This window comes from Halorubrum alkaliphilum (assembly GCF_017873815.1).
Lineage (GTDB): Archaea > Halobacteriota > Halobacteria > Halobacteriales > Haloferacaceae > Halorubrum > Halorubrum alkaliphilum.
This window is the reverse complement of the sequence record NZ_JAGGKQ010000025.1, coordinates 1-42,896: the sequence shown is the minus strand read 5'-3', so window position 1 is coordinate 42,896 and position 42,896 is coordinate 1. Positions and strand designations below refer to the sequence as shown.

At 65.7% G+C, this 42,896-nt stretch carries 41 protein-coding genes and 1 pseudogene; 17 read left to right on the top strand and 25 right to left on the bottom strand.

What is annotated here, in order from left to right; translation table 11 throughout:
- Positions 1–206 precede the first annotated feature (206 nt).
- Positions 207–578 (top strand): DUF7473 family protein, encoded by a 372-nt coding sequence (locus J2751_RS13010; protein WP_245202786.1) that lies wholly within the window; start codon positions 207–209, stop codon positions 576–578.
- Positions 579–602: 24 nt separating this feature from the next.
- Here the strand turns inward: J2751_RS13010 and J2751_RS13005 are convergent, their stop codons facing one another.
- Positions 603–2,792 (bottom strand): ATP-dependent DNA helicase, encoded by a 2,190-nt coding sequence (locus tag J2751_RS13005; protein WP_209486624.1) that lies wholly within the window; start codon positions 2,790–2,792, stop codon positions 603–605.
- Positions 2,793–2,997: 205 nt separating this feature from the next.
- Here J2751_RS13005 and J2751_RS13000 point away from each other — a divergent pair, with 205 nt between their 5' ends.
- The 7 genes from J2751_RS13000 (at position 2,998) to hemL (ending at position 9,841) form a co-directional block, all read left to right on the top strand.
- Positions 2,998–3,168: a hypothetical protein gene (locus tag J2751_RS13000; protein ID WP_209486623.1), complete on the top strand. Its 171-nt coding sequence runs from the start codon at positions 2,998–3,000 to the stop codon at positions 3,166–3,168.
- Positions 3,169–3,220: 52 nt separating this feature from the next.
- A complete protein-coding gene (locus J2751_RS12995; protein WP_321168745.1) occupies positions 3,221–3,781 on the top strand; it encodes a PAS domain-containing protein in 561 nt (186 codons plus the stop codon).
- Positions 3,782–3,923: 142 nt separating this feature from the next.
- The gene (locus tag J2751_RS12990; RefSeq protein WP_209486622.1) at positions 3,924–4,394 is read left to right on the top strand and encodes a histidine kinase; all 471 of its coding nucleotides are present in this window, start codon (positions 3,924–3,926) and stop codon (positions 4,392–4,394) included.
- 52 nt (positions 4,395–4,446) lie between these two features.
- Positions 4,447–4,947: an amino acid-binding protein gene (locus tag J2751_RS12985; RefSeq protein WP_209486620.1), complete on the top strand. Its 501-nt coding sequence runs from the start codon at positions 4,447–4,449 to the stop codon at positions 4,945–4,947.
- Positions 4,948–5,100: 153 nt separating this feature from the next.
- Positions 5,101–6,132 (top strand): DNA repair and recombination protein RadA, encoded by a 1,032-nt coding sequence (gene radA, locus J2751_RS12980; RefSeq protein WP_209486618.1) that lies wholly within the window; start codon positions 5,101–5,103, stop codon positions 6,130–6,132.
- Between the two features lie 452 nt (positions 6,133–6,584).
- A complete protein-coding gene (locus tag J2751_RS12975) occupies positions 6,585–8,348 on the top strand; it encodes an ammonium transporter (RefSeq protein WP_209486616.1) in 1,764 nt (587 codons plus the stop codon).
- A gap of 155 nt (positions 8,349–8,503) precedes the next feature.
- Positions 8,504–9,841: a glutamate-1-semialdehyde 2,1-aminomutase gene (hemL, locus tag J2751_RS12970; protein ID WP_209486614.1), complete on the top strand. Its 1,338-nt coding sequence runs from the start codon at positions 8,504–8,506 to the stop codon at positions 9,839–9,841.
- A 728-nt stretch (positions 9,842–10,569) separates the two neighbouring features.
- On the opposite strand, the gene J2751_RS12965 is transcribed toward hemL, so the two are convergent.
- From J2751_RS12965 to J2751_RS12915, 11 genes are all read right to left on the bottom strand, one after another.
- Positions 10,570–11,448, bottom strand: a complete 879-nt coding sequence (locus J2751_RS12965) for an HFX_2341 family transcriptional regulator domain-containing protein (RefSeq protein ID WP_209486612.1) — start codon at positions 11,446–11,448, stop codon at positions 10,570–10,572.
- 87 nt (positions 11,449–11,535) lie between these two features.
- The gene (argF, locus tag J2751_RS12960) at positions 11,536–12,432 is read right to left on the bottom strand and encodes an ornithine carbamoyltransferase (protein WP_209486610.1); all 897 of its coding nucleotides are present in this window, start codon (positions 12,430–12,432) and stop codon (positions 11,536–11,538) included.
- Positions 12,433–12,572: 140 nt separating this feature from the next.
- The gene (locus J2751_RS12955) at positions 12,573–13,727 is read right to left on the bottom strand and encodes a [LysW]-lysine hydrolase (RefSeq protein ID WP_209486608.1); all 1,155 of its coding nucleotides are present in this window, start codon (positions 13,725–13,727) and stop codon (positions 12,573–12,575) included.
- Complete coding sequence (locus tag J2751_RS12950) at positions 13,727–14,854, bottom strand: aspartate aminotransferase family protein (protein ID WP_209486607.1); 1,128 nt, start codon at positions 14,852–14,854, stop codon at positions 13,727–13,729. Before J2751_RS12950 ends, J2751_RS12955 begins: the two co-directional genes overlap by 1 nt.
- Positions 14,851–15,807 carry an acetylglutamate/acetylaminoadipate kinase gene (locus J2751_RS12945; RefSeq protein WP_245202784.1) on the bottom strand — a complete coding sequence of 319 codons (957 nt, stop codon included), beginning with the start codon at positions 15,805–15,807 and terminating at the stop codon, positions 14,851–14,853. Before J2751_RS12945 ends, J2751_RS12950 begins: the two co-directional genes overlap by 4 nt.
- Positions 15,804–16,883: an N-acetyl-gamma-glutamyl-phosphate reductase gene (gene argC, locus J2751_RS12940; RefSeq protein ID WP_209486605.1), complete on the bottom strand. Its 1,080-nt coding sequence runs from the start codon at positions 16,881–16,883 to the stop codon at positions 15,804–15,806. Before argC ends, J2751_RS12945 begins: the two co-directional genes overlap by 4 nt.
- Complete coding sequence (gene lysX, locus J2751_RS12935) at positions 16,880–17,767, bottom strand: lysine biosynthesis protein LysX (RefSeq protein ID WP_209486603.1); 888 nt, start codon at positions 17,765–17,767, stop codon at positions 16,880–16,882. Before lysX ends, argC begins: the two co-directional genes overlap by 4 nt.
- A 41-nt stretch (positions 17,768–17,808) precedes the next feature.
- Complete coding sequence (gene lysW, locus J2751_RS12930; protein WP_209486601.1) at positions 17,809–17,997, bottom strand: lysine biosynthesis protein LysW; 189 nt, start codon at positions 17,995–17,997, stop codon at positions 17,809–17,811.
- A 246-nt stretch (positions 17,998–18,243) separates the two neighbouring features.
- Entirely contained in the window at positions 18,244–19,716 is a 1,473-nt protein-coding gene (gene argH / locus J2751_RS12925; protein WP_209486600.1) for an argininosuccinate lyase, read from the bottom strand.
- A complete protein-coding gene (locus J2751_RS12920) occupies positions 19,717–20,964 on the bottom strand; it encodes an argininosuccinate synthase (protein WP_209486599.1) in 1,248 nt (415 codons plus the stop codon).
- 1,243 nt (positions 20,965–22,207) lie between these two features.
- The gene (locus tag J2751_RS12915; protein WP_209486598.1) at positions 22,208–23,164 is read right to left on the bottom strand and encodes a transcription initiation factor IIB; all 957 of its coding nucleotides are present in this window, start codon (positions 23,162–23,164) and stop codon (positions 22,208–22,210) included.
- A gap of 162 nt (positions 23,165–23,326) precedes the next feature.
- On the opposite strand from J2751_RS12915, the gene J2751_RS12910 reads away from it, so the two are divergent.
- A complete protein-coding gene (locus J2751_RS12910) occupies positions 23,327–23,848 on the top strand; it encodes a DUF7858 family protein (protein WP_209486597.1) in 522 nt (173 codons plus the stop codon).
- 50 nt (positions 23,849–23,898) lie between these two features.
- Here J2751_RS12910 and J2751_RS12905 read toward each other — a convergent pair whose 3' ends face one another.
- The 3 genes and pseudogenes from J2751_RS12905 to J2751_RS12895 all read right to left on the bottom strand — a co-directional run.
- Positions 23,899–24,720: an AAA family ATPase gene (locus J2751_RS12905; protein ID WP_209486596.1), complete on the bottom strand. Its 822-nt coding sequence runs from the start codon at positions 24,718–24,720 to the stop codon at positions 23,899–23,901.
- A 55-nt stretch (positions 24,721–24,775) separates the two neighbouring features.
- The gene (locus J2751_RS12900) at positions 24,776–25,195 is read right to left on the bottom strand and encodes an HIT family protein (RefSeq protein ID WP_209486595.1); all 420 of its coding nucleotides are present in this window, start codon (positions 25,193–25,195) and stop codon (positions 24,776–24,778) included.
- A 218-nt stretch (positions 25,196–25,413) separates the two neighbouring features.
- Positions 25,414–25,893: pseudogene (locus J2751_RS12895) on the bottom strand (hypothetical protein); the annotation flags it as partial.
- A gap of 427 nt (positions 25,894–26,320) precedes the next feature.
- On the opposite strand from J2751_RS12895, the gene J2751_RS12890 reads away from it, so the two are divergent.
- Positions 26,321–27,205 (top strand): IS1595 family transposase, encoded by an 885-nt coding sequence (locus tag J2751_RS12890; RefSeq protein ID WP_209486593.1) that lies wholly within the window; start codon positions 26,321–26,323, stop codon positions 27,203–27,205.
- Between the two features lie 322 nt (positions 27,206–27,527).
- Here J2751_RS12890 and rnz read toward each other — a convergent pair whose 3' ends face one another.
- Positions 27,528–28,460 (bottom strand): ribonuclease Z, encoded by a 933-nt coding sequence (gene rnz, locus J2751_RS12885; protein WP_209486591.1) that lies wholly within the window; start codon positions 28,458–28,460, stop codon positions 27,528–27,530.
- A 139-nt stretch (positions 28,461–28,599) separates the two neighbouring features.
- Here rnz and J2751_RS12880 point away from each other — a divergent pair, with 139 nt between their 5' ends.
- From J2751_RS12880 to J2751_RS12870, 3 genes are all read left to right on the top strand, one after another.
- On the top strand, positions 28,600–29,013 hold the full coding sequence (locus tag J2751_RS12880; RefSeq protein WP_209486589.1) for an SHOCT domain-containing protein: 414 nt from the start codon (positions 28,600–28,602) through the stop codon (positions 29,011–29,013).
- A 94-nt stretch (positions 29,014–29,107) separates the two neighbouring features.
- Positions 29,108–29,452 (top strand): DUF7538 family protein, encoded by a 345-nt coding sequence (locus J2751_RS12875; RefSeq protein WP_209486587.1) that lies wholly within the window; start codon positions 29,108–29,110, stop codon positions 29,450–29,452.
- A 78-nt stretch (positions 29,453–29,530) separates the two neighbouring features.
- Entirely contained in the window at positions 29,531–31,477 is a 1,947-nt protein-coding gene (locus tag J2751_RS12870; RefSeq protein WP_209486585.1) for an ABC transporter ATP-binding protein, read from the top strand.
- 64 nt (positions 31,478–31,541) lie between these two features.
- Here J2751_RS12870 and J2751_RS12865 read toward each other — a convergent pair whose 3' ends face one another.
- On the bottom strand, positions 31,542–31,859 hold the full coding sequence (locus J2751_RS12865; RefSeq protein WP_209486583.1) for a DUF5789 family protein: 318 nt from the start codon (positions 31,857–31,859) through the stop codon (positions 31,542–31,544).
- 108 nt (positions 31,860–31,967) lie between these two features.
- Here J2751_RS12865 and J2751_RS12860 point away from each other — a divergent pair, with 108 nt between their 5' ends.
- Positions 31,968–32,756, top strand: coding sequence for a creatininase family protein (locus tag J2751_RS12860; protein ID WP_209486581.1), 789 nt, complete (start codon positions 31,968–31,970; stop codon positions 32,754–32,756).
- Positions 32,757–32,801: 45 nt separating this feature from the next.
- Here the strand turns inward: J2751_RS12860 and J2751_RS12855 are convergent, their stop codons facing one another.
- Positions 32,802–33,203, bottom strand: a complete 402-nt coding sequence (locus tag J2751_RS12855) for a DUF5790 family protein (protein WP_209486579.1) — start codon at positions 33,201–33,203, stop codon at positions 32,802–32,804.
- Between the two features lie 165 nt (positions 33,204–33,368).
- On the opposite strand from J2751_RS12855, the gene J2751_RS12850 reads away from it, so the two are divergent.
- Complete coding sequence (locus J2751_RS12850) at positions 33,369–33,908, top strand: hypothetical protein (protein WP_209486577.1); 540 nt, start codon at positions 33,369–33,371, stop codon at positions 33,906–33,908.
- Positions 33,909–33,935: 27 nt separating this feature from the next.
- On the opposite strand, the gene J2751_RS12845 is transcribed toward J2751_RS12850, so the two are convergent.
- From J2751_RS12845 to mdh, 7 genes are all read right to left on the bottom strand, one after another.
- Positions 33,936–34,097 carry a hypothetical protein gene (locus J2751_RS12845; RefSeq protein WP_209486575.1) on the bottom strand — a complete coding sequence of 54 codons (162 nt, stop codon included), beginning with the start codon at positions 34,095–34,097 and terminating at the stop codon, positions 33,936–33,938.
- Between the two features lie 255 nt (positions 34,098–34,352).
- The gene (phnE, locus tag J2751_RS12840) at positions 34,353–35,159 is read right to left on the bottom strand and encodes a phosphonate ABC transporter, permease protein PhnE (protein ID WP_209486573.1); all 807 of its coding nucleotides are present in this window, start codon (positions 35,157–35,159) and stop codon (positions 34,353–34,355) included.
- Positions 35,159–36,043, bottom strand: a complete 885-nt coding sequence (phnE, locus tag J2751_RS12835; protein ID WP_209486571.1) for a phosphonate ABC transporter, permease protein PhnE — start codon at positions 36,041–36,043, stop codon at positions 35,159–35,161. The genes phnE (J2751_RS12840) and phnE (J2751_RS12835) overlap by 1 nt, the downstream gene beginning before the upstream one ends.
- Positions 36,040–36,855, bottom strand: a complete 816-nt coding sequence (phnC, locus tag J2751_RS12830) for a phosphonate ABC transporter ATP-binding protein (RefSeq protein ID WP_209486568.1) — start codon at positions 36,853–36,855, stop codon at positions 36,040–36,042. The genes phnE (J2751_RS12835) and phnC overlap by 4 nt, the downstream gene beginning before the upstream one ends.
- A gap of 7 nt (positions 36,856–36,862) precedes the next feature.
- Complete coding sequence (gene phnD, locus J2751_RS12825) at positions 36,863–38,008, bottom strand: phosphate/phosphite/phosphonate ABC transporter substrate-binding protein (protein WP_209486566.1); 1,146 nt, start codon at positions 38,006–38,008, stop codon at positions 36,863–36,865.
- A 182-nt stretch (positions 38,009–38,190) separates the two neighbouring features.
- Positions 38,191–38,994 carry an aldo/keto reductase gene (locus tag J2751_RS12820; protein ID WP_209486564.1) on the bottom strand — a complete coding sequence of 268 codons (804 nt, stop codon included), beginning with the start codon at positions 38,992–38,994 and terminating at the stop codon, positions 38,191–38,193.
- A gap of 82 nt (positions 38,995–39,076) precedes the next feature.
- Positions 39,077–39,991, bottom strand: a complete 915-nt coding sequence (gene mdh, locus J2751_RS12815) for a malate dehydrogenase (protein ID WP_209486562.1) — start codon at positions 39,989–39,991, stop codon at positions 39,077–39,079.
- A gap of 120 nt (positions 39,992–40,111) precedes the next feature.
- Here mdh and J2751_RS12810 point away from each other — a divergent pair, with 120 nt between their 5' ends.
- The gene (locus J2751_RS12810; RefSeq protein ID WP_209486560.1) at positions 40,112–40,705 is read left to right on the top strand and encodes a DUF7474 family protein; all 594 of its coding nucleotides are present in this window, start codon (positions 40,112–40,114) and stop codon (positions 40,703–40,705) included.
- Positions 40,706–40,760: 55 nt separating this feature from the next.
- The gene (locus J2751_RS12805) at positions 40,761–42,602 is read left to right on the top strand and encodes a histidine kinase N-terminal 7TM domain-containing protein (RefSeq protein WP_209486558.1); all 1,842 of its coding nucleotides are present in this window, start codon (positions 40,761–40,763) and stop codon (positions 42,600–42,602) included.
- Positions 42,603–42,896 lie beyond the last annotated feature (294 nt).

The following is a 42,896-nucleotide window of genomic DNA, read 5'->3' as shown; positions in this document are numbered from 1 at the left end:
CGGTCGGGGTGTGGCGGTTGTGTCGTCCCATGTCGGTTTCCTCCCCGACCTACTCGCTCACTCCGTTCGCTCCTTGAGGTCGGGGGCTCCACCTCGAAAATGCTGATCGCGTCGACGACGGTCGCGTCTATCGCGGCGGTCGCGTCCATCGGCCATGACCGGGCGATCTCGTGGCCCCTTTTATTCTTCGCCGCCTAGCGTCGGGCATGCTCGTCCTGCCCGCACAGACGGTGACACCCGCCGCGGTGCTGGGGACCACCGTCCTGTTCGCGCTGTTCCTCTCCGTCACCGCACACCTCGCCGCCCGCAACGTCCTCGGTTCGGTCGACCCGCGTCGCGCACTGTACGTCGGCCCGCTTCCCGCGGTGGTGGGCGTCGTCGGCGGAGCGTTCTCCGTTCCCGCCGCTCTGACGGTGCCGGTCGCACTCGCGCTCGACGCGGCCATGTTCCGCTGGAGCTACGACGAGGAGCCACTGCGGGCGATAGCCACGATGACGGTCGTTCACGTCGTCATCACCGTTCTCCTCGGCGTCGTGGTCGGCGGGACGGTGTTCCTCCTCTCGACCGCGCCCTCGTGATCGGCACGGTCACGATCGCCCCACTCACGGCTCCGGCGGCGGGCCGTCGTAGGCGTCGTGATCGGCGTAGAAGTTCAACATCGCGAACTTGAGCTTCGTCGGGTCGATATCGAGTAGCTCCTCACGTTCCTCCGGTGGGAACGCGTTCCGGACGGAGTACTTTCCCATGTCGGCCGTCGTGTATCGGCGATCCGCGAGGATCCTGACGCCGTATTCGTCGGGCCCGCGGACGACCCGGCCGATCGCCTGTCTCGTCTTCCGGATCGTCGGGATCTCGACCGCGTACGCCCATCCGGGATCCCTCGTCCGGTCGCGGTCGGCAAACGCTCTGTCGTACGCCTCTTGAACCGCTTCCGTTCGGTCGGAGAGATGCGGGTACGGCACGCCCACGACGACGACCGTTCTCGCGTCGTCGCCGTCGAAGCTCACTCCCTCGGCAAGGGTTCCCCACAGCGAGGTGAACAGCGTGGCGTTCTCGCTCGTGGTGAACTCCCGTCGAAGCTCCTCCTCGTCCTCGCCGGAGCCGTCGAGGTACAGCTCTCCGAGCTCGGAGCTGCCGACTCCCGTTTCCCCGCCGAGTCGCTCATAGTACCGCTCGGCCTCGCTGTATGACGGGAAGAAGGCGAGCGTGTTGCCCGGAGTGAATCGGATCGCGTCGCGGAGGAGCCCCCCGACCGCCGCCTGTGTCTCCGGGTCGTTGCGCTCAGAGGCGAAAAGCGGGGGGGTGTCGACCGCGAACGTCCGTCGGTTCTCCTCGGGATACGCCATCCCGTACGCGAGCGTGGCGACGTCCTCCAACCCGAGCACGTCCTCCGTCACGTCGAACGGGCGGAGCGTCGCGCTCATCAGTACGGAGGCCGCCACCTCGTCGAACAGTGCCGAGGTGACCGAACGGGGAATACAGGTGTACAGCTCCGCACGTCCGTACACCTCGTCCGTGCCGCCGTCGCGGCGCACCGAGACGACGGGGTACTGGCCCATCGCCGCCCCCTCGTCCATCCACGTCGAGACGAACCGGGCAGCTTGGAGCGTTCCCGACTCTTTCCGGCTCGTGGTCTCTCCCTCCCGGTACTGTCGCTCATACTCCTCGTCGAGTGCCTGTCCGAGTTGGACGGCAAGCTCCGCTTCGGTGTCGATGCCGCGGCCCTCGTACCGATCGAGGAACGCGAGCGTGAGGTCGTCGCGCCGGTCGTCGTTGGCGATCGAAACGTCCTCCCAGCTCTCTCCAACCCCCTCGCGTGCGCCGAACCCGAGCGCCTCGTCGTAGGTGTCGATGAGTGCCGCTCGGAACGCACCGATCACGTTCTCGGCCGCGTCCGCACGGGAGTCGTCGCTCTCGGAAAGCTCTTCGAGCGCGGATTCGAGCGTATTCTCCGTGAGCGCTCGCGAGGCGTGCTTGCGGGCCGCGTCCTCGACGTTGTGTGCCTCGTCGAACACGGTGATTATTTCCGACGGGTCACGGTCGATCCACCGAAAGAACTGCTCGCGGATGTTCGGGTCGAGCAGGTGGTGGTAGTTACAGACGACCAAGTCGACACCCTCCATCCCCTCCTTGAGCAGCTCGTAGCCGCAGAGCTCGCGCTCGTCGGCGTACTCGTACACGTCCTCGGGCGTGCGGACATCCTCGAAGAGCCACGAAAAGAACTCGTCCGTGTTTCGTGTCAGGTTGTTGTGGTAGTGTTCACAGACGTTGGTCGCCTCGAACTCCTCCATCTCGGCTTCTACGTCGTCGAGCTCGTCCATGATCGCCTCGCGAGCCTCCGCTGCCCCCGCGTCGCCCTCGCGGCTCTCCGCGAGGAGTTCGCGCTGGCGGGCCTCTAGCTCGGCGACCTCCTCCTCGGTCTCGACGAGTTCGCGGGTCGTGTCCCGTAAGGTCTGACACTCCTGGTAGTCGACATCGATGTGGCACATCGACGACTTTCCTTTAAATACGACCGCCCGAATCGGCTCCGTACGGGTGATCGCTCGCGCGTCCTCGACGAACTGGCGCATCTGCTGGTGGACGTTCGTCGTGATGACGACCGTCCGGTCGTGTTCGCGGGCGTGTTCGAGCGCGGGCACGAGCGCAGAGAGGGTTTTCCCCGTCCCCGGCGCGCCCTCGAACAGCACGTCTTGGCCCCGATCCAGCGCGTTGGCGACCCTGTCCATCGCCTCGCGTTGGTTCGGGTACGGCTCTTCGTACGGGAAGAACCGCAGATGCGACGACTCTGACACGGGTTCAAGTTCGTCGCCATCGCTGAAAAGGGGTCGGGTCGGGTACTCCGGTAAAATTAAACCACATGCGGTCCTGCCGCCGATCGAATCGCTACGGGTGGATCTCCACCGATCAACGCACGGAACTCACGGCACCCGAACCCCGAGATAGTCCGCACTTTCGGAACAACCGTAGTGTTTTGATACTCCTCCACGTACTATGGCTGTGAACCAGACTGCTGTCCTTCACATCGCTGCGACGGGCATGGTCGGAGCTGGCGTCTTAGTCTCTGACACCCTCCTCACGGTCGGGCTACTCCTCGTCGGCGCTGCTCTCTTCGTCGCCGGGATCGTTCTCGCTCGACGGGACGACAGCGCTCCCGACACCGTCGACTGACTCGACGAGACGAGACGGAACGGATTATGCCCTCGGCTTGTTATATGAGTGTGTGGACGGACCGTTTCAGCCCCAGCCAGAACTGCGGGCAGCACTTAAAAATGTACTGACCGCCGATATCGAGTCGTTCCGCGAGACCGTCGACCGACTCACGGCGGAACACGGATTCGACACGGAGCGTCTCGCGGCGACACCGGAGACGTTCGATCCGCCGGCAACCCTCCCCAATGCGTCTGCCCCAGCCGGGGAACTCGTGTGGCGAGCCCGGACGCTGGCGGCCGCGCCGATCGGAGTCGTCCTCACCGGTCCGGCGTATCAGGACAATCCGGTCCTGTACGCTAACTGTGCCACACGCCGACTCACCGGCTACAGCCTCGCGGAGCTACGAGGCGGGAACCTCCGACGACTACAGGGCCCGCAGACCGATCCCGATCCGGTCGGAGCCCTTCGTGAAGCGATTCGCGGCTGGAGCAGAGTTACCGTCGAACTGCGCAATTATCGTGCCGACGGTACACCGTTCGTCAACCGGGTCTCGCTCGTTCCGGTACCTGCCGCCGACGGAACCGTCGAACACTGGTTCGGCCTACAGGCGGCCGTCCCGGACGAGGGATGAGCGCGTCCGGCGCACGTCCGTTGTTTTCCACGCTTATTTTCAGATGGCTGAAACTACTGGTATATAAATACTGGTGACATCTGTGTTACCGGCACACGACCGGAGTAGCTATTCAACTGTTCCTCGCAACGTTCCGTTCGCTATGGCAACCGAAACCGCGACAGCGACGAATACTTTGACTGAGGCTGGCGACTGGCAGGCCGGTGTCGCCGGCGGGCTGGTCGGCGGTCTCGTCTTCGGCGCGATGATGTCGGTGATGACGCCCCCCGTCCTCGAAATGGGGATCCCGGCGATGTACGGTATCGAGGGCCCCGCCGGCGCGATCGGCTGGGCGATCCACATGTCTCACGGCGCGATCATCGGACTGGGCTTCGCCGCGATCGCGGGCCTGAAGCCGGAACTGAGCGAGTCAGTCGGAACGAGCCTCGGTGTCGGTGCGGGCTACGGCCTCCTCGTGTGGGTCGCACTCGCGGTGATCGTGATGCCGATCTGGCTGGGTGCCGTCGGCTTCGGCGGTGCGCCGCCGCTGCCGAACGTCGGCGTCGAGAGTCTTATCGGCCACGTCGCCTACGGCGTCGTTCTCGGCGGCGTCTACGCCGTGGTTGCGAACTGACGCCAACACGTCACCCCGGTTTTTAAGCGCTCGTGACGAGCATCCGTAGCATATGTTCGACGAGATCCTCGAGAAGTTCGAGGGGTCCCCGAGCCAGCAGGCCGTCATCAGGCTGTTCTTAGAGCGCGGGTTCTCGGTCAACGAGGACGGCCGCGTCGTCTCCGGCGGGATCGAGATCCCGTACACGGGGATCGCTCGCGAACTCGATGTCGACCGCCGCGTCGTCGACTCGACGACGGACGCGATTCTGGCAGACCCCGAACTGAAACGCATCTTCACGAACATCTCCTCGGTGCCGAGTCTGATGGATCTGGCACCCGTTCTCGATCTGACCGTGCTCACCATCGAGGTCGCGTCTGCCGGCGAGGCGGGGATCGTCGCCGAGGTGACCGGGATTCTCGCGGATCACGGCGTCTCGATCCGACAGGTACTGAGCGAGGATCCGGAGTTCACCGACGATCCCAAGCTGTACGTCATCACCGACGCGGAGATCCCCGGCGAACTGCTCGTCGAGATCCGCGAACTGTCGTACGTCCGGCGCGTCGGCTTCTGACCCCGTTCAGTTCCGCGACGACTCCGCCAGCGGGATCGTCGCGGAGGGTTATATACGGTGCCGAACCATCTCGGATCGTCGAATCTTCCGTTTTTCACTTTCACTCGGGTGTAAACCAGCCTTTATATCCGAAGCCGCACAACCTCCGTGTACATGCCTGAAGACGAACTCGAAGACCTCCCCGGAGTCGGCCCCGCCACCGCAGACAAGCTCGTCGAGAACGGGTTCGAGAGCTACCAATCGATCGCCGTCGCCAGCCCCGGCGAGATGTCGAACACCGCCGACATCGGCGAGTCCTCCGCGAGCGACATCATCAACGCCGCCCGTGACGCCGCCGACGTCGGCGGCTTCGAGACGGGTGCCACCGTGCTCGAACGCCGTCAGGAGATCGGCAAGCTCTCCTGGCAGATCGACGAGGTCGACGACCTGCTCGGCGGCGGTATCGAGACGCAGTCGATCACCGAGGTGTACGGCGAGTTCGGGTCCGGGAAGTCACAGGTGACCCACCAGATGGCTGTCAACGTCCAGCTCTCGAAGGAGAACGGCGGCCTTGAGGGCGGCTGTATCTTCGTCGACTCCGAGGATACGTTCCGTCCCGAGCGGATCGACGACATGGTCCGTGGTCTCGACGACGAGATCCTCGCCGACGAGATGGAGAAACGCGAAATCGAGGGAACTCCGAGCGACGAGGAGGCGATGGAGGAGCTCGTCGCGGCCTTCCTGGACCAGATCCACGTCGCGAAGGCGTTCAACTCTAACCACCAGATTCTGCTGGCGGAGAAGGCCAAGGAGCTCGCCGGCGAGCACGAGGAGACCGACTGGCCCATCCGGATCGTCTGCGTCGACTCCCTCACTGCGCATTTCCGCGCGGAGTACGTCGGCCGCGGAGAGCTCGCCGACCGACAGCAGAAGCTCAACAAACACCTCCACGACCTGATGCGGCTCGGCGACCTGTTCAACACCGCCATCCTCGTCACCAATCAGGTGGCCTCGAACCCCGATTCGTACTTCGGCGACCCGACACAGGCGATCGGGGGGAACATCCTCGGACACGCCTCGACATTCCGGATGTACCTCCGAAAGTCGAAAAACGACAAGCGGATCGTCCGACTCGTCGACGCGCCGAACCTCGCTGACGGCGAGGCGGTGATGCGCGTCCAGGGCGCGGGACTGAAGCCCGAATAACGGGCACGCACGCCCGTCGTCGAACGGGTTGAAGAACGTTCGTTTTCGTTTTTACGGGCTGAAATCGGTGTCTACGGCCGTCTCAGGCGATCGTGTCCCGCGATCCCTCGTTCGGCGGTGGCAATATTCGCTCACCGACCCCGCGCCCGCGTTCAAACGGCCTGATGAGGCATCGGATCGGCCGTGTTGTAACTTATCGGACAATACGGACGTTAGGTTTCTCGGCAATTGTTACCGAATGCTCGGCGAGAATACGTCCTTATATACCCTGTACTCATCCTTATATTGGATGCGCGAAGTATTATGTTGTCTCTTTCTTTTGAAACCCAACTCGAACGTTTATATACTACTATTGCTCGACCCTGAGACGTGATTCAAGCGATGAACGGTCACGAAGACGCGATTTCCGTGTACGATCGGATAGACAACTGCGGTAGCTCGGGGGGAGACGTATGATCGACGGGACGCTCCTGCTTGCGGAGGGTGACATCGAGGCGCTCGTCACCGGCGTCAACATGACGTGGTGGCTGACGGTCACGTTCCTGATCTTCTTCATGCACGCCGGCTTCGCGATGCTGGAGGCGGGGCAGGTACGCTCGAAGAACGTCGCGAACCAGCTCACGAAGAACATGCTCACGTGGGCGGTCGGCATCGGCGTCTTCTTCGTGATCGGTATGGGAATCTCGAACAACGTCGGCTCGCTGCTCGGCGGTGGCACCGCGTCGTCGCCGCTGACGATGTTCGGCGAGTCCGCCGACACCGGCTGGACGCTCTGGCTGTTCAGCGCGGTATTCGCGATGACGGCCGCAACGATCGTCTCCGGTGCGGTCGCCGGTCGCGCGAAGCTTCGCGCGTACGTCACGTACACCTTCCTGCTGGCTGCGGTCATCTACCCGGTCGTCGCCGGTATGGTATGGTACGCGCCGGGAGCCGACGCACCGATCCTCGCAAGTCTCGGCTTCGCCGACTTCGCGGGCGGCATGGTCGTCCACGGCGTCGGTGGCGTCGCCGGCCTGACCGCCGCGTGGGTGCTGGGATCGCGGATGGACAAGTACGGCGACGACGGCTCCGTCAACGTCATTCCCGGTCACTCGATGACGTTCGCCGTGCTCGGGACTCTCGTACTCTGTTTCGGCTGGTTCGGCTTCAACGTCGGAACCGCCGCCAACCCGCTCGCCGCGGACGGCACCTCGATCGCGCTCGCCGACTTCGCGTACGTCGGCAGCGTGGCGATGGTCACCGCCCTCGGAATGGGGCTCGGCGCGATCGGCGCGGCTGCCGTCTCGCTGTACCTCAACGGCAAAGTCGACACGCTGTACGTCGCGAACGGGATGCTCGCCGGCCTCGTCGGTGTCACGGGTCCGACCGACCTGATCACGCCGATGGGTGCGATCGCGATCGGGTTCCTCGCGGGTGCGCAGCTCCCGCTCGTCTTCCGGTTCGTCGAGAAGACGCTGAAGATCGACGACGTGTGTGCCGTCTTCCCGGTTCACGGGAGCGCAGGGATGCTCGGCTTGATCCTCTACCCGCTGTGGTCGGTCAACGGGACCGCGATCGGCGGCGGCGTCATCGGCGGTGGCTTCCTCTCGATCGAGGCGTCCGCGTTCGTCCCGCAGATCGTCGGCGTCGCGGTCATCACGATCTGGACGGTGCTCGCGACCGCCGCCGTGTGGGGCGGTCTCAAGGCTATCGGTCAGGCCCGTGTCACGCCCGAACACGAGCGCGACGGCCTCGACTCCGCCGAACACGGCGTCGACACCTACCCCGAGTTCGGCAAACCCGGCGTCGCGACCGACGGCGGCTCCGCGGTCGTCGATACGACCGAGACTGACGACGTTTCCCCGCGTGCCGACGGCGGCGAGGAATCGGGCTCGGAGATCAAGATGGTTACTGCGGTCGTCCGCCCCGACAAACTGGGCGACATCAAACAGGCGCTCGCGGAGATCAAAGCGCCCTCGCTCACCGTGACGAACGTCTCCGGCCGCGGCAGCCAGCCGGCAAAGAAGGGCCAGTGGCGCGGCGAGGAGTTCACCGTCGACCTCCACCAGAAGGTGAAAGTCGAAGTCGTCGTTGCCGACATCCCGGCCGATGAGGTCGCGGAGGCCATCGCCGGTGCCGCGAAGACCGGCGAACCCGGAGACGGTAAGGTGTTCATCATGCCGGTCGAGGACGCGCTACAGGTCCGCACCGGCACGACCGGACCGGAGGCGGTGTAAGCGGGTCGCCTCTCGCCCGGTTCGAACACGAATCGATTCCGTCGACTGCTCGCAACGAGGTATTTTACATTGGACGCGTCGGACCGCCGAGCGGTCGCGCCGGCGCTGGCCGGAACTCGGCAACTACTTTCATCCCTCCGGCCCAACCGTCCCGTATGAATCACGAGCGCTCTCGCGGGTTGTACGGCCGCGCGCTGTCGGTCATGCCGGGTGGGGTCAACTCCTCGGTCCGGGCGACGATGCCACATCCGTTCTTCATTGAGCGCGGGGACGGCGGCCACGTCATCGACGCCGACGGCAACCGGTACGTCGACTGGGTGATGGGATACGGACCGCTCCTGTACGGTCACGACCTTCCGGAGCCGGTCGAGGCGGCGATCCAGTCACACGCGTCGGCGGGGCCGATGTACGGCGCGCCGACCGAGATAGAGGTCGAACACGCCGAGTTCGTGGCGCGACACGTCCCCAGCGTCGAGTCGATCCGGTTCGTCAACTCGGGGACGGAGGCGACGGTGTCGGCGGTGCGACTCGCCCGTGGCCACACGGGCCGCGACAAGATCGTCGTGATGCAGGGCGGCTATCACGGGGCACAGGAGTCGACGCTCGTTGAGGGCGCCCCGGGAGACGCCCACCCCTCGACGAAGGGGATCCCCGAGTCATTCGCCGAGCATACCCTCCCGATCCCGTTCAACGACCCGCAGGCGGCCAAGGAGGTGTTCGCTGAACACGGCGACGACATCGCCGCGGTCCTCGTGGAGCCGATCCTCGCGAACACGGGGATCGTCATGCCGGTCGACGGCTATCACGAGACCCTTCGCGACCTGTGTGACGACCACGGTTCGCTTTTAGTCTTCGACGAGGTGATCACCGGGTTCCGCGTCGGCGGGCTCGGCTGCGCGCAGTCGAAGTTCGGGGTCACCCCGGACGTGACGACGTTCGGGAAGATCATCGGCGGCGGGTTCCCCGTCGGCGCGATCGGTGGGCGAGCCGAGATCATCGAGGGGTTCACGCCCGCCGGCGACGTGTTCCAGTCCGGCACGTTCTCGGGACATCCGGTAACGATGGCCGCAGGGAAGGCGGGACTGGAGTACGCCGCCGAAAACGACGTGTACGAACACGTCAATCGGCTTGGTCGGCAACTCCGCGAGGGGATCTCCGAGATATGTGCGGAGCAGGCCCCCGAGTACACCGTCGTCGGCACCGACTCGATGTTTAAAACGATCTTCACCCGGGACGCTCCCGACGATATCGACGACTGCTGTTCGGGCGGCTGTCGACAGAACCAGTCGTGCTCCCGGTACGAACTGTGTCCGAAGACCGGGGCTGACGTCGCGGCCGCGGAGACGGACCGATGGGAGCGGGTGTTCTGGCAGGAGATGAAGGATCGGGGTGTGTTCCTCACCGCGAACCAGTTCGAGTGCCAGTTCACCTCGTACGCGCACACGGAGGAGGACGTCGAACGGACTTTGGAGGCGTACCGGGAGGCGATCTGAGCGATACCGGGAGTAGGTCTCGCAATACGGTGGAGTAGTTGTTTATAAACGAGCTATTGGTGTTGCTGGCAGCTGTTTATAAGTAGATGATGCTGTGGTGAACGCTTCTACCCCTCCAGCTGTTCGTTTATAAGTGGTCGAGTACGGATCGTCGGTGAACACTTCCAAAGCCCCAGCCGTGCGGGCGGCGTACGCTCGCTGTGCTCCTCACTCGGTCGCAAGCTCCCTCGTTGCGGTGTCGCCGGCGCTACGCGCCGGCTGCCAGAGGGACCTTCGGTCCCTCGCGGTTCGCGCCCTTTTGAGGGCGCGAACCGGGGCACGCCACCGCATCGTCTATTTATAAAGGAGCCTCGTGGCCGCTCACAGTCTTTTTAAATACGATCTCGTCGCCACCGATTTGGGAGATTTACTCCCGATATCGGTCAAGACGAGAGCGCTTCTGAAGATCGGCATCACAACGGATCGGTTTCGACGGCGAATGCCGTCTCGTGACGTCCGGGAGCGACCGCGACGAGCGTCAGCGGGGGACCCATCGCGTCCGGGGCGATGGGGGGCGTCGGTCGTGCGGAGGGTCGGTCAGGTGGAGGGCGTCGGTCGCTCCACCGGGCATCACGCGTTTGGATCGAGGAGTGGCTACCCGTTCTATGTTAGCCGTAAACAGTCCGGATGGACCGTACAATACGTACCAAACGAACGACCCGACCGATCGGCATCGTCCGACCGATGCGTTACGCGTCGAGTTTGTGCTGGAACGCGAAGAAGACGCGACGGCCGATCCCGGTGAGGTGAACCGTATCGGAGCGCCCGACCGGTTCGAGTTCGACGTACCCGCGCTCGCGGAGCGGGTCGAGCACCCGCGTCTCCAGCGCGCGGTACTTCGCGGTGCGGCTCTCGCCGGCCTCCCGGAGGAACGCGAGGTCGCGCTCGCGCGCCCACTCGATCAGGTTCCACTTGTCCGTCGTCCGGTCCTGGGCCGCCCGGTCGTACAGTCGGCCGAGGATCGCGACCTGATCGCGGGTCGGCGCGTCCATCGGATATAAGGGCAGGTCGACGGTGCGCTCGACGCCCGTCGTCAGCGGCTCCTCGCGTACGTCGTGGCGGTGGGTCTCTGGCTCGACGCTGTAGGGCCGCGCGCCGACGATCATACACGCCATGGCGACGCCGACCGCGGCGACACGGGGTCCGGTCGAGACGTTGGCGAACAGCCGGTCGCCGGTTCCGCTCGTTCGGTCCCGAGCGCCGGCGGCGCGGTCGTCACCGCCTGCCCCGTGATGGGCGGCGACGGTCGTCGTCACGCCCAACACGTCGTACACGTCCGCGAGTTCGACGGGGAGCACCCGGACCTCGGCGAACCCGGCGACCGTCTCCCACGCCTCGCGCTGGTAGTCGGTGAGTCCGTCCGGGTCGACGCGAGTTGCCGCCGGGTCGTCGAAGTCGACATCGAGGTCGACGACGCCGCGGTCGGCCTCGCGGTTCGGGGTGTCCGCGAGCAGATAGACGATGTCGGCACGGTGCTCTCGAAGAGGGGTGACGATGCGGTCGCGTTCGTGCCCGAGCGGCACGACGTGGACGCGACGCTCGGAGACGCGGGGGGCCGTGACGTCCATGGCGTTCACACCGGCCGCGTCGATATAAAACGGGGGAGTTGATGACCGGACAAGGCGTGTGCGTGCTCCCCGTTCCGGCTCGGGTTTTTATTCGCCCAACAGTTCGATCAGCAGCGCGTTCTGGGCGTGCATCCGGTTTTCGGCCTGGTCCCATACCAGCGCGCGGTCCGATTCGAGCACGTCGTCAGTGATCTCCTCGCCGCGGTGGGCGGGCAGACAGTGCATCACCTTCGCGTCGGTTTCCGCGAGCAGTTCCCGGTTCACTTGGAACCCGTCGAAGGCGGTGAGCTTCTGCTCGCGTTCGCCCTCCTGACCCATCGAGATCCAGACGTCAGTGTAGACGACATCGGCGTCCGCGATGGCCGTCTCGGGGTCGGTCGTCGGCTCGACGTCCGCGCCGAACTCCGCGGCCCGGTCGAAGACGGCCGTGTTCATGCCGTAGTCGGCGGGTGTCGCGACCGACACGTCGATCCCCGCCATCGCCGCGCCGACGACGAACGACTGCCCGACGTTGTTTCCGTCGCCGACCCACGCGACGTGGGCGTCCTCCCCGACCGACTCGCGGATCGTTAGGAGATCCGCAAGCGTCTGACAGGGGTGTGCCTCGTCGGTGAGCCCGTTGATCACCGGACAGTCGGCGTATGCGGCGAGCTCCTCGACGTCGGCGTGGTCGAACAGCCGGGCCATCACCCCGTCGACGTATCGTCCGACCACGCGTGCGGTGTCCCGGAGCGGCTCGCCGTGACCCAGCTGGAGGTCGTCGGGCCCGAGGAACATCGCGTGGCCGCCGAGCCGGGTCATCCCCGTCTCGAAGGAGATCCTGGTCCGCGTCGAGGGTTTCTCGAATATCATTCCCAGCGTCGTGTCCGGGAGCCGAGGATCAGTGTCGCCGGCCTTCATCGCGGCGGCGCGGTCGAGCAGTGCGTCCAACTCGGCGGGCGTCACGTCATCGATGTCAAGGAAGTCGTCGGTAGCGAGTGGCATTTTCGGTGGGGTCTGTGGTCGTGTCGGGGTCTGTGGTCGTGTCGGGGTCTGTGGTCGTGTCTACGATCGCGGTGACGAGGTCCGTTCGGAGCGTGACGTCAGTACAAAACGAGACGGCGTCGCAGCGGAAGCCGCGACGCCTACCGTCGGTCCCGGCAGACGTCGCTCAACACGGTCGTTGCGCGATCCAGGTGCGAGAGCGGCAGCCGCTCGTCGGGAGCGTGGTCCAGATCCGAGTCCCCCGGGCCGTAGGTGACCATCGGGCAGTCCCACGCGGCCGCGAAGAGGTTCATGTCGCTGGTGCCCGTTTTGCGGATGAGCCGGACGTCGCCGCCCGCCTCACGGATGGCGACGCGGAACGCCCGCGCGAGTTCGGTACGCGGGCTCTCCATCACCGGCGGGATCGGCTCCTTCCAGTGAACCGAGCCGGTCGCCATCTGTGCCTCCGCCAGTTCGTGAACCTCGTCGACGGTGCGGGTCGGCGGGACGCGCAGCTGTACCTCCATCGTCGTCTCGACCGCCAGTCCGTCATCCGTGAGTCCGCCGTCGATGGAGACCGGCTTCGTCGTCACCTGCTCGAACACCGGCGTATCGGGGTCGGCGGGATCGAACGTCTCCTCGACGCCGTGCCACCAGTCGATCGCGTGCTGGATGGCGTTCGGCTCCGGCCGCGAGCTGTGACCGGACTCGCTCGTGTTCACGTACGTGCCCGCGAGGAACCCGCGGTAGCCGAGCGTGATCCCGTCCCAGCCGGACGGCTCGCCGTTCACCAACAGCTCCGGCGCGTCGCGGTCCTCGATGAGGAACCGAGCGCCCTGCGAGTTCGTCTCTTCGCCGGCGACGCCGACGAACGAGACGCCGGTCTCGACCGCCGCGACCGCCATTGCGACGAGGGGGCCGGTGGCGTCCACCGAGCCGCGCCCCCAGAGGACGGGCTCGCCCGGCTCGCCGACGGCATCGTCATCGGCCGCCGGCTTCACTTCAACGGGGATGTCGCCCGGAACGGTGTCGACATGCGAAGTCAACAGGACCGCGTCGCTCGCGGGCGCACGAACGTTGCCGACCTCGTCGATCCACGCCTCGCGGCCGTTGGCCTCGAAGAAGTCGACGAGCCGCTTCGCGGCCTGCTCCTCCTCGCCCGACGGCGAGGGGATCGACACCATGTCATACAGCAACCTCCGGGCCGGCGTGTCGCAGGCATCGGGGTATCCCCCGCCGGCGACGACGTCCGTCCCGGCGGCGTTGGAGTCGTTCGCGGACTCGACCGGCGACTCGCGCTCTTCCCCGGTCGCCATCACGCGATCACCTCCTCGATCGCGTCCACGACGGCGTCGGCGTGGTCGCGATCGATCGTCAACGGCGGAAGCAGGCGCAACACGGTCCGGCCCGCGGGCAACGCGAGGATCCCGTGTTCGATCGCCAACTCGCGCAACAGCCGGTTCGAGCCGCGCTTCACCTCGATACCGATCATCAGCCCGTCGCCGCGAACCTCCCGGATCTCGTCGCCCAGACGCTCGTCGATCTCCTCGCGGAGATACGTACCCATCTCGGCGGCGTGTGCCGGAAGCTCCTCGCGCTCAAGGACATCGAGCGTCGCCCCCGCGGCCGCCGAGACGACGGGGCCACCGGAGAACGTCGAGCCGTGGTTCCCGCAGTTCTCGGCGATCCAGTCGCGACACAGCGTCGCGCCGATCGGGAGCCCGCTGCCGAGCCCTTTCGCGGTCGTGAGAACGTCAGGAACCACGTCGTGGCCGTCCGCCGCCCACATCGAGCCGGTACGGCCGAGTCCGGTCTGTATCTCGTCGAGGATCATCGCCGCGCCGGACGTCGCCGTCGCGACGCGAACCGCCTGTAAGTACTCCGTCGAGACGGGGTTGATCCCGCCCTCGCCCTGTAGCGGCTCGATGATCACCGCGGCGGTCTCATCGTCCACCGCCTCGCGCATGGCGTCGATATCGCCGTAGTCGACGAACTCGACGCCGCCCGCGAGCGGCTCGAACCCCTGCTTGTACTTCCCTTTCCACGTGGTCGCGAGCGCACCCATCGTCCGGCCGTGAAACCCCTGTTTTGTCGCGATGATCTTCTCGCGACCCGTCGCGTGCCGGGCGAACTTCAGGGCTGCCTCGTTGGCCTCGGTTCCCGAGTTACAGAGCCAGACGTTGTCGACATCGACGGGAGCGGTGTCGGCGAGCTGCTCGTACAGCGCGGTTCGCGCCGCGTGCGGGTACGACGCCTGAACGTACATCAGATCCTCCAGCTGGCTCGTCGCGGCGTCGACCACGTCGGGGTGACAGTGGCCGACCGGAGTACAGGCGTAGCTCGCGCCGAAGTCGAGATACTCGTTTCCGTTTGTGTCGTACAGCCACACGTCCTCGCCGCGGGCGATCTCGATCGGCTTCTCCGAGAAGACGAAGCCGCTCATGCGGTTTCACCCCCGTCCGTTTCGGCGGCCTCCTCAACTTCCTCGATCGCCGACCGCTCGATGGTCGTTCCCGCACCGCCGAGCGCCGCGACGATCGGGTCACGGACGTTGGCGTCGCCTATCACGACGCGACCGGAGCCGCCCGTCAGCGCCTCCGTCGCGGCCATCACCTTCTTTCCCATGAACCCCTCAGCGGCGTCTTCGACCGCCGCCAGTTCGTCGGGCGTCGCCGCCGACTCGATCAGCGTGTCGGAGTCGTCGGGGTCCGCGTACACGCCGGCAACGTCGGTCAACAGGACGAGATCCGCGTCGAGCGCACCGGCGACCGCGGCGGCCGCCCGATCCGCATCCGTGTTGACTGGCGTGACGCCGCCGTCGCTCTCTTTCCCCTCCATCGGCGGCGAGACGACGGGGGTGTAGCCGTCGCCGAGCAGCCCGGAGAGGAGGTCGGCGTTCACCGACTCGATCCGACCGGAGTGCTCGCCGCGACGGATCTTCTTTTTACCGTCCTCGATAACGCGGACCGCCGACTTGCGGGGTCCGGAGAGGATCCCGCCGTCGACGCCCGAGAGACCGACCGCGTCGACGCCGGCCTCGCGGAACAGCGCCGTCAGCTCCGTGTTGAGCTTCCCGGCCATCGCCATCGTGAACGCCTCCATCGTCTCCGCGTCGGTGAATCGGCCGGTGACGCCGGAGGCGGACTCGACGTACTCCGGCTCCATCCCGAGCCGCTCGATGACCTCGTCGACGACCGTCGAGCCGCCGTGGACGACGACGACCCGACGCCCGTTCGCGACGAGGTGGGCCACGTCGCCGACCGCGCCGGCCGGGTCGACCGCCTTCGCGCCGCCGATCTTGACGACGACGGGGGGCTCGTCGGCGGGTGCGCCGCCGGCGTCGTGCCCGCCGTCGGCGACGATGTCGGACGCCGTCCCCTCGATATCGCCCGTCATGGCGACCCCACGGGGTGGAGCCCCTCGAATTCGAGCCCCGCGGTCTCGGGCAGTCCGAGCGCGACGTTCGCCCCGTGGACCGCCTGTCCCGCCGACCCCTTGGTCATGTTGTCTATCGCCGAGAAGACGACGACACGCCGGTTCCCGGGATCCAGTTCGAAGCCGACCTCACCGTGGTTCGTCCCCGCAACCGACTTCGGCTCCGGATAGCGGTAGACGCCGCCGCCGCCCGAGACGATCCGCATGAACGGCTCGTCGGCGTACGCGCCGCGGTACGCCGTCCACAGGTCGGCCTTCGAGACGGGGTCATCCGGGAAGACGTGACAGGTCGCGCTCGCGCCGCGAACCATGTCGACCGCGTGGACGGTGAAGGAAACGGAGAGCCCGAGATACGCCTCGATCTCCGCCTCGTGGCGGTGACCGGTCGGCGCGTACGGGCGGACGACGCCCGAGCGCTCCGGATGCGAGGAGGCCGCGCCGCCGCCGGCACCGCCCTCCGAGGAGCCGACCTTCACGTCGACGACGACCTCGCCGGTCTCGGAGTCGAGGACACCCTCGTCCACGAGCGGTTTCAGCCCGAGGATCGTCGCGGTCGCGTTACAGCCACCACCGGCGATCAGGTCGGCACCGGGGAGGTTCTCGCGGTTGAGCTCGGGAAGCGCGTACTCCGCACGCTCCAAGTACTCCGGCGACGCATGGCCGTCGTACCACTCGTCGTACAACGCCGCCTCGGGCAGCCGGAAGTCCGCCGAGAGGTCGACGACGGTGTCGGCCGCCTCGAAGTACTCGTCGACCTGCTCCATCGAGACGCCGTGAGGCGTCGCCGAGAAGAGCACGTCGACGGACGCCAAGTCGTCGGGATCCGAAAAGCGCAGGTCGAGCCCGCGCAGGTTTGGATGCGAGCGACCGACAGTCATGTTGTCCGCCGACCGCGACGTGGCCTGTACGACCTCGAAGTTCGGGTGGCCGGCGAGGATCCGCAACAGCTCGCCGCCCGTGAAGCCGGTTCCGCCGACGACGCTCGCGGTGTAGCTGGCGTCGGAGGTCGCCGCGTCGGCCGCGTCGTCAGCGCTCATACCTGTGCCTCCGCGGCGTCGCTCGCCTGCTCGGCTTTTGACTCCAGCCAGTCGACGACCTTCGCCGGAACGTCAACCTCGCTGGCCTCGTCGAGTGCCTTGAACTCGACCGTGTGGTTCACCTCGTGGACGGTGTACTCGCCGGAGTCGGTTCCGCCGACTTCCATCAGATCGACGCCGAGCATCCCGCCGCCGACCGCCTCCGAGGCGCGATCGACGAGTTCGAGCGCGCGATCGTCAAGATCGAACGACTTCGTCTCGCCGCCCTTCGCGGCGTTCGTGAGCCAGTGGTCCGACGAGCGCGTCATCGCGGCGATCGGCTCGCCATCGACCGCGAGTACGCGAACGTCGCGGCCGGGCTTGTCGACGAACTCCTGAACGTAGAACACCTTGTGCTCGTAGTGACCGAGCGTCTCCTTGTGCTCTAAGATCGCCTCCGCGGCGCTCCGGGTGTCTATCTTCGCCATCAGCCGGCCCCACGAGCCAACGACGGGCTTGAGAACGCAGGGATAGCCGAACTCCTCGATCGACTCCATCGCGGCCTCCTTCGTGAACGTCACTTCCGTCGCCGGAGTCGGGATGTCGGCCTCGGCAAGCGCGAGCGAGTTCTTCGCCTTGTCAGCACAGACATCGCCCGTCTCCGGTCCGTTCACGACGGGAACGCCGTAGCTGTCGAGGAACTGCGTCGCGTACAGCGACCGGCTCGTCGAGAGACAGCGGTCGACGACTAAATCGAGATCGCCGACGTTCGCGGTGGTCGACTCTAGCCCGAACCGCTCACGGCGGACGTCTATCTTCTCGACGTCGTGGCCGCGGTCGCGCAGCTCAGACAACAGCAGCTTCTCGTCGCGGCGGATCCGCGAGTAGAGGACGCCTATGCGCATGTCGACCACTCGCGTGTCGCGGTCGTGGCGGTTGTCACCATCTACTCGCCCCAGTCCTCCTCGAGTTCGGGTGCCTCCTCCAACACGACGGGATCCAGCGAGATGACCTCCAGCTCGGTCCCCGTGACCGGACTGTCGATTATCTCGCCGACCTCGACGTCGGCCGGAAGCTCGATCTCCTCGCCCGTGATCGGGTCCTCTGCCAGCACCGGATCGGTGTCGGTCGTCATCGTGTCTCCTACTCGACCGTGAACCCGCATAAACCCTTCGAACTTATAATCTGCTTTACAAGAACTGTACTACCATCTAACGGACGGAGAGCGGTTTTAAATCGGGCGTGTGAAATCCGGTGTCAGATTTCAGTAATAATTCTGTCCCCGGACGGGGACGGCGGCACCGTCGACGGTCGATCCGCGACCATCGGTGGTGCGGGTCGTCGGCGAACTCGAGGGCGACACCCGAGAGAACACGTCGGCTCACGCATACGAACTCACCTCGGCATCCAGTAGGTCCGCCGCCGCCGCGAGCGACTCCCGCTCGTCGGCCAGCGCCGCGTCGTCGGCCTCGATCTCGACCTCGGCGGTCGCGAGCTCGTCGGCGACGGCCTCGGGAGCGGGTCCCCCGGCGGAGTCGCGGCTCGCGACGCTGGCGGCAGGGGCGAGCGCTTCCTCGACGTCCTCACGGCTCACGTACGTCGAGAGGGGCTCGTCCGTCACGTTTCGAGTGGCCTCGTCAACTTTTGCGGCGGCCGCCTCCGGAGTATCATCGTCGGAGACGGTCTCGGCAGCCACCGCGACGATCTCGTGAGCCGTCCGGAACGGTAGCCCGCTCATCGCGAGCAGGTCGGCGACCCCCGTCGCCGTCGAGAAGCCGTCGCCCGCGGCGTCCGCGAGCACCCCCTCGTTCCAGTCTGCGGTTGCGACCGCGCCCGCGACGACTTCTGTCGCGTCGCTCACGGAATCGACCGCGGTCCACGCGTGTGGCGTTGCCTCCTGTAAGTCGAGGTTGTACGCGCGTGGTAATCCTTTCAGCGTCGTCAACAGCCCGGTCAGCTCTCCGGTCGCGGTGCCGGCCGTAGCACGGACGAGCTCGATCGGGTCCGGATTCTTTTTTTGCGGCATGATCGACGAGGTCGACGAGTAGTCGTCCGACAGCTCCACGAACCCCTTGTTCGCGTAGACGATCAGGTCCTCGGCGATCCCCGAGAGCGTCGTCGCGTGCGTGGCGAGCGCCGCCGTCGTCTCGGCGAGGAAGTCGCGTCCCGCCGAGGCGTCCATCGAGTTCCGGACGGTCCCATCGAAGCCGAGCAGCTCGGCGGTGCGGTCTCGATCGACCTCGAACGGCGTCCCCGCGAACGCCGCCGCGCCGAGCGGCGACCGATTCGTCCGCTCGTACGCGCCGAGCAGGCGCTCCGTGTCGCGGCCGATCGCCCCCTCGTACGACAGCAGGAAGTGAGCGACCGTCGTCGGCTGGGCGGGCTGGAGATGGGTGTAGCCGGGCATCACCGTCTCCGCGTGCTCGCTCGCGACCTCGAGGAGCGCCTCACGGAGCGTGATCGTCGCCTCCGCGGCGGCGAGCAGGTCCTCGCGCAGCCGATGCCGGATACAGGTCGCCACCTCGTCGTTGCGCGAGCGGGCGGTGTGCATCTTCCCGCCGTCGGGGCCGACGCGGTCGATGACCGCCGTCTCGATCGCCTCGTGAACGTCCTCGCCGTCGGGAAGCGCGCCGTGGCCGGCCGTCTCGATGTCGTCGAGGGCAGCGAGGATCTCACTTGCGACCGCGTCGTCGACGATCCCCTGCTCCGCGAGCATCACCACGTGCGCGCGGTCGACCGCGAGGTCGGCCGCGAAGATGCGTTCGTCGGCGTCGAGACTCGACATGAACTCGCGGGCGGGGCCGCCGCTGAACCGGTCGCGGCGGACGGCCGTGTCGGGATCGTCGTCGGTCATCTAGCTGTGGTCGGTGTCGTCCGTCGTCTCAGCGCCCTCACCGCTTCCGTCCGTGGCGAGCTCCGGCTTCGAGACCGCCTTCTTCACGTCGTTGGCGAGACGCTCCTGGAGGCCGTGATATTTCGCGACGCCCGTGGCGTCCGACTGGGCGATGCCGGCCACGTCCTCGGTGTTGAACGAGGCCATCTCCTCGGAGTAGACGGCGTACTCGGAGTCGCGGGCGACGACGCGGCAGTTGCCGCCGGAGACCTTCACGGTCGCCGTGCCGGTCACCACGTCCTGCGTCTCGTCGACGAACGCGTCCAGCGCGTCGACGACGGGTGCGAAGACGAGCCCTTGATACGCCTTTTCGGACCACTCCTGCTCGATTCCCTTCTTGAATGAGCGCTCGTTCTTGGTCAGGACGAGGTCTTCGAGCGCCTGGTGTGCGGTGAGGAGGACCGTCGCGGCCGGGTGTTCGTAGTTCTCACGCACCTTCAGGCCGAGCATGCGGTCTTCCATTACGTCGGTACGGCCGATCCCGTAGCCGCCAGCGTACTCGTTGAGATGCTGGATCAGCGGGACGGGATCCATCTCCTCGCCGTCGACGGCGACGGGAACGCCCTCCTCGAACTCGACTTCGATAGTGGTCTCACCCTCCGGCTCGGCAGTCCACTCGTAGATGTCCTCCGGCGGCTCGTAGTCGGGATTCTCCAACTTGCCGCCCTCGACCGCGCGTGACCAGATGTTCTCGTCGATGGACCAGACGCCGCCGTCGCCGGCCTCGACGGGCAGATCCTTCTCGGCCGCGTACTCGATCTCCCACTCGCGGGTGAGGCCGAGCTCGCGGACCGGGGCAATGACTTCGAGATCGGAGCCGCGCCAGACGGCCTCGAACCGGAGCTGGTCGTTCCCCTTCCCCGTGCAGCCGTGTGCGATGGCGTCACAGCCCTGCTCCTCGGCGACGCCGAGGATCGCCTCGGCGATGACGGGGCGCGCGAGGGCGGTCCCGAGCGGGTAGCCCTGATACGTCGCGTTGGCTTTCACCGCGTCGTAACACAGCTCTGCGAACTCCGCTTTCGCGTCGACGACGTGAATGTCCAGTCCCAGCGCCTCGGCGGTCTCCTCGGCCTCGTCGAACTCCTCGGTCGGCTGCCCGACGTCGACGTTGACGCCGATGACCTCGTCGTAGCCGTACTCCTCTTTTAACAGCGGGACGCAGACCGTGGTGTCGAGTCCGCCGCTGAACGCGAGTGCAACGCTTGTCATTACTGGGGAAGACCCGGTGTATAGACTTAAATTCGTCGCTTTAGATATTGTAACAAAATCGTAGAGACGGTGCTCGCGGAGGACACGGCAGTAGCTCTACGGAACGAAACGGCGCGAACGCGACGAGGGAAGTGAAGTTAGTGGCCCGAAGGGGCCGGTCGTCGCGCCGCGCCGGAATCCGGTCGCGGCGGTCGGACGCCTCGTCGCGGTCGCGGGGCTCGTCGGCCTCGGAAGAGTGCGGCGCCGAGACGAGCCTCCGCGGTCATTATGAGAATATAACCAATCTCCGATATAAAAACATTCCGTAACTGCGCCACGAACTCTCCGAGTCCGTCGAATAACTACGGGAGTAGGTCTCGCAATGCGGTGGAGTAGTTGTTTATAAGTGGAATAGTGTGTTGCTGGCGGCGATTTATAACTGGACGAGGTTATGAGGAACTACTCAAAAGCTCTAGCCACTCGTTTATAAGCAGTTGACTACTAATCGACGGCGAAGACCTCCAAAGCCCCAGCCGTGCGGGCGGCGTACGCTCGTTGTCGTCCGAAAATCGAAGATTTTCGGGATGTCGTCAGAACGCTCCGCGTTCTGACTGCTAGCCAGAAATCGGAGATTTCTGGCAATGTCGCCAGAATCCGCTGGATTCTGGCTGCTAGCCGGAAGTCAAAGACTTCCGGCGATGACGAGAGAGCTCCGCTCTCTCGAACCACGCGCCTCACTCGGTCGCAAGCTTCCTCATTGCGGTGTCGCCGGCGGCGGAGCCGCCGGCTGCCCGTGGCGCTCCGCGCCACGCTGCTCTCGTGAACGCCTACGCCGCCCGCACGGCAGCGAGGCGCTCCGCGCCTCGGACAGCCAGACGTAGTCCGGCGACCGCCCCTGACTCCAGCGAGAATCGAAGATTCTCTGGCAGCCGGCGCGGAGCGCCGGCGACCTCGCGCGTGCTCTCGCCGGCGGCGTTGCCGCCGGCTGTCAGAGAGACCTTCGGTCTCTCCCTACTCGCGCCCTTAAAAGGGCGCTCGGAGGCGCACGCCACCGCATCGTTTATTTATAAACGCTCGTCGCAGCCGCTCACGTTCCTTTTAAATACGATCACGCCGCTGCCGGTTTGGGAGACTCACTCCCGACATTGCTCACCGATCGTTCGCCCTCGACACGAGACGGACGGCTCACTCGGTACGGGCTCAATGGAACCGTCGAAGCAACGAGTGTTCGCAGTCGTCGTCCTTCAGTACTCGTCGTCGCGTCTCACTCGCCGTCGGTCAGATCGACGTAGGTTCGGCGGATCGTGACGGGCGTCACGTCGGCGACATCGGCCGCCTCCTGCTGGGTTACGTCGGCGCTACACTGACGCGCCGCGGTGTACAGGCAAGCGGCGGCGACGCCGACTGGGTTCCGACCGTTGGCGATCCCCTCCTCGACGGCGCGGTCGACGAGTTCGCGTGCGCGCTGCTCGACGCCCTGCTCGCAGTCGAGTTCGGAGGCGAACCGCGGGAGGTACTCCGCGGGCGAGGCCGGACCGATCGGGAGACCGAGCTCGCGGTTCATCGCGTCGAAGGCGGCTTGGTGTTCGTCCTCTGTCGCCTTCGCCTCGGCACAGACCTCGCCGACGGTGCGGGCGACGTCGGCCGTGCGGCAGGCGACGTACACGCAGGCACACGCAAACCCTTCGAGCGACCGACCACGGAGCAGGCTCTCGGACTGCGCGGAGTCGAACAGCGTACAGGCGGTGTCGCGGATGTTGTTCGGGAGCTCCAAGGCCCCGGTGAGCCGGCGGATCTCGGTGTAGGCGTACACCTTGTTGCGGTCGCGCTTCGTGGAGATCTGCGCTCGGTTGTGCTGGGTGCGCATCCGGGAGAGCCGCCGACGCTTGCGCCCCTTTACGCGGGTCGACTGACCGATCTCGGTCGAGAGGCCGCGGTCGTGCCGCGAGCGCGTCAGCGGCGCGCCCGTGCGTTTCGGATTCGTGTCGTCGTCGTCGAACGAGCGCCACTCGGGGCCGTGGTCGATCAGGTCCGCGTCGACGACCAGTCCGCAGTCCGTACAGACGCGCTCGGCGCTCTCGATCCGGGTTCGCCCCGAGCACTCCGGACACCGGTCGGCCTCGTCCATCGTCTCCGTCTCGTCGGCGGCGTCGGTTGTCTCGTCGGCGCGAGCGTTTCCGGAGCGGTGCGAACTGACGCGGGTCGAACGTGCCTGACTCATCACACGTGTATCTCGGGCCCGATCCCTTACTTAAACCCCGGTGGATCGGGGGGTGATCGCCCCGATCGTCGCGCTCGCACCGACCGGTTATTGGTCGGTGAACGGTAGCTCATCTCGCCGCAGTACGGTGGTTTTATCATTCGCTGCCCGCCATCGGCACTCATGACGCTGTCGGAGATCGCGGAGGGGCTGGAGGTGACGGCGAGCCAGCAGGATCGGGGCGTCGCCGTCGCGGACGACACGGACACGCCGCTCGTGGATCGGCTGCGCGCACACGAGGCGGACCTCCCGTGTACGGCTGCGGCGACGGCGACGCTGGTCGACGCGTACACCGCGGGTCGAAGCGTCGCCGATGCGGCCGACGAGGCGGGCGTGACGCCGATGACCGCCGCAAAGACGCTCCATCGATGCGGCGTCTCCGGCGTCTGTCCCCTCGCACCCACGCGTCGCGGGGTCGTCCGTGACTGGCTCGACGGTCGGATGGCCCGCAGCGAGGCGGTCGCTCTGGCGGGCGGCGACGAGAACGACTTCGCGCTCGCGACGTACGTCGAAACGCACGATCCGCTCCCCGAGGTCGCGACCGTCGTTGAGGCGGGAATAGCCGGTTCATCGCCGCTCGGGGGCGATCTCGGGAGCGACGATCCGCTCGGTGACGCGCTGGACGCACCCGAGGGCCTCCGGTAGCGGGATCCCCCTTTCCGCTAGTGACGTGTCCGGTTGAGACCGTTCCGCGCTTAGTTCCGGAGTCGTTCGAGCAGTCCGTCGTCCTCGAACTCGATGTCGAGCGCGGTGTCGAACAGGCGGGTGTAGGCGTCGACGACCGACCGGACGTACTCGTCGGAACCGTCCGCGGCGGTCGGCGCGCTCGCTATCGTCGGGTCAGTCAGTGGGACCGAGAGGTCCGTGGCCGTTGAGGCGTCGTCCGCCTCCGCGTCGGTTCCGCGCCGGACCGCGATCGTTGCGTCGACGCTCGCTCCCACGTCGGCGACGCGGCCACGGAGGCGCTGGAGTGCGTCCCGGCCGTGGGGCGTCGCCGGCCGAATCGCGGCGACCCGGTCGGCCGTCGTGACCGCCGCGACCGCCTCGTTCGACCCGACCGGTGCGGCGTCGATGATCACGGCGTCGTAGCCGGTCGCCGCCTCGTCGATCCGGCGTTCCAGCTTTCGTGCCGCCTCGGCGGTCTTCGAGCGCGCGACCCGCTCGAACGGGGCTCTCGCGGGCACGACATCGGCACGTCCGGGAAGTTCGCTCGTCGGCTCGGCGTCCGCGGTCTCGGCGTTCGTCGGTTCGGCGTCCCCTCCATCGTCAGGCTCGTCGATCGCGATCGAGTACGTCGCGGCCGACAGCGACGCGCCGGCGTCGTCGGTGACGAGGCTCGTGAGGTCGGTTCCGATCCGACCGCGCACGTACTCCGAGAGCCCCTGTGTCGTGAACGCGGCGTCGATCACGGCCACGTCGTGGCCGCCGCGCGCGCCGACCGCCGCCAGCTCGACCGCGGTTCGCGTCGTCCCCGCGCCACCGGTCGCTCCGACCAGCGCGAGCGTCGTTGCCTGCATACGCTCCGCTACTCGCGGTTTCGTGGTTAACTCTGTTGAACGAGACTGCGCTGGGCTATCCCGCGATATCCGCGGCGATCGCGTCCAACTCCTCGTCGGAGAGGTCGGGACGCTCCCCGCCGACCGCGTGGAGGGGTGCGCCGCCGTCGCCCTCGAACCGCGGGATGACGTGGACGTGGACGTGTGGAACCTCCTGACCGGCCGCCTCGCCGTCGTTGATCCCGACGTTTGCCGCGTCGGCGTCGACGGCGTCCTGAACGCGTGGCGTCAGATCGGTCACGGCCGCGAACAGGTCGCTCGCGAGATCGTCGTCGAGATCGCCCACGTGTCGGGCGTGGGCTTTCGGTATCACGAGCGTGTGGCCGGGCGCGAGGGGGTTCGCGTCGAGGAACGCGAGCACGTCGTCGGTCTCGTGGACGGTCCGTGCCGGGATGTCGCCGGCGACGATCGAACAGAAGATACAGTCGTCGGACATACGCGAGCGGTTGACGCCGCGACGTATCAAGGTTTCCCGGAGTCGGGTCCGTATCCGGTCGGGCTCTCGGGTTCGGCCGGCGCTTCCGTCGCCGCCGACCCGGTGTCGTTGGCGGCGTCGGGGTCCGTGTCGTCGGGGTCCGTGTCGTCGGCGGCGTCGCCCGAGTCCCGCTCGGAGACGGTCGGCTCCGTCTCGTCGGGCGCGTCCTCGTTGCCGCCCCTGACCGTCCCGCCGACGACGAGTGCGGCTCCGATGATTACGAGGTTCTTGATGATGTACTGCCCTTCGACGGTCAACTCGTGCGGGAAGGTGAAGAAGACCTGCTCGGGCAGGAGGACGATCGGGAGGAACGTCCCGGGCATCTGGAGGAACAACAGCAGTATCCCCACCCGAATGAGCGGCCGGTAGAGCAGACACAACCCGATGAGAACCTCCCAAACGCCGAGAATCGGAACGAAAAGCTCCGCCGGGACGACGTACACCGTCGAGGCGACGAGTTCGGCGGCGGGGCTCCCCCCGATCACCTTCAGCCCGCCGAACCAAATGAAGACGATGCCGAGCGCGACCCGGAGCGTCGGGATCCCGAGCCGGTCCATCTGCCGAGCGATCTCGCGGTCGACCCGGTCGAACCGCGCCCGGAGGGTCATGTCCGAGGGCGATTCGGCAGCGTCGCCGTCAGCGGTCTGTGGGGTGGACATCAGCTATCACGATCGGTTGGGAGTCCACACTGAAAAACCCCCGCTACAGCCCTTCTATCGGAGAAAATCCGGTGATTCGATCGTGATGGACTGCTCGGAGGCGTCGTCTCCGACTACGCTAATCGGACGAACACGTCTCGCAATTCGTTGGGGTAGTTGTTTATAAGTGATCGAGCGGTGTTACTGGCGGCAGTTCATAAGTGGATGACTCTGCGAGAAACTGGTCAAACGTTCCAGCCGCTCGTTTATAGGTGATTAACTGCGGATCGACGGTGAACACCTGCAAAGCCCCAGCCGTTCGCTTATAAGTAGATGACTCTGTGTTGAACACCTCCAACGCTCTTCTGTAGGAGATTGTTGATACTGTTGAGCTGTCGCTATCGAGTCGAAGAGGACAAGGACACCGCGTCAGCGGTGTCCGACACGGATGATTCCGCTAGATGTGTTTGGGTCGGAATCGGTCGCAGCGGACCTGTTACAGCAGGTTCGCTGGCGTGACGGCGTTTCCTGTCCTCACTGCCGTTCTGACCGAACAGTCAGAAACGGCAGCTACGGGCACTTTCAGCGGTATCTCTGTAAGGATTGCGGCCGCACGTTCAACGATAAAACCGGCACGATCTTCGCTCATTCGAAGATCGCGCTCCGCAAGTGGCTGTTTTCGATCTACGCGTTTTTGCGGTTTAACACGAGTCTCAGGCAGTTACAGTGTGAAATCAAAGTCACCTACAAAACGATCCACAGGCGTGTCGAGCGCTTCTCCGAAGCGCTCGACGCGCCGTCACTCGAGCTCGTCGGACCAGTCGAAATTGACGAGTTTTACGTCTCTGCCGGCTTGAAAGGCCGCGAGCGCGACCGCTGGTCGCGCTCTCGCGGTCTCTCTCGACGCGGGCGCGGAACGTATGAGCAAGACAAACCGCCCGTGTTCGTCTTCGTGGATCGTGGCACTGAGCAACGGTACGTTGTGCCGGCGAAATCCGCAGACGAATCGACGATTCGGCTCCTGCTGGCTGACCGCCAGCAGGAGCCTCTCACCGTCTATACCGACGGATTTTGCGCGTACGATCCTCTTGAAGAAGACGACCAATTCGACCGCGAATACGTCGTTCACGGAGACGGTGAGTACGCCGACGAGACGGTCCACGTGAACACCTGCGAGAGCCACGCGTCGCTGGCGCGACGGTGGCTCTCGCCGCATCGAGGCATCTCAAAAGATCGCCTCACACAATATCTCCGAGCGTTCCAACTCAGACGAGAACTCTACCGCAAACCCGGACGAGAAGCGCTCAAACACGCCATCAAAGCTACTCTCTGAAATCAACAATGTGCTACACAAGAGCGCACCTCCAAAGCCCCAGCCGTGAGGCCCACCCGGCACCGCGCCTCAGACCTCCCCAGCCTCGTCAGGGGCGGTCGCCGGAACCGCTCGGCGACCGCCCCTGACTCCAGCGAGAATCGAAGATTCTCTGGCAGCCGGCGCGGAGCGCCGGCGACCTCGCGCGCGTTTCTCGCGCGCGCCCACCGCATCCCTCGTTTATAAGGGGTTGTCGCTACCGCTCACAGACCTTTTAAATGCGATCTCGTTGCGGTCGATCCGATACACTCACTCCCGAGATCACTCCCGGGAGATGGGTCGGTCACTCCTCGGCGTCGGGGAACGGCACCTCGATTCGGTCGCCGTCGTCGGGGAGGAGGCACGTGCCGTCGAACGCGTCCCTCGCGTCGCGTAGGATCGGAGAAGCGTCGCCGGCGTACCGCGAGGAGACGTGGATCAGCGCCAACCGCTTCGCGTCCGCACGGGCGGCGATCCCTCCCGCCTCCCGGCCGGTCGAGTGGGCGGTGTCGCGGGCGCGGTCGGCCATGTCGTCGGCGAACGTCGCGTCGTGAACGAGCAGATCCGCGTTCGCAGCCACCTCGACGGTCCGCTCACGCGGGCGCGTGTCCGCGGTGTACACCAGCTTTCGTCCCGGCCGTGAGGGGCCGACCACCTGCTCCGGCTCGACGATGGTTCCGTCCGTCGCCTCGACCGCCTCACCCGAGTGGAGCCGTCCGAATTTTGGTCCAACGGGAACGCCAAGCGACTCGGCTTTCGGCCGATCGAACCGCCCGGGGCGGTCGTCCTCGGTGAGGACGTATCCCTGTGACTGGGTTCGGTGTGTCGTCTCGAACGCCCGGATCTCGTAGTCGTCGGCCGCCAGCGCGGTCTCTCCTGGAGCGACCGTCTCGATACGGACCCGAAACGTCGGGTCGTGGCCGACCGCGTGGACGAGGTCGTGGAGGTCCTCACGGGTCCCCGGCGGACAGTGGATCGTCAGGGGCTCCTCGCGGTCGTTGAACCCGAGCGTCTGGACGAGTCCGGGGATCCCGAGGACGTGGTCGCCGTGGAGATGCGAGACGAACAGGTGGTCGATCCCGAACCCGGTTCCGTACCGCATCATCCCGCGCTGGGTTCCCTCGCCGCAGTCGAACAGGAGGCGGTCGCCCTCGCGGTTGACGAACAGGGCGCTCGGCGCGCGCTCGGTGGTCGGAACGGCACCGCCCGTTCCGAGGAACGTGACGCGAAGGGACATGACCGGCTCTCGGAGCGGCGTTTGTAAACCGGTGTCGATGACAGCGTCGACCCGGACCCGCGACGCTCTCGAGTGACTGTACCCCCACGAAACACGCTGTGGCGGTGGTTTTTATACATCCCGTGCGGGACGATCGGTCATGGTCCGGCTCCCCGATGGGGTCCGACAGGACCCGGAAGACGCGGTGTTCGCCCTCTGTTTCGCCGTGACGATAGTGTTCGCCGCGCTCGGGTGGTGGAGTGCGGCGGTGACCGCCTTCGCGCTCGGTATCGGGGGCACGATGGTGGTCGATACCCTCTGGCCCGACGGGTTCGGGGAGTCCGACGACGATACACCGGTAGCGACCGACGCCGACACTGAGTCGACCGCCGACGCGCTCGACACCCTCCGTGACCGATACGCCAGCGGTGACCTCGGTGACGAGGAGTTCGAGCGGAAACTGGAGGCGCTACTGGAGACCGAAACGCCGGACGAGGCGAGGAGACGAGTCGAGCCCGATGCGGAGTCGGTAGAGCCCGATGCGGACGCGGTTGAGCGGATCCGGGAGGACTGACGCGATCCGCCGGCGATTCGGCAGCGATCCGCTGGACTCGACGGCGACGACTCGTCGCCGACACTCACATGTGTCCGCCGCTCCCACGACGATCATGTACGATTCGATCGCCGCGCTCGTCCGTCAGGAGGGCTGGCGCGCCGAGGGCGACGCGGCACGCGTCCACTACGAGGGGGGCGACGATCGGTTCGCCGTGGAGTACTACGCCGAAGTCGACGCGGTCCTCTACTGGACCGTCCCGAACGGCCTCGGTGCGAGCGACGCGACCGACTCGCCCGACACGACCTCCACGACCGACGCACCGAACTCGACTGACGCGAGGGCGGAAACGGCCCACCCGGTCCCGCGCGCGAGCGTCCCGGACCCCCTTCGGAAGCGGATCAGGCGGGACCTCTCGGCCGCGAACGTTGATCCGTCCGTCGAGAAACGGGATATATGAGACGGCTCCGGCAAGGCGTGCCGACGCATTTCGGTTCGAGGGAAACATACTTTCGGCACCTCATCCGTGTGAACGGTAATGAGTAGCGTAGATTGGGAGAAGGACGACCCGTTCGAGGAGCAGCGGGACAAGATAGAGAACCCGATGAAGCGACTGTTCCTCGTGTACGGGCGCGACTACGCGTTCCCCGTCACCGTCGGAATTCTGGCGAGCATCTTCGCTCGCCTCCTCGATCTCCTCCCGCCCCTCATGCTCGGTATCGCTATCGATGCGGTGTTCCGCGAGGACGCCGTGTTCAGCGAACAGATCCCCCTCGTGCTCCTCCCGGAGGCGTGGCTGCCGGCGACACAGACCGAGCAGTTCTGGTTCCTCATCGCCGCCATCGCCGGCGCGTTCTTCTTCGGCGCGGCGTTCCACTGGGTCCGCAATTGGGGGTTCAACGCGTTCGCACAGAACATCCAACACGACATCCGGTCCGACACCTACGACCAGATGCAGCGGCTCAACATGAACTTCTTCTCGGACAAACAGACCGGCGAGATGATGTCCATCCTCTCGAACGACGTGAACCGCCTCGAACGGTTCCTCAACGACGGGATGAACTCGCTGTTCCGGATGTCCGTGATGGTCGTCGGGATCGGCGTGCTCCTCTTTTGGATCAACTGGCAACTTGCCCTGGTCGCGCTCCTGCCGGTTCCCGTCATCGCCGGCTTCACGTACGTCTTCATCAAGATCATCCAGCCGAAGTACGCGGAGGTGCGCTCGACGGTCGGGAAGATGAACTCCCGGCTGGAGAACAACCTCGGCGGCATTCAGGTGATCAAGTCGTCACATACCGAGGAGTACGAGTCCGACCGCGTCGACGACGTCTCGATGGATTACTTCGACGCCAACTGGGACGCCATCGAGACGCGGATCAAGTTCTTCCCCGCGCTCCGGGTGCTCGCCGGCATCGGCTTCGTGATCACGTTCATCATCGGCGGACTCTGGGTGTTTCAGGACGCTCCGCCGGGGCCGTTCACGGGCGAGCTGTCGGTCGGGATGTTCGTCGTCTTCATCCTCTACACGCAGCGGTTCATCTGGCCCATGGCGCAGTTCGGACAGATCATCAACATGTACCAGCGCGCCCGCGCCTCCTCCGCGCGGATCTTCGGGTTGATGGACGAACCCTCGAAGCTCGAACAGAACCCCGACGCCACCGAGCTCGTCGTCGACGACGGTGAGGTCGTGTACGACGACGTGACGTTCGGCTACGACGACGAGGAGATCATCAAGAACGTCGACTTCACGGTCGAGGGCGGCGACACGCTCGCGCTCGTGGGACCGACCGGAGCCGGGAAGTCGACGGTGCTCAAGCTGCTCCTTCGGATGTACGACGTCGACGAGGGATCGATCCGGATCGACGACCAGAACGTCAGCGACGTCACGTTGCGGTCGCTCCGCCGCTCGCTCGGCTACGTCGGGCAGTCGTCGTACCTGTTCTACGGGACGGTCAAGGAGAACATCACGTACGGGACGTTCGATGCGACGGATGAGGAGGTCGTCGAGGCCGCGAAGGCCGCCGAGGCGCACGACTTCATACAGAACCTCCCTGACGGCTACGACACGATGGTCGGCGAGCGCGGCGTAAAACTCTCCGGCGGCCAGCGACAGCGGGTCACTATTGCCCGCGCCGTGTTGAAGGACCCGGACATCCTGATCCTCGACGAGGCGACCTCCGACGTGGACACGGAGACGGAGATGTTGATCCAGCGCTCGCTCGACGAGCTCACCGAGAACCGGACGACGTTCGCCATCGCCCACCGCCTCTCGACGATCAAGGACGCCGACACCATCCTCGTGTTGGAGGGTGGCGAGGTCGTCGAGCGCGGCACCCACGACGAACTGTTGGAGAACAACGGACTGTACGCACACCTCTGGGGCGTCCAAGCGGGCGAGATCGACGAACTCCCACAGGAGTTCATCGACCGCGCACAGGAACGGACCGCGCGAGTGTTAGAGGACGCCGAGAGCGACGACGACTAGCGCGCGCACTCGGTCGTCCGCGTTTTCCTCGGACGGGCGTTTTTCCTCGGATGGGCGTTTTTGCTCAGACGGAGGTTGGACTCCAGTCGCCCGGCTCGTCGGACTCCTCCGTTTCGGAGTCGGAACGCGCCGCCAGCGCGTCGGGATCGAGTTCGGCGAGGATCGCATCGCGAACCTGTCTCGGTTCGCGAAACGTCGGCGTGTCGGCGTTTCGTAGTACGGCTTCCAGATGGTCGCTCCCGTCGGCGTGGTCGAGTTCGAAGCCACCGTACTGTTCTATCAGTTCGGATCTCGTTACTGGATACGTGTGCTCCCGAAGCGCCGGCTTCAACGGGCCGAACTCCACGCCGTACGCGCTGGCCGGGTCGTTCTCGTCGGTCATACCTCCGTCATCGACGCGTAGCGAATTAACTCTCCGGGTGCTAGGACCCGCGGAGTCGTTCCCCGGAGCGACCGCCGAGTATAGAACCCCGGGCCTCGCAGAGAGGATATGCGACTCGCGGACGCCACTTGGACCGACGTGCGGAACGCCGACGTCGACGTCGCGTACCTCCCCGTCGGCAGTACCGAGGGGCACGGCCCCCACGCCCCGCTCGGCACGGACACGCTGAACGCGGTCGCCGTGGCGGAGGCGGCGGCGGAGGAGTACGGATCGGTGGTGGCGGACGACGCTAGTGAGGCCGCCGACCCCGACGCCGAGGACGGCGACTGCGGAGAGGCGCTCGTCGGCCCGCCGATCCCGGTCGGTGTTGCGGAGGAACACCGGCGGTTCGACGGGACGATGTGGGTGAGTCCGGATACGTTCAGGTCCTACGTCCGGGAGGCCGCCGCGTCGTTTCCCGCCCACGGCGTCGACCGCGTCGTGTTCGTGAACGGCCACGGTGGCAACGTGGAGGCGCTGGCGGAGGTCGCCCGACGCTTCTCGCGTGACGATACACACGACGGCTACGCCGTCGCCTTCACGTGGTTCGAGTCCGTCGGCGAGCACGCGAGCGACATGGGACACGCGGGACCGCTGGAGACGGCACTGTTGCGCGCGACGAACCCCGAACTCGTCCGCGAGGACCGTATCGCGGCCGCCCGCGACGGCGGAGCCGACCGCTGGGGCGAGTGGGTGTCGGGCGTGAACCTCGCGCACGACTCCCACGAGTTCACGGACAACGGCGTCGTCGGCGACCCGAGCGCGGGCGACGCGGCACGGGGTCGGGAGCTGCTCGACCGCGCGAGCGACGCGCTCGCGACGCTCGCGGCGGCGGTAGTGGAGCGCGATATCGACTGACGCCGGTACGGAAGGCCCTTCCCGGTCACCGAACCACCGCTCCGATCACTCCTCGTCGCTCGCGGCGTCCTGAAGCGCGCCGCGGATCGCGGGGACGGTGCTCGTGAGCGAGGCGACCTCCTCGGCGGCCGACTCGATGTCCCCGACGAGCGACTCCAGCTCCGTTATTTCCGCTTCGAGGTCCTCGGCGTCCTCGAAGGCGTCGGCACGCTCACCGAGCACGTACGCCTTCTTCGCCGAGCGGACGTGATCGATCGCGTCGCCCGCGTCGAGTGCCGACTTCAGCCCGTTGAGGGCACCGAGCACGTTGTCGGCGTCGGTGGTCCAGACGTCGTCGGGGTCCGGGAGGGCGTCGCGTGCGGCCGTGAGATGATCCTCGACCTCGGCGCGGGTCTCCTCGGCCGCCTCGCCGAACAGGTCGTCGTCGTCGAACGTGGACTGGCTCATGTCCGGACCGTCGTGCCGACGCCTTTTATACCCGAGCCCGAAAGCGAAAGTGAAATTCGGGTGCTGCGGCCCGGCGGAGGGGGTTCCAACGCTCACGACCGACCAGTTTCGGGACGGTACGGCTCGCCGACGGTATTTATATTCATCGTCGCCGAACCCACGACTATGCCCTCCACGAGCAGACGCACCCTGATCGCGGGGTCGATCGGCGGCCTCGTCGCCGCGGTCGGCGGCGGTGTCGCATGGAACGCGTACACGACGCGGACGCACGTCCGGTTCCGCCCGCTCCGGGCCGTGAACGAGTCGGATGAGCCCGTCGAGCTCGTCGTCAGGGTCGTCGACGAGTCGGACGGGACCGCGGCGACGACCCACGAGCCGACGCTCGCGCCCGCGGGCGAGACCGGCCACACGGCGACGCTCCGTGGGCGCTCGGTGTCGTATCCGGCACCGTACGGGGTCACGGCACGGCGGGTGGACGCATCGACAAGAGCGGACGACGGTGGTGGAGACGACGATAATAGAGACGACGATGGCGGTAGCGTGACTGACGGTGAGGGCGACCCGGATCTCTCGCTTTCGAACGCCGAGATCGTCGATCGTCATCCCGACCTCGGCTGGGGATCCGATGACATCAGCCTGATCGTCGTCGTCGAGAGCGACGGAACCGTCTCAGCACGCGTCGGTGAAGCGCGTCAGCGGTACTGAGCGGTTCTATTTATTCGGCCTCCGGTCTCAGAGCCGGCCGACGAGCTCCAGCGCGAACAGCAACACGAGGAGTGCCAACACGCCGGAGGCGACGGCGAGCGTTCGGATCCACGGGAGCACGTCGTCCGCGTCGGGAGTCACGGCGATCATCGGACGCCACCACGAGTTCCCGGGTTCGTCTTGGCTCATGGTCCATTCCCCGCTTCCGACCGATAAGAAGTCGACTATGAGGGGAACGTTCGGGATCGGTGGCGCACGAGGTGCTCCGGAGCCGTATAGAGTGGTATCGCTCGGAACGCTTCATCCTCTGGATCGCTCGAATCCGTACGGCACCGGTGATGCCCGTATATCGGATACGGTGCGTGAATCCGACACAGAACAGGATCAATCCTCACAGCAGCGTACTCAGCGATTCCTATTCATTATTTAACAGACGGCTACCGATCAGCGGACTTTCTTGCGTACGTACGCGGAGAACAGTTCGCTGAACATCACGACGAGGAGAATGGCGATCAGAATGGTCAATACACCGTTCCAATCGAAGAAATTGATCCGGGTTTGTAGCTCCATACCGATCCCCCCTGCTCCCACGAACCCGATGATCGTTGCCTCGCGGACGTTGATATCCCAGCGATAGACGGAGATGCCAATGAACGCCGGCTTGACCTGCGGAACGACCCCGTACATCATCGTCTCCAGACGACCAGCACCGGTCGCCTGTATGGCTTCCAGTGCGGTTTCGTCGATCTCCTCGATCTCCTCGGAGAGCAACTTTGCGAGGAATCCGATCGAACGGAACGCGACCGAGAGGATCCCGGCAAGCGTTCCCGTTCCAAACAAGATAACGAATATCAGCGCCCAGATGATGACGTGGACGGACCGAGACGCGACGATCAGGAACTTCCCGAGCGAATAGGTGTACCGGTTGGGGGTCGTGTTCCGCGCACCCAAATACGCGACGGGGATCGCCATCAGAATCGCGACCATCGTACCGACAACGGCGATGTTAACGGTCGCGATCATCGGAGCGACGATCTCCGGCGCGTACGCAGTGTCCGGCGGATACATCCGCTGGAACAGGTTGAACGTCATTTCCGGTGCCGTCTCCAGATACGTGTACCGGACGCCGAGTGCCTGCCACGAGGCAAGCGTCACGATCAGGGTCCCAAGCAAGCCGAAGTAGCGAAGTAGCTTCTTTCGACGATCGAATCGTTCCCAGTCGCCGCTTCGTGTTGCGATGTCGGTCGCCATTACTGGACCCTCCGTCGGGCGATCGCGCTTACGGCTTCACCGACGAGCACGACCGCAATGATCGCGAGAATGATCGCGAGGCTATACTGGTAGTCGTATCGGTCGAACGAGCGCACGAGGACGTTTCCGATCCCGCCGGCACCGACCACCCCGAGGATCGTCGCCGCGCGAACGTTGATATCCCAGCGGTAGATCGTGAGCCCGATTAGCCGCGGCATGACTTGCGGGGCGACCCCGAACAGCATGACTTGAAGCGGTGACGCACCGGTTGACCGGATGGCGTCTATCTGTGCCGGATCGATGTCCTCTAAGTCCTCGGCGATCAGCTTCGCGAGAAACCCTGGGGTCGCCCAAACGAGGGCGACGACGCCCGCAAGTGCGCCGAAGCCGAACCCGACGACGACGATAATGCCAACGACCAACTCGTGAAGCGCACGGGAAACGGAGACGATCGTCCGTCCAATGATATACACCGGTTTCGGAACCAAGTTTTCCGCCGCCATTACCGCGATCGGGATGCTGATGATGACGCCGACGACGGTCGCCACGATAGACATCGCAATCGTCTCGACCATTCCGTCCCAGAGCCGCACGGCACCGTCGCTCACGTTCGTCCCGACCGGTACCGGTACGCCGAACTCGGTCGTCCGAACGACGATCGAGACGCCGAAGTCGGGCGGAAACATGTTCCCGACGAGTACGCCGGCGGAACCGAACCCCTGTACGATCCGATCGAGCGGGAGCCGAACCGCCCAGACGTTCCAGGCTACAAAGAGCAATACGACGGCATACACGGCGTACTTGACCGTGTGGCTTCGAAACACGGTCGGCCGCTTCCACTGTCCGTCGTACTCGGCGTACCGGTCGTCCGATGTCGCACTCATCTACTTTCCGTGATCATCCGTGGATCGGTTCCATTGGAGCCTTCCGCGTCCCCGTCCGGATCTGAGGAGCTTTCGGCTGTGGCTCGATATATCGTGTCGCGGGCGTTCTCGTCGAGATCCGACGGTGATCCCTCGAAAACGAGCCTCCCGTCGGCGAGTCCGACGACCCGATCAGCGTATTCGAGCGCGAGTTCGACCTCGTGGATGTTGATGAGGACCGGGATGTCCTCGTCCGCGGCGATCTCCGTGAGCAGCTGCATCACGGCACGGGAGGTCTCGGGATCGAGGCTCGACGTCGGCTCGTCGACGAGAAGGATCTTCGGTCGCTGGACGACGGCGCGTGCGATCCCCACCCGTTGTCGCTGTCCGCCCGAGAGCTCGTCAGCCCGGTTGTCGTCGTGTCCACCGAGTCCGACTCGATCCAACGTTGCCCGCGCATGACGGACGTCCTCCTCCGGGAAATCACGACGGAACGCGTTCCATGCCGAGAGGTAGCCCAACCGCCCCGCGAGTACGTTTTCCATCACGGAGAGTCGCTCAACCAACCCGTACTCTTGGAAGATCATCCCCATGTTCCGCCGCTGATCGCGGAGTTCACCGTCGGAGAGGCCGGTGAGATCGACGCCATCGAGTTCGATGCTGCCGCTCGTCGGCTCCGTTAGCTGATTGATACACCGGATGAACGTCGACTTGCCCGCACCTGAAGGGCCGATGATGGCCACGACCTCGTTTCCGCTCACCTCCATCGACACGCCCTTCAACGCCTCGTCGCCCGACGAATACGTCTTCTCCAGGTTCTCGACCGACAGCATGTATCGCTTAGAGGCCCTCTTCGTACTCGACGCCGTTGACCTCGTGGTTCACGAGGATGTCGTGCCAGTGGGTGTTGTAATCGATCTCAGTCCACGTACCGCGACCCTCGAACTCGTCCGCGATGTCGGTGTCCTGGTAGTCGTACTCGAGGAACGCGTTCCGGATGCCTTCCTGAAGATCGGGATGGAGGTTGTATCGCGTACAGAACGCCGTCGTCGGGAACGGAGCGCTCGCCCACACCGACTTGATTTGTGTCGTATCGATGTTGTCCTGCTCCTGGGCACGGGCGTAACACGTCGAGCAGATCGGACCGACCTCGGCGTCCTGCTGGAAGATCGCGTTCGCACTGTTGTCGTGTCCCCCGGAGAACTCGATCTCGTAGTCCTCGCCGGGCTCGACCCCGAGATCGGTGAACGCCGCGTTGGGTGCCAAATGTCCGGAGTTCGACGAGGGGTCCGTGTGAACGACGTCCGCTCCAGCGAGGTCGTCGAGTTCGTTGATGTGGTCGTTATCGACGTGTGTGATGACCCACAGACGGTAGCCGAACGACTCCTCACCGACCTGAATACCGAACGGCCGCGCGCCGGCGTTGTTCACCGCGAACGGCGTGTTTCCGGTCGCGAATCCGGCAACGTGAAGTCGTTCAGCGCGCATTGCCTCGACCTGTGCGGCGTAGTTGTCGAGGCCAACGTACTCGACATCTCTACCGGTCTCGGCCTCGATGTTGTCCATGAGCGGCTGCATCGTCTCCTCGTAGATCGCCGGGTCCTCCGTCGGGACCATAGAGAAGTCGATGATGTCGGGGTCGAGCCACTCGTCCTCATCGTCAGGGATCGGTTCCGGCGGGTTCCCGTAATGGGGCTCGGAACGCTCCTCGAATAGGTCGAGCTCGTCGATCGATCCGGTTTCGAAACCGTGGTCGAGATACGTCGAGGTGAGCTGTGGATACCACGTGTCCGCATCGAGCGGATCGAACTCCGCGAAGTCGTAGTTATCACCGGCGTCGCCACCCGCATCGTCACTACCTGTATCGTCAGCTGGGTCCTCCGCTTCCCCTTCCTCCTCCAGACAGCCGGCAAGTCCGAGCGTCGCGCCACAACACATACACGCTGCCGTACTCTTGAGAAGTTCCCGCCGTGTGTCGTCTGACATTACAACTGTATCACGCGAACGTTCGAGGATAAACGTTTATACGAGTCATATATAGCTGTATATAATACCCCGTAGAGACCAGTACTCGCCGAGAACGGCGTTCGAATCACGTCCGTACATGGGCCCGATTCGAACCGATTCGCTCTAGCTTCCAGTGTTCACCGCTCCCGTCAAGCCCCGGCTCAACTCTGATTCCACGGGGCCTCCTCGAAGTCGACGACTCGTTCCTCGCGGTCGAGCGCGTCGATCCGGTCGATGTCGTCGGCGTCGAGCGTCAACTCGCGTGCGGCCCAGTTGGCCTCGACGTGGTCGTGTGAGGCGGCCTTCGGGATCGGTGCGACGCGCTCCTTCGAGAGCAGCCACGCGAGGCTCACGGCTGCGGCCGTCGTCTCGTGTTTCGCAGCGATCTCCTGAAGCACATCAACGTCGGCGACCCGGTTGCGCGCAATCGGCGAGTACGCGACCAGCCAGTGGTCGTTCTCGCGGGCGAGTTCCCGGAGTTCGTCCTGTTGACACAGCGGGTGACACTCGACCTGATGAGCGAACACGTCGGCGTCGAGCCGGTCGGTCGCCTCTGCCAACTGGTCCGGCTGGAAGTTCGAGAGACCGACACGGTTGATGACGCCCTCGTCGACGAGATGATCGAGCGCGGGGAGCGTCTCGTCCGGATCGTAGGTGTTGATCGGCCAGTGGACGTACAGGAGGTCGATCGAGTCGACGCCGAGCCGCTCGCGGCTCTCTTTAGCGGTCGCGACCGCGTCGTCGTACGAGAGATTGTCCGTCGAGAGCTTCGTCGCGACGAACAGCTCCTCACGGTTGCGTTCGGATCGATCGATCCCCCGAGCGACATCGGTCTCGTTGTCGTAGCCCTGTGCGGTATCGATGTGGCGATAGCCGGTCTCGATGGCGTGTGCGACGCCTGAGGCACACTCCTCGGGGTCCTCCAGTTTGTACGTTCCGTAGCCGAGTCGGTCGAAGGCACTCATGGATCCGGCTACCGAGGCAGGGGATAAAAAACGAGGGCAGTTCGGCCGGATCCGGGCGTCGACGTTCGAGTCGAAACCGCCTCTACTCGATCGTCGCGTACTGCTCGGAGAGCTTCTCGGCGGCCTCGTCGAGCAAGTCGGACTCGTATCCATCGAGGTCCCACTCGACGACCTCCTCGACACCGTCCGATCCGAGCTTCGCGGGCACGCCGAGAGCGGTGTCCTCGTAGCCGTACTCGCCGTCAAGGACGACCGAACAGGGAAGCACCTCGCCGGTGTCGTTCAGGATGGCCTCGACCGTGTGCGCGACACCGGTGGCGGGCCCCCACTGGGTCGCGCCCTTGCGGCTGATCACGTCCATCGCCGACTCCTGGAGGTCACCGAGGATCTCCTCGCGCTCGTCGGCGTCGAACGCGGGGTCACGACCGTTCACACGCACCTTCGAGAAGACGGGTGCCTGCGCGTCGCCGTGTTCGCCGAGGATCGTCGCCTCGACGTTCTTGACCGGCGCGTCGAAGCGCTCGGAGAGCACGTAACGGAAGCGTGCAGAATCGAGTCGGCCGCCGAAGCCGACGACCTGGTGACGGTCGCGGTCGCCCGCCTCGTACAGGTGACGGTTGAGGAGATCCACCGGGTTCGAGGTGGTGACGGTAACGAAGTCGTCGTTGTGCTCCGCCAGCGACGACCCGATGTCCTCCATGATCGGCGCGTTGTCGCCGGCGAGATCGATCCGCGTCTGACCCTCCTTGCGCGGGATACCGGCCGTAATGACGACGACGTCCGAGCCGGCGGTGTCCGCGTACTCGCCCTGCCGAACGGTCGTGTTCGAATCGTAGGCGACACCGTGGTTCGTGTCGGCAGCCTGTCCGATGGTCGTCTCCCGCTGGTCCGGGATGTCGACGAAGACGAGCTCGTCGACCACGTCGCGCAGTGCGAGGTTGTAGCCGGCCGCGGCTCCGACGGTTCCTGCCGCGCCGATGACGCTGACTTTCGTCATATCGTATGAGTTCGAGTCCGGGCGGCGAGTAAACGTTTCGGAAGGCTCGGAACCGACCGTGAGAGCTTCCGTCGACGCGTCGCGAAACGCCTAACTCCGACGGCCGCACAGTAGCGCGTAGTGCCGACGTTCCGTTACCCGTGTCCCGGCTGTCGGACGACCAACAGTCTCCACGACGCCGACTGCGAGTTCGAGGGCGTGAGCTGGCCGACCATCGAGAAGGCGTACACCGACCTCCTCGCCGTGCTCACGGCCGAGGCGGACGGACTGACCGAGCCCGCCCTGCGGGAGGCGGTCGCCGACGAGTGGAGCGGGCTCCACAAGGCCGCGCTGGGAACGCTCGAACGCGAGCAGCGCGTCGTTCGCGACGATGACCTGCTCAGGCTGCTCACCGCCGCCGAGTTCAAGGAACGCGTCTCGGAGCCGACCCGCGAGCCGATGCGAACCGTCTACGAGCACGGTTCGGTGCCCGGTTGTCACGACAACGCCGTCTTCGCGATGGTCGCGTGGTACGAGATGGTCGGGCTCTCGTGGCCGGAGACGAAGGAGAACGTCGTCGACTGGCTCCAAAGCTCCGGCGCGTGGGACCGCGGTGGCTTCGAGGAGTCTTCTCCCGAGGAGCTCGTCGAGTCGAAACGCCACGTGTACGACGAGGGCTACGGGTGGAAGGAGAAGGGGCGGGCCGCGAAGGGCGTCATCGAGCGGCACGTCTGACGCACACGACGCGGCACGACACCTTTAGGCCGCCCGTCCCCCTCGGTATCGACGAATGGTTTCCGACATCGTCCCCGCGTGGCCCGCCGTCGGCTCCATTGCCGGCGGCGTGGGGGCGATCGGGCTCGCGTGGGCGATCCGTGAACACCGCGGCCGTCCGGGCGTGAACTGGTTTCTCGGGGTGTTTGTCGCACAGATCGTCTGGTGTCTCTCCTACGGGATCGGCCTGCTCGTCACGGATCCGACTCTCCGCGTCGTTCTCGAAACGACGATGTGGCTCGGGATCGTCTGGACGGGGATCGCGTTCGTCGGCTTCGCGCTGGAGTACACCGGCCGCAGCGATGTCGTCCGAAGCCGCATCTTCGCGACGATCGTCGGCTTCGGCGTCCTCTCGACGGCCGTCCTCGTCACGAACCCGATACACGGCGCGTTCTGGACCGGATTCGGGCTCGACCCCGTCTTCGGCGTGTCGACCGTTTCGTACGCGCTCGGTCCGTGGGCGTACTTCGTCGTCGCCGTCGAGACCGTGCTCGTCGCCAGCGCGGTGTTCCTGCTCGTCGACACCCTGTTGAGCTACGGCCCCCTCTACCGTCGCGAGAGCGCCGCGGTCGCGTTGAGCTCGCTCCCCCCGGGACTGGCGCTCGTCGCATGGACGCTCGAACTCGGGCCCGTCCCGCAGCTCCAGCTCGCGCCCCTGATGTTCGTTCCGCACGTGTTGCTCGACGCGTACGCGTTCAACCGTGCGGAGATGTTTGACCGGAACCCCACGACCAGCCGCGCCGCGGAGCGAACCGCTATCGACGACCTGACCGATCCCGTGGTCGCGCTGGCGCTCGACGAACGCGTGGTCCGGCTCAACCCCGCGGCCGAGTCGCTGTTGGGCGTCGACGCTGCGACCGCCCGGGATCGACCGCTCGACGCGTTTCTCGACGTGACGGTCGCGGCCGACGACGAGAGCGCGGACGGAACCGACGAGCTCACCGTCGGGACTGGCGGTCGCCGCCGCACGTACGCGGTCGCGACCTCGCCGCTGACCGATCCCAACGGCACGCACGTCGGCTACACCGTCGTCCTCTCCGACGTCACGGAGCGCGAGCGTCGCCGACAGCAGCTGGAGGTGCTCAACCGGATCCTGCGACACAACCTCCGCAACGACGCGGGAGTCGTGGCCGGCTACGGCGAGCTGCTCGTCGAGCGGCTCGACGACCCCGAGCTGCTCCGGATGGCGGACGCGATAGACCGGCGGGCGGGCGCGCTCGCCGCGCTCGGCGAGAAGGCCGGCACCGTCGAGACGCTGCTTTCCGACGCCGACCCAGAGCCGGTCGCGGTCGACGAACTCGTCCAGTCGGTCGTCGCCGACGCTCGTGAGCGCGACCCCGACACGACGGTCGAGCTCTCGATCGTCGGCGACGAGGAAGCGACCGCGGACGCGGGCGACACCGACTGGACCGCCGAACTCAGAAGCGACGCCCTCCGCGCGGTCGTCGAGAACACCGTCGAGAACGCGCTCGAACACCACGACGGCGAGGGGACCGAGCGCGAGGACGGCGGTTCGTGGGTCTACGTCTCACTCCGTTGGGAGGGCGTCGACGATGGAGACGCGGGTGACGCCGCCGTCGACGACGCCGGCGAACGATTCGTCTTCACCGTTGCGGACGACGGGCCGGGGATCCCGGACCACGAGGTCAACGCGATCGAGTCGGGTCGGGAGACGGCGCTGGAACACGGCTCCGGACTCGGGATGTGGGTCGTCGAGTGGGGTGCCGATGCGCTCGGTGCCGACGTCGAGTACGTCGACCGCGATCCGCGGGGGACGCTGGTGACGGTGCGGATCCCGATCGAACCCGGTCGGGACGGCTCAGGTGGTGAACCCGACCCCGACGACCGATCCGGGTAGGAGAGTTCGACTCCGTTGAGACCTACCACAGCTGATGAGCACCGGATCGCGTGCTGAACACGGACCCGTCACTGAGTGATATTGGGAGTGAGTAAATCAGATCGATAGCGACGAGATCGTATTTAAACGGACTGTGAGCGGCTGCGACGACCACTTATAAATGAACACCGCGGTGGCGCGCCCCGGTTCGCGCCCTTTTAAGGGCGCGAACCGCGAGGGACCGAAGGTCCCTCTGGCAGCCGGCGCGTAGCGCCGGCGACGACGGCGCGAGGGAACCCGGAACGGCGCTTTAAG

Coding starts and splice junctions, on each gene's coding strand:
- J2751_RS13010 (WP_245202786.1), top strand. CDS start 207: ATGCTCGTCCTGCCCGCACAGACGGTGACACCCGCCGCGGTGCTGGGG.
- J2751_RS12990 (WP_209486622.1), top strand. CDS start 3,924: ATGGCAACCGAAACCGCGACAGCGACGAATACTTTGACTGAGGCTGGC.
- J2751_RS12985 (WP_209486620.1), top strand. CDS start 4,447: ATGTTCGACGAGATCCTCGAGAAGTTCGAGGGGTCCCCGAGCCAGCAG.
- radA (WP_209486618.1), top strand. CDS start 5,101: ATGCCTGAAGACGAACTCGAAGACCTCCCCGGAGTCGGCCCCGCCACC.
- J2751_RS12975 (WP_209486616.1), top strand. CDS start 6,585: ATGATCGACGGGACGCTCCTGCTTGCGGAGGGTGACATCGAGGCGCTC.
- hemL (WP_209486614.1), top strand. CDS start 8,504: ATGAATCACGAGCGCTCTCGCGGGTTGTACGGCCGCGCGCTGTCGGTC.
- J2751_RS12965 (WP_209486612.1), bottom strand. CDS start 11,448: ATGGACGTCACGGCCCCCCGCGTCTCCGAGCGTCGCGTCCACGTCGTG.
- argF (WP_209486610.1), bottom strand. CDS start 12,432: ATGCCACTCGCTACCGACGACTTCCTTGACATCGATGACGTGACGCCC.
- J2751_RS12955 (WP_209486608.1), bottom strand. CDS start 13,727: ATGGCGACCGGGGAAGAGCGCGAGTCGCCGGTCGAGTCCGCGAACGAC.
- J2751_RS12950 (WP_209486607.1), bottom strand. CDS start 14,854: ATGAGCGGCTTCGTCTTCTCGGAGAAGCCGATCGAGATCGCCCGCGGC.
- J2751_RS12945 (WP_245202784.1), bottom strand. CDS start 15,807: ATGACGGGCGATATCGAGGGGACGGCGTCCGACATCGTCGCCGACGGC.
- argC (WP_209486605.1), bottom strand. CDS start 16,883: ATGAGCGCTGACGACGCGGCCGACGCGGCGACCTCCGACGCCAGCTAC.
- lysX (WP_209486603.1), bottom strand. CDS start 17,767: ATGCGCATAGGCGTCCTCTACTCGCGGATCCGCCGCGACGAGAAGCTG.
- lysW (WP_209486601.1), bottom strand. CDS start 17,997: ATGACGACCGACACCGATCCGGTGCTGGCAGAGGACCCGATCACGGGC.
- argH (WP_209486600.1), bottom strand. CDS start 19,716: ATGACCGACGACGATCCCGACACGGCCGTCCGCCGCGACCGGTTCAGC.
- J2751_RS12920 (WP_209486599.1), bottom strand. CDS start 20,964: ATGACAAGCGTTGCACTCGCGTTCAGCGGCGGACTCGACACCACGGTC.
- J2751_RS12915 (WP_209486598.1), bottom strand. CDS start 23,164: ATGAGTCAGGCACGTTCGACCCGCGTCAGTTCGCACCGCTCCGGAAAC.
- J2751_RS12910 (WP_209486597.1), top strand. CDS start 23,327: ATGACGCTGTCGGAGATCGCGGAGGGGCTGGAGGTGACGGCGAGCCAG.
- J2751_RS12905 (WP_209486596.1), bottom strand. CDS start 24,720: ATGCAGGCAACGACGCTCGCGCTGGTCGGAGCGACCGGTGGCGCGGGG.
- J2751_RS12900 (WP_209486595.1), bottom strand. CDS start 25,195: ATGTCCGACGACTGTATCTTCTGTTCGATCGTCGCCGGCGACATCCCG.
- J2751_RS12890 (WP_209486593.1), top strand. CDS start 26,321: ATGATTCCGCTAGATGTGTTTGGGTCGGAATCGGTCGCAGCGGACCTG.
- rnz (WP_209486591.1), bottom strand. CDS start 28,460: ATGTCCCTTCGCGTCACGTTCCTCGGAACGGGCGGTGCCGTTCCGACC.
- J2751_RS12880 (WP_209486589.1), top strand. CDS start 28,600: ATGGTCCGGCTCCCCGATGGGGTCCGACAGGACCCGGAAGACGCGGTG.
- J2751_RS12875 (WP_209486587.1), top strand. CDS start 29,108: ATGTACGATTCGATCGCCGCGCTCGTCCGTCAGGAGGGCTGGCGCGCC.
- J2751_RS12870 (WP_209486585.1), top strand. CDS start 29,531: ATGAGTAGCGTAGATTGGGAGAAGGACGACCCGTTCGAGGAGCAGCGG.
- J2751_RS12865 (WP_209486583.1), bottom strand. CDS start 31,859: ATGACCGACGAGAACGACCCGGCCAGCGCGTACGGCGTGGAGTTCGGC.
- J2751_RS12860 (WP_209486581.1), top strand. CDS start 31,968: ATGCGACTCGCGGACGCCACTTGGACCGACGTGCGGAACGCCGACGTC.
- J2751_RS12855 (WP_209486579.1), bottom strand. CDS start 33,203: ATGAGCCAGTCCACGTTCGACGACGACGACCTGTTCGGCGAGGCGGCC.
- J2751_RS12850 (WP_209486577.1), top strand. CDS start 33,369: ATGCCCTCCACGAGCAGACGCACCCTGATCGCGGGGTCGATCGGCGGC.
- J2751_RS12845 (WP_209486575.1), bottom strand. CDS start 34,097: ATGAGCCAAGACGAACCCGGGAACTCGTGGTGGCGTCCGATGATCGCC.
- phnE (WP_209486573.1), bottom strand. CDS start 35,159: ATGGCGACCGACATCGCAACACGAAGCGGCGACTGGGAACGATTCGAT.
- phnE (WP_209486571.1), bottom strand. CDS start 36,043: ATGAGTGCGACATCGGACGACCGGTACGCCGAGTACGACGGACAGTGG.
- phnC (WP_209486568.1), bottom strand. CDS start 36,855: ATGCTGTCGGTCGAGAACCTGGAGAAGACGTATTCGTCGGGCGACGAG.
- phnD (WP_209486566.1), bottom strand. CDS start 38,008: ATGTCAGACGACACACGGCGGGAACTTCTCAAGAGTACGGCAGCGTGT.
- J2751_RS12820 (WP_209486564.1), bottom strand. CDS start 38,994: ATGAGTGCCTTCGACCGACTCGGCTACGGAACGTACAAACTGGAGGAC.
- mdh (WP_209486562.1), bottom strand. CDS start 39,991: ATGACGAAAGTCAGCGTCATCGGCGCGGCAGGAACCGTCGGAGCCGCG.
- J2751_RS12805 (WP_209486558.1), top strand. CDS start 40,761: ATGGTTTCCGACATCGTCCCCGCGTGGCCCGCCGTCGGCTCCATTGCC.